This window comes from Variovorax sp. KBW07 (assembly GCF_003852515.1).
Taxonomy (GTDB): domain Bacteria; phylum Pseudomonadota; class Gammaproteobacteria; order Burkholderiales; family Burkholderiaceae_C; genus Variovorax.
Map to the genome: position 1 here is coordinate 483 of NZ_QAJK01000043.1, position 51,118 is coordinate 51,600.

A 51,118-nucleotide genomic window follows, 5' to 3' on the forward strand; every position below is an offset into this window, starting at 1 on the left:
ACGAAGGCCAGCAGCTTGAAGCGGCTCACGTCGTAGCCCAGCGACAGCGCGCGCGGCTCGTTTTCCTTGATGCCCTTCAGCACCTGGCCGAACGGCGAGTGGATGGTTCGCACGATCAGCAGGAAGGCCGCCACGACCACGGCCAGCGCCACGTAGTACATCGACAGGTCGTTCGACAGGTCGACGACGCCGAAGAGCTTGCCGCGCGGCACGCCCTGCAGGCCGTCTTCGCCGCCGGTGAACTTGGCCTGCAGCGCGACGAAGAACATCATCTGCGCAAGCGCCAGCGTGATCATCGCGAAGTAGATGCCCTGGCGGCGAATGGCCAGGATGCCGAACAACCAGCCGAGCAAGGCGCCAGTGAGCGTGCCCGCAATCAGGCCCAGTTCGGGCGTGAGGCCCCAGACCTTCATGGCATGCCCGGCCACGTAGGCCGAGCCACCCAGGAAGGCCGCGTGGCCGAACGACAGCAGGCCCGTGAAGCCCAGCAGCAGGTTGAAGGCCGCGGCGAACAGTGCGAAGCACATGAGCTTCATCACGAACACCGGGTAGGCGCCGAAGAACGGCGCCGCGAGCAGTGCGACCAGCAGCAAGACGTAGACGACGGTGGAGATTTTTTTCATGTTCATGCGGCTCGCCTTATTTCTCTTTGCCGAACAGGCCGGCGGGGCGAATCAGCAGCACGATGACCATGATCACGAACACGACCGTAGACGATGCCTCGGGATAGAAAACCTTGGTGAGCCCCTCGATCACGCCGAGGCCCAGGCCGGTGAGGATGGCGCCCATGATGGAACCCATGCCGCCGATCACGACCACCGCGAACACCACGATGATGAGGTTCTGCCCCATCAGCGGCGAGACCTGCATCACCGGCGCGGCCAGCACGCCGGCAAAGGCCGCGAGGGCGCAGCCGAAGGCGTAGGTCAGCGTGATCATCAGCGGCACGTTGACGCCGAAGGCCTCCACCAGCCGCGGGTTCTCGGTGCCGGCGCGCAGGTAGGCGCCCAGCCGGGTCTTCTCGATCACGTACCAGGTGGCGAAGCAGATCACCAGCGACGCGACGACCACCCAGGCCCGGTAGTTGGGCAGCACCATGAAGCCGAGGTCGGTGGCGCTCGACAGCGCCTCGGGCGCGTCGTAGGGCAGGCCCGACACGCCGTAGACCGAGCGGAACACGCCTTCGATCAGCAGCGTGAGCCCAAGCGTGAGCAGCAGGCCGTACAGGTGGTCGAGCTTGTAGATCCAGCGCAGCAGCAAGCGTTCGATGACCACGCCGAAAAGGCCGATCACGATGGGCGCCGCGATGAGCATCACCCAGTAGTTGATGCCGAAATACTCCATCGCCATCCAGGTCAGGACGGCACCCAGCATGAACAGCGCGCCATGCGCGAAGTTGATGACGTTGAGCAGGCCGAAGATCACCGCGAGCCCGAGGCTCAGAATGGCGTAGAACGAGCCGTTGACCAGCCCCAGGAGGAGCTGGCTCAACAGGCCGGGTAGGGAAATATTCATAAGCGTTTCAACGAACCCGGGCGCCGCACGGACGCCCGCGGGATGTCACTTCCACAGAGCGCACTTGCTCTCGGCCTTGGTCGTGAAGACGTCTTCACCCTTGAGCTTCTGGACCACCTTGTAGTAGTCCCACGGCTGCTTGGACTCGGCCGGCGACTTGACCTGCATGAGGTACATGTCGTGCACGAAGCGGCCGTCGGCGCGCACGGTGCCCTTGGCGTAGAAGTCGTCGATGGGCGTCTTCTTGATGGTCTCCATGACCTTGTCGGCATCGACCGTCTTGGCGGCCTGCACGGCCTTCAGGTAGGTCATGGTGGCCGAGTAGTCGGCCGCCTGGATGTCGGTGGGCATGCGCTTGGTCTTCTCGAAGAAGCGCTTGCCGAAGGCGCGTGTCTTGTCGTCCAGGTTCCAGTCCCAGCTGGTGGTGAGCAGCAGGCCTTCGGTGTTCTTCAGGCCCAGGCTGTGCACGTCGGTCACGAACACCAGCAGGCCGACCATCTTCATCGACTTGGTAATGCCGAATTCCTTGGCCGACTTGATGGCGTTCTGCGTGTCGCCGCCCGCATTGGCGAGCGCCAGCACCTGGGCCTTGGAGTTCTGCGCCTGCAGCAGGAAGGACGAGAAGTCGGAGGTGTTCAGCGGATGCTTCACGCCACCCAGCACGGTGCCGCCCTTTTCCTTCACCACGCGGGTGGCGTCGGCTTCGAGCGCCTGGCCGAAGGCGTAGTCGGCCGTCAGGAAATACCAGCTCTTGTCGCCACGCGCGATCACCGCGCTGCCGGTGCCCTTGGCCAGCGCCACGGTGTCGTAGGCGTAGTGCACGGTGTAGGGCGAGCACTGCTCGTTGGTGAGCGCCGAGCTGCCGGCGCCGTTCACGATGAAGACGCGCTTTTTCTCTTGCGCCACCTTGGCCATGGCCAACCCGGTGCTGGAGGTGGTGCCGCCGAACAGCATGGTCAGCCCCTGCGTGTCGATCCACTCGCGCGCCTTGGAGGCGGCAATGTCGGCCTTGTTCTGGTGGTCGGCCTGCAGCAGCTCGATGGGCATGCCGTTGACCTTGCCGCCGAAGTCGTCGATGGCCATCTGGATGGCGATCGCACCGTTCTTGCCCTCCACGTCCGCGTAGAGGCTCGACATGTCGGTGATGAAACCGATCTTGACCTTGTCCTGGGCCTGCGCGGCGCCGGCGGCCACGAAGCAGGTAGCGGCGATGCAGGCGGAAGCAATGAGCGTGCGTTTCATGGGATGGTTCTCTCGGTTGGCTTCGATGGAAGGGTCTGCGGCGGCAGCGTCAGGTGCGGGTTACTTCCACGCGGCGCACTTGGTCTCGGCCTTCGTGGTGAAGACCTGTTCGCCCGGCAGCGTCTTGAGCACCTTCAGGTAGTCCCAGGGCTTCTTGGACTCGGCGGGCGACTTCACCTCGACCAGGTACATGTCGTGGATGAAGCTGCCGTCGGCGCGGATCTGGCCCTTGCCGTAGAAGTCGTCGATCTTCATGCTCTTGAGCTGCGCCATCACCTTGTCGGAGTCGGTGGTCTTGGCGGCGGCCACGGCCTTCAGGTAGGTGGAGGTGGCCGAGTAGTCGGCGGCCTGCACGTCGGTGGGCATGCGCTTGGTCTTCTCGAAGAAGCGGTTGGCGAACTTGCGCGACTCGTCGTTCAGGTCCCAGTACCAGCTGGTGGTATGCAGCAGGCCTTCGGTGTTCTTCAGGCCCAGGCTGTGGATGTCGCTCAGGAAGACCAGCAGGCCGGCGGTCTTCATGGTCTTGTTGATGCCGAATTCCTTCGACGCCTTGATGGCGTTGATTGTGTCGCCGCCCGCATTGGCCAGGCCGAGGATCTGTGCCTTGGAGTTCTGCGCCTGCAGCAGGAACGACGAGAAGTCCGATGCGTTGAGCGGATGGCGCACGGCGCCCACAACAGTGCCGCCCTTCTCCTTCACGACCTTGGTGGTGTCGGCTTCGAGCGCATGGCCGAAGGCGTAGTCGGCCGTCAGGAAGAACCAGCTCTTGCCGCCGCGGTCTACAACCGCCGCGCCGGTGCCCTTGGCCAGCGCCACGGTGTCGTAGGCGTAGTGCACGGTGTAGGGCGAGCACTGCTCGTTGGTGAGCACCGAGCTGCCGGCGCCGTTGTTGAAGTACACGCGCTTCTTTTCTTCGGCCACCTTGGCGGTGGCCAGCGCCACGCCCGAGTTGGTGCCACCGAAGACCATCGTCACGCCGGCGGTGTCGATCCACTCGCGGGCCTTCGATGCCGCGATGTCGGCCTTGTTCTGGTGGTCCGCGACCAGCAGCTCGATGGGCTGGCCCAGCACCTTGCCACCGAAATCGTCGATGGCCATCTGGATGGCGGTGGCACCGCCCTTGCCTTCGAGGTCGGCGTACAGGCTGGACAGGTCGGTGACGAAACCGATCTTCACTTTTTCCTGTGCCTGCGCTGCGCCCGCGCCCAGCGCGAGGATGCCGATGGCGGTGGCGATGAGGCCGAGTTTCTTGTTCATGCGGTTGTCTCCTGAAGGAATCTTTGTGGGATGGAGGAAGGTGTCTTGTGGACTTGACGGTTACTGGGTACTGGGTATCGGGTATCAGACGCCGAGCAGCTCGGTCAGCACCGGCATCTTGGCTTCGAGCTCGGCCGCGCCGAATTTCTCGACGATGCGGCCGTGCTCCATGACGTAGAAGCGGTCGGCCAGAGGTGCCGCGAAACGGAAGTTCTGCTCCACCATGACGATGGTGTAGCCCTTGGCGCGCAGCATGGTGATCATGCGGGCCAGCGCCTGCACGATGACGGGGGCCAGGCCCTCGGAAATTTCATCGAGCAGCAGCAGCTTGGCGCCGGTGCGCAGGATGCGCGCCACGGCCAGCATCTGCTGCTCGCCGCCCGACAGGCGCGTGCCCTGGCTGTGGCGGCGCTCGGCCAGGTTGGGGAACATGGTGTAGATCTCTTCGACCGACATGCCCTGCCCCGCACCCTTCAGCTCGGGTGGCAGCATCAGGTTTTCTTCGCACGAGAGGCTGGCGAAGATGCCGCGCTCTTCGGGGCAATAGCCGATGCCCAGGTGCGCGATGCGGTGCGTCGGCATGCCGATGGTCTCTTTGCCATTGACCTCGATGCTGCCCTTGCGCGCGCCGGTCAGGCCCATGATGGCGCGCAGCGTGGTGGTGCGGCCCGCGCCGTTGCGGCCCAGCAGCGTGACGACTTCGCCCGGCTGCACGACCATGTCGACGCCGTGCAGCACGTGCGATTCGCCGTACCAGGCTTGCAGGCCCTTGATTTGCAGTGCGGCGGTCATGTCAGTGGGCCCCTTGGAGTTGGCCGTCGGTGGTGCCCATGTAGGCTTCCATCACCTGCGGGTTCTTCGAGACTTCGGCGTAGGGGCCTTCGGCCAGCACGGCGCCTCGCTGCAGCACGGTGATGGTGTCGGCAATGGTCGAGACCACGCTCATGTTGTGCTCGACCATCAGGATGGTGCGCCCGGCCGACACGCGCTTGATGAGCTCGGCCACGCGGTGCACGTCTTCGTGGCCCATGCCCTGCGTGGGCTCGTCGAGCAGCATCAGCTCGGGCTCCATGGCCAGCGTGGTGGCAATTTCGAGAGCGCGCTTGCGGCCGTAGGGCAGGTTCACGGTCTGCTCGTCGGCCAGGTCTTCCAGGCCCACTTCGGCCAGCAGTTCGCGCGCACGCGCATCGAGCGGCTTGAGCGACTTCTCGCTCTTCCAGAAATGGTACGAAGTGCCGAGCTTGCGTTGCAGCCCCAGCCGCACGTTCTCCAGCAAGGTGAGGTGCGGAAACACGGCCGATATCTGGAACGAGCGGATGATGCCGCGCCGTGCAATCTGCGCCGGCCGCTCACCCGTGATGTCCTGCCCGTTGAACAGGATCGTGCCGGTGGTCGGCTCGAGGAACTTGGTGAGCAGGTTGAAGCAGGTCGTCTTGCCGGCGCCGTTGGGACCGATGAGCGCGTGGATCGACCCGCGCACCACCGACAGGTTGACCTTGCTGACCGCGGTGAACCCTTTGAATTCCTTGGTGAGCTGGCGTGTTTCCAGAATGACGTCGCTCATCTCGCGAGGTCGCCGGAGTGCGGAAAAAGAAAGTCGGTCATGCGGTCCATCTCATTGCGCCACCATCGAGCGCGGACCGATTGTTCGTGCGTGCCCTGCGCTTGCATACTGGGGCAAATGCCTATGCTGCAGTGCAACCTGCGCACCTTTGAGAAGTTATGCGCTATCACTAATTGTCGTCGCGATGACAATAACGCCTCCGCGCTCCCAACCCTCCATGCATTCCATGCCCGTAACGATCCGCGATGTGGCCGAGGCGGCCGGTGTGTCGATCAGCACCGTATCGCGAGCCCTGAAGAACCAGCGCGGCCTGTCGGACGACACCCGCCGCATGATCCGCAAGGTCGCTAGCAACATCGGCTACAACGCCGGGCGCCTGCGCAGCGCCAAGGCCAGGCGGCTGGTTTTCATGGTGCACCGCCAGCACAGCCACTTTGCGGTCAACCCCTTCTTCTCGGACGTGCTGCACGGGGTGGAAGAAGCCTGCCGCGAGGCCGGCATCGTGCCCACGCTGCTCACCTGCGGCCCGACCGACCCGATCCGCGAACAGCTGCGGCTGCACGAGCCCGACATGATCCTTGCGGCCGGCTTCTTCGAAACCGAAGTGCTCGACCTGGTGGCCGGGCTCGACCTGCCCTTCGCGCTGATCGATTTCTCGCTGCGCGACATGCTCGCCGTGAACCCCGACAACACGGCTGGCGGCTACCTGGCCACCCGCCATCTGCTGGACATCGGGCGCCGGCGCATCGCCTACATCGCGGGCTCGCTGGCCCATGTGAGCATCCTGGAGCGCGCCCAGGGCTACCGCCGGGCGTTGTTCGAGGCCGGCATCCTGGCCGACCCCGAACTGGAAGTGGTCGCACCGCTGGGGCAGCCGCACGACCGCGGCGCATCCGTCGCAATGCAGCATCTGCTGCGGCTTCGCAAGCCGCCGGACGCCGTGTTCGCATGCAACGACATGGCCGCGCTCTCGGCGCTCGACACCTGCCTGGCGGCCGGCCTGCGCGTACCGCAGGACATTGCGATCGTCGGCTTCGACGACATCCAGACCGCTGCCTCGGCCAAGCCCCCGCTCACCACGGTGCGCGTGGACCGCCAGGCGCTGGGCCGCATGGGCGTGGAGCTGACCATGCAGGGCGCCTCGCTGCCGCGCCTGAACACTTTGCCGGTCGAACTGATCGTGCGGCAGAGCACGGTGGGCTGACGCCCCTTTTCTCTCACTGTTTTTCTTCCGGCAAGGCGGCCTTTGTTGCGCTGCCAACGCTGTGTTTCGTCCGGGAAAGCACACGACGGAAGGGCACCAAGCCCTGCCTAAACTGCCGCGCACCCTGCAACCGGAGAAACACATGAAAAAGAGCATCGTCGCCATTTCCATCGGCCTTGTCGCCAGCGCCGCCCTAGCCCAGCAGCAAGCCGTGGAGGTGCTGCACTGGTGGACCTCGGGCAGCGAGGCCGGCGCGCTCAACGTGCTCAAGTCCAACCTCGAGAAGCAGGGCGTGAAGTGGAACGACATGCCAGTGGCCGGCGGCGGCGGAGAGGCCGCAATGACGGCGTTGCGCGCCCGCGTGACCTCGGGCAACCCGCCCACCGCTTCGCAGATGCTGGGCTTCGACATCCTCGACTGGGGCAAGCAGGGCGTGGTGGCCGACCTCAACGCACTCGCGCAGAAGGACGGCTGGGACAAGGTGGTGCCGCCCGCGCTGCAGAAGTTCTCGAAGTACAACGGCAAGTGGATTGCCGCACCGGTCAACGTGCACTCGACCAACTGGGTCTGGGCCAACCAGGCCGTGTTGGCCAAGGCCGGCGTGACGGCCGAACCGAAGAACTGGGACGAGTTCATCGCCGCCGCCGAGAAGGTGCAGAAGGCCGGCTTCATCGCCCTCGCCCACGGCGGTCAGCCCTGGCAGGACGCCACGCTGTTCGACAGCGTGGCCATGTCCACGGGCGGCGTCGACTACTACCGCAAGGCCTTCATCGACCTCGACACCAAGACCCTCAATTCGCCCACCACCGAGAAGGTGTTCCAGCGCATGGCGCAACTGCGCAAGCTGGTCGACAAGGATTTTTCGGGACGCGACTGGAACGTGGCCTCGGGCATGGTCATCGGCGGCAAGGCAGGCTTTCAGATCATGGGCGACTGGGCCAAGGGTGAGTTCGTCAATGCCAAGCAAGTGCCCGGCAAGGACTTCGCCTGCTTCCGCTTTCCTGGCACGCAAGGCACCGTGACCTTCAACGCCGACCAGTTCGTGATGTTCACGCTCAAGGACGCCGGCAAGACCGCCGCACAGCAAAAGCTGGCCGCCGCGATCATGGACCCGGGCTTCCAGTCGGCCTTCAACGTGGCCAAGGGCTCGGCCCCGGCGCGCACCGACGTGCCCGACACCGCCTTCGACGCCTGCGGCAAGAAGGCCATCAAGGACCTGGCCGAGGCCAGCAAGGCCAACACGCTGGTGGGTTCGCTCGGGCACGGCCATGCGGAGCCGGCCTCGATCAAGAACGCCTTCTACGACGTGATCACGCGCCACTTCAACGGCCAACTCGACGACAAGAAGGCGGTGGCGGCCATGGTGTCTGCGGCGAAGAACTGATGCGCTGCTGTTTCGGAGTGCCCGTCCGCTCATGAAAGCCGGACTGCTGCCCAAGCTGCTGCTGAGCCCGAGCGCACTGCTCGTGCTGGTGTGCGTATACGGCTACATCATGTTCACGGTGTACCTGTCGTTCACCACCTCGACCATGCTGCCCTCCGCCGAGTGGGCCGGCACGGCCAACTACGAACGGCTGCTGGGGCTGGAGAACTGGGCGGTGTCGCTGCGCAACCTCGCGATCTTCGCGAGCCTCTACATCGTGGTGGCAATGGCGCTGGGCCTCGTGCTCGCGATCCTCATCGACCAGAAGGTGCGTGCCGAGGGCGTGCTGCGCTCGATCTACCTGTACCCGATGGCGCTCTCGCTGATCGTCACGGGCACGGCCTGGAAGTGGTTGCTCGACCCGGGCGTGGGCATCGAGCACACGTTGCGCAGCCTGGGCTGGACCGCCTTCTCGTTCGACTGGATCAAGGACGGCGAGATGGCGATCTACTGCGTGGTCATCGCCGCCGTGTGGCAGACCACGGGCTTCGTGATGGCGATGTTTCTCGCGGGGCTGCGCGGCGTCGACAGCGAGCAGATCAGCGCGGCGCGGGTCGACGGCGCACGCCCGTGGCAGATCTACACACGCATCGTGATTCCGCAGCTCGGGCCGGTGTTCGTCTCGGCCTTCGTGATCCTGGCGCACATGGCGATCAAGTCGTACGACCTGGTGATCGCGCTGACCAACGGCGGGCCGGGTCGCTCGACCTGGCTGCCGTCGGTCTTCATGTACCAGTACACCTTCACGCGCAACGAGATGGCGGTGGGCGCGGCCAGCTCGGTGCTCATGCTAGTGGCCATCGGGATCGTGGTGGTGCCGTACCTGCTGCGCGAGATGCGGGGAGCAAAAAATGGCTGAACGCTCCAAACACGCCTGGGGCGCCCACGCGGTGCGAGTCATCCTGTATGCCGCGCTGCTTGTGCTGGCCTTCGTGTTCCTGATGCCCGTCTACGTGATGGTCATCAATTCGCTGAAGCCGCTGGAAGAAATTCGCAGCGGCAACCTGCTGACGCTGCCCATCGCCTGGACCCTGGAGCCCTGGCGCGCGGCATGGAGCACGGCACAGATCGGCGTGCAGCCCACGGGGCTCAAGCCCTACTTCATCAACTCGTTCCTGCTGGTGGTGCCGGCGGTGGCAATCTCCACGCTGATCGGCGCACTGAACGGCTACATCCTCACGCAGTTCCGCATTCGCGGCGCGCACCTGCTGTTCGCGGCCATGCTGTTCTCGGTGTTCATTCCGTTCCAGATCGTGCTGATCCCCATGGCAAAGACGCTGGGTTTCCTCGGCATCGCGGGCACGGTGACGGGGCTGATCTTCGTGAACGTGGTGTACGGCATCGGCTTCACCACCCTGTTCTTTCGCAACTACTACGCGGCGTTTCCGCAAGAGCTGGTGCGTTCGGCGCGGATGGACGGCGCGGGCTTCTTCGGGGTGCTGCTGCGCATCCTGCTGCCCAACAGCACGCCGATCATCGTGGTGACGGTGATCTGGCAGTTCACCAACATCTGGAACGAATTCCTGTTCGGCGCCTCGTTCAGCGACTACAGCTCGTTCCCGATCACGGTGGCGCTCAACAACCTGGTGAACAGCTCCACCGGGGTCAAGGAATACAACGTGCATTTCGCGGGGGCGTTCATTGCGGCGCTGCCGACGCTGGTCGTGTATCTCATCTCCGGAAAATACTTCGTGCGCGGCCTGATGGCCGGCTCGGTCAAAGGCTGAACCTTCCCCATGGCATCCCTGGATCTGATTGGTATTCGCAAGAGCTTCGGCCCTGTCCAGATACTGCACGACATCTCCATCAACCTGGTCGACGGCGAGTTCCTCGTGCTGGTCGGGCCCTCGGGCTGCGGCAAGAGCACGCTGATGAACATCATCGCCGGGCTGGAGGAGCCCACCGAAGGCGAGCTTCGCCTGAACGGCGCGGACATCACGAAGGTGGCGCCCGCGGAGCGGAACATCTCGATGGTGTTCCAGTCGTACGCGCTCTACCCCAACATGACGGTGGCCAAGAACATCGAGTTTCCGCTGGAGATGCGCAAGGTCGACAAGGCCACGCGCGCCGAACGCGTGAAGAAGGTGGGCGAGCTGCTGCAGATCGGCCACCTCATGGACCGCAAGCCACGCCAGCTCTCGGGCGGCCAGCGGCAGCGCGTGGCCATCGGCCGTGCGCTGGCGCGCGAGCCGCAGCTCTACCTGTTCGACGAACCGCTCTCCAACCTGGACGCGCAGTTGCGCCTGGACATGCGCACCGAGATCAAGAAGCTGCACCAGCGGCTCAAGGCCACCATCGTCTACGTCACGCACGACCAGATCGAGGCGATGACCCTGGCCACGCGCATCGCCGTGATGAAGGGCGGTGTATTGCAGCAGCTGGGCACGCCGCACGAGGTCTACAACCGGCCCGCGAACACTTTCGTGGCGAGCTTCATGGGCTCGCCGCGCATGAACCTGCTGCGCATGCGGGTGACGATGTCGCCTTCCGGCGGGTTGCAGTTGCTGACCGCGGGCGGCGACGATGCGGTGAGCATCGACCTGCCGCTGTCGCTGACGCCCGCGCAATTGCATGCGCATGCGGGCCGGGAAGTGATCGTCGGGCTGCGCGCCGAAGCCGTCGACCTGGCGACGGTCGACACCGCGGCACACGGGTCGCAAAGCCTGGTGACCGCACGCGTGCAGGTGATCGAGCCTACCGGCGCGGACACGCTGGTGGTGCTCGAATTCGGCGGACATGATTTCACGGCGCGCCTGCCGCCCGACGTCACGCTCCAGCCCGGGACCACCGCGCGCTTCGCCATCGACCTGTCGAAGATCGTTTTCTTCGACACCGAGGCAGAGACGCTGATCGCCTGACCAGGCACCCAAGCAGACACCCAAGAGAAAGCCTGCCATGACCGACTGGATGAACGACATTCCCGGCGCCGTGTTGCGAGCCCAGCGCGCACTGCGCGCCAGCGTGCCCGACCTCGCACGGCGCTTTGCGCTCGAAACCGAGTTCATCGAAGACGAGGTGGCCATGGTGCGTGCCGAACAGGCCAGCGGCGGCGTGGTGCCGGAGCTGGCCTATGCCGACATTGCGCACGGGCGCGTGTCGCCCGAGCAAATTGCGCGCATCCACCGGCGCGGCTGCGTGGTGGTGCGCGGCGTGTTCGATCCGGTGCAGGTGCAGGCGTGGAACGAAGAAATCCACAGCTACATCGACGGCAACAACTACCTTGAGCACGCGCGCGCCAAGGCCGGGCTCGACAAGTATTTCAGCGCACTGGCCTCGGGCCGGCCGCAGATTTTCGGCCTCTACTGGTCGCGCCCGCAGATGCAGGCACGGCAAGACGAGCGCATGAACACCACGCGCACCTTTCTCAACCGCCTCTGGACCTTCGAGAAGAACGGCACCCGCTTCTTCGACCCCGACCGCCAGGCCAACTACGCCGACCGCATCCGCCGGCGCGAGCCCGGCGATTCGACGTTGGGCCTGTCGCCGCACTCCGACGGCGGCTCGGTCGAGCGCTGGTGCGAGCCGACCTTTCGCCACGTCTACCGCGAAGTGTTCGAAGGCGATCTCGCGCGCTTCGACCCCTTCGATGCCGAAGGCCGCATCGACACGCGGGAGATCCCCTCTCCCGCCGTCTGCTCGGCCTTTCGCACCTTCCAGGGCTGGACCGCGCTGTCGCGCCAGGGTCCGGGCGACGGCACGCTGCGGCTGGTGCCGATCTCGCGCACCGCACCCTGGATGCTGTTGCGCGCGCTGCAGCCCGACGTGCCCGAGGGCGACCTCTGCGGTGCAAAGCCGGGCCGCGCGCTCGGCGCCACGGCCGAATGGCATGGCGCGCTGCGCGAAGGGCTGGTCCCGATCCCCCTGGTCGAGCCCGGCGACACCGTGTGGTGGCACTCCGACGTGATCCACGCCGTCGAGGACGAGCACCGTGGCAGCCAGCACAGCAGCGTGATATACATCTCCGCGGCGCCCTGGTGCGAGAAAAACCGCGCTTTCATGGCGCGGCAGGCGCCGGCCTTCCTGGCCGGACGCAGCAGCCCCGATTTCGCACCCGAAGACTACGAAGTCGATTTCAAAGGCCGTGCCACGCCTGACGACCTGACACCCCTCGGGATGCGTCAGATGGGCTTGCACTCCTGGGATTGACGAACCCTGCTTTTTTATGCCCGACTTCCGTTCACCCGATTTCCTGATCGACCACATCCGGCACACGCTGGCCTTCTACGAGCCGCGCGACACCGATGCTTCGGGCGGCTTCTTTCATTTCTTCAAGGACGACGGCACCGTCTACGACAGCCGCACGCGCCACCTGGTGAGCAGTACGCGCTTCGTGTTCAACCACGCGAACGCATACCGCCGATTCGGGCATGCGGCAGACCTCGATGCGGTGCGGCATGGCCTGGCTTTCCTGCAGGGCGCGCATGCGCAGCCGGGGGGCGGCTACGCATGGCAGATCGACTGGCACGCGGGCCACGCCACGGTGCAGGACGGCACCCAGCACTGCTATGGCCTGGCCTTTGTGCTGTTGGCGCACGCGCATGCGCTGATGGCCGGCGTGGGCGACGCACGCGAAGGGCTGGAGCACGCCTGGGGCCTGATGGAGCAGCACTTCTGGGAGCCGCGCCACCAGCTCTATGCCGATGAAGCCACGGCCGATTGGCGCGTATCGCCCTATCGCGGCCAGAACGCCAACATGCATGCCTGCGAGGCGATGATGGCGGCCTTCGAGGCAACGCGCCAGACACGCTACCTCGACCGCGCGCTCGCCCTTGCGCAGGCCGTCACGGGCCGGCAGGCCGCACTGGCCGACGGGCTGGTGTGGGAGCACTACCGCGCGGACTGGTCGGTCGACTGGGACTTCAACCGCGGCGACCGCAGCGACATCTTCAAGCCCTGGGGTTTCCAGACCGGGCACCTGACCGAATGGGCCAAGCTGCTGCTGCAGCTGGAGCGCCATCTGGTGGCCGAGGGCCGCGAGTCGAGCTGGATCTTGCCGCGTGCCAAACACTTCTTCGACACCGCGATGTTCCGCGGCTGGGACGCCGACAACGGCGGGCTGGTCTACGGCTTCGCGCCCGATGGCTCGGTGTACGACGGCGACAAGTATTTCTGGGTGCAGGCCGAAAGCTTCGCCGCTGCCGCGCTGCTCGCCGTGCGCACCGGCGATGCGAGCTACTGGGACTGGTACGACAGCATCTGGGCCTATTCGTGGGCGCACTTCATCGACCACAAGCACGGCGCGTGGTATCGCATCCTGACGCCGCAGAACCAGAAGATCAGCGACGAGAAGAGCCCGGCCGGCAAGACGGACTATCACACGATGGGGGCGTGCTACGACGTGTTGAAGGCGCTCGAAAGCGCTTGAAAGCCCTTGAAAGCCCCATGAAATAACCGTCGTCGGTCGACACGATTCGCACAAGTCTTGTGCGGCTGCGCACCTACACGAAGGCAACGCCGCTTCGTACGCTTCGGTCTTCTTTTCAACCAGAGAGACCGCATGAAGCACCCCAGCATCCGTACCCTCACCGGCGCGCAGCCAACGACCCGCCTCGACCCTGCCACCACGGCACTCATCGCGATCGATTTCCAGAACGAGTATTTCAACGGGCGCATGCCCATTCCCGATGGCCTGGCCGCACTGCGCCAGACGCGACGGCTGATCGACTGGGCGGACCGGCATGCAATGCCGGTGTTTCACGCCCAGCACCTGGCACCGGCCGACAGCCCGATCTTTGCGGAGGGCAGCGAGGCTTTCTGCATCCACGCCGAGCTGCGCCCGGCCCCTCACCATGTCGTACTGACGAAGGCGACGCCGAGCGCTTTCGCGGGCACCGCGCTGGAAGCCGAGTTGCATGCACGCGGCATCCGCACGCTGGTGCTGACCGGCCTCATGACGCACATGTGCGTGTCGGCCACCGCCTTCGACGCCGCACCGCGCGGCTACCAGAGCCTCATCGTGAGCGATGCCTGCGCGACGCGCGACCTGGACCTGGAAGACGGCGGCGTGCTCGGCCACCGGGAACTGCATCGCGCGGCACTGCGTGGCGTGTCGGACGTGGTGGCCGAAGTGCGCACCACCGCCGATGTGCTGCGGTTGCTGAACACCGGCATCGCCGCGCCGACGCCAGCGCCGTAACGGACGTCAGCCCTTGCCGCCACTGCCCTGACCTGCGGGTGGCAGGTAGCGCGCGGCCGCGAAATCGACGAACGCGCGCACCTTGGGCGACAGGTGCCTGTTCTGCGGATAGAGCGCATACAGGTTCAACCGCTGCTGGCTGAAACCCGGCAGCACGCGCACCAGTTCGCCGCGCGCCACGTGGTCGCGCACCAGGAACTCCGGCGATGCCGCCAGCCCCGTGCCCGCGAGCGCGGCTGCGCGCAGCACGATGCCGCTGTTGGCCTGCAGCCGTCCGCCCACGTCGACCGTGTGAACACTGCCGTCTTCGGCCGTGAAGCTCGGCTGCCCGGCCTTCACCGCCAGTGAATAGTTGAGGCAGTCGTGCGTGCGCAGCTCGGCGGGAACCTCGGGCGTTCCGTGCTTCTTCAAGTAGGCGGGCGCCGCCACCCACCACTCTTCGAAGCTCGCCAGGCGCTTGACGATCAGCGTCGAATCCGACAGCGAATAGGACAGGCGCAGGCCCACGTCGAAGCCCTCTTCGATCAGGTCGACGAAGCGGTCGTTGCACACCAGGTCGACCTTGACCTGGGTGTGCGCATCGAGAAAAGCGGGCAGCCATTGCGCCAGTTCCTCGAGCCCGAAAGACATCGGCGCGTTGATGCGCAGCAGGCCCGCGGGCTCGACCTGGTGCTGCGCGACGATCAGCGCGGCCGCCTCGACCTGGTCCAGGATCTGCCGGCTGTGCTCGTAGTAGGTCTGCCCGGCCTGCGTGAGCGCAAAGCGCCGCGTCGTGCGGTTGAGCAATTGCACGCCGAGCGCGGCTTCCAGTTGCTTGACGTGGCGCGACACGACGGTGTGCGAAACGTCCATCGTCTCGGCCGCGGCCGTGAAGCCACCGGCCTCGACGACCGCGCGAAACGCCTTCATGGCGGTGAATTGATCCATGTGCGGGGCTGGGGTCCGGAATTGAAAATGCCCCCGGGGCTTCGTGATGAAGCCCTGGGGGCAACGATGAAGTGCGTTGTCAACGTGCCATCAGTGCGCCGTCAATGCCCCGTTAATGCGCGCCGGCCGCGGCGTCTCCACCCGCACCGCCCTTTTGCGGCCGTGCCAGCCACACCAGCGGAATCAGCAGCAGGAACAAGATGGCCGACGCATAGAAGATGTCGTTGGTGGCCAGCATGAAGGCCTGCTGGTCGACGATGCGGTTCAGCTGGCCCAGCACCTGCTCGGTACTGAACCCGTTGCTGGCAAGGCCGGCCATGGCGCTGGTCGCCGCGTTGTTGCCCTGGTTCACCGTTTCGGCCAGCTGCGAGTGGTGCAGCGCCGCGCGGTTCTCCCACAGCGTGGTGGTGATCGATGTGCCCATGGCGCCCGCGGTAATGCGCAGGAAGTTCGACAACCCCGACGCCGCCGGAATGCGGTCGGGCGTGAGGCCCGACAGCGTGATGGTCACCAGCGGAATGAAGAAGAACGCCATCGCGATGCCCTGGATGATCGTCGGGATGATGATCGTCACGAAGTCGGCCTGCGTGTTGAAGTTCGACCGCATCCACAACACCAGCGCGAACACCAGGAACGAGAACGTCGCATAGCGGCGCGGATCGATCTTGGCCACCGTGAGCCCGACCACCGGCGAGAAGAAGATGGCCAGCATGCCCACCGGCGCCATGATCATCCCCGCCTGCGTGGCGGTGTAGCCCATCCACTGCTGCAGCCACAGCGGCAGCAGCACCACGTTGCCGAAGAACAGGCCGTACGCAACGGCGGTTGCCACGGCACCCGACCAGAAGTTGCGGCGCTTGAACAGCGACAGGTCGACCACCGGGTGCTTGTCGGTCAGCTCCCAGATCAGGAAGAACGCGAAGCCGACCACGGCGATCACGGCCATCGTGATGATCTGCGGCGAATGGAACCAGTCGAGCTCCTTGCCCTTGTCGAGCATCAGCTGCATGGAGCCGACCCACAGCACCAGCAGCGCCAGTCCGATGGCGTCGATGGGCACCTTGTGCGTGGTGCTTTCGCGCTTGCGATACAGCGCCCACGTGATGGCGGCCGCGACGATGCCCACGGGGATGTTGATGTAGAAGATCCACGGCCACGAGATGTTGTCGGTGATCCAGCCGCCGAGCAGCGGCCCCATCACCGGCGCGACCAGCGTGGTCATGGACCACATGGCCATCGCAAGGCCGGCCTTGGCCTTCGGATAGCTGGACAGCAGCAGCGTCTGCGACAGCGGAATCATCGGGCCCGCGACGAAGCCCTGCAACGCGCGGAACAGGATCAGCGTGGTCATGTTCGGCGCCAGGCCGCACAGCAGCGAGGCCACCATGAACAGGATCACGCTGGCCATGAACAGGCGCACCTGTCCGAAGCGCTGCGTCATGAAACCGGTGAGCGGCACCGCGATGGCGTTGGCCACCGCGAAGCTTGTAATGACCCAGGTGCCTTGCGTGGTGCTCACGCCCAGGTCGCCCGAGATGGCGGGCAACGACACGTTCGCGATCGACGAGTCGAGCACGTTCATGAAGGTTGCCGCGGAAAGCGCGATCGTGCCCCAGACGCGGGCAGAGCCCTCGAGTGGCGCGTGCGCTATGTAGGCTGGAGCAGCAGTGGCCATTGCGCGGGCTGTCGTGGAGTTGACAAGCGCGGGCGATCAGCCCGGCTGGCCCTGCACTGCCACGGCAGCGGCCGGCGCGGGTGTGGCACCCGAATGGCCCGCCGGCGCGGCGGCTGCCGTGGCCGGTGCCGCGCCGCGGCCGAGGTTTGCCGCCACGATGCGGTCGACTTCGGCATCGGCGCCGCGGTCGAGCTGGCTGTACACCGCCGTCTGCGTGAGCGCGGTGGCGCGCGGCGCGTCGGCCAGCATCTTGCCGCTCTTGGACGAGATGTCGATCTCGGCGTCCATCGACAGGCCGATGCGCAGCGGGTTGGCCTTGAGCTGCTCGGGGTCGAGCGCGATGCGAACGGGCACGCGCTGCACCACCTTGATCCAGTTGCCGGTGGCGTTCTGCGCGGGCAGCAACGCAAACGCGCTGCCGGTGCCCACGCCCAGGCCCGCGACACGGCCGGTGTATTCGACCTTCTTGCCGTACACGTCGGCCGTGAGCTTCACGGGCTGGTCGATGCGGATGTTGCGCAGTTGCACTTCCTTGAAGTTGGCGTCGACCCACAGCTGGTTGAGCGGCACGATCGACATCATCGGCGTGCCGGCCGAGACGCGCTGGCCGAGCTGCACGGTGCGCTTGGCAACGTACCCGTCGACGGGCGCGGGCATGGCCACGCGCTGCGTGGCCAGGTAGGCCTCGCGCACCTTGGAGGCGGCGGCCAGCACGCTCGGGTGCTGGGCCACGCTGGTGCCTTCGGTCAGCGACTGGTTGCTGACCAGCGCTTCCTTCGCGGCGACCACGCCGGCCTGCGCAGCAGCGAGTGCGCTCTTGGCGGTGTCGAGCTGCGTTTCGGCGTGGTTGAGTTCTTCCTTCGACACGGCGCCGTTGCCCGACAGCGCACGGCGGCGCTGCAGGTCGTCCTGCGCCTTGGCGATGTCGCTCTTTGCCTTGACGATGTCGGACTGGCGCAGCGTGACCTGCGCGGCCAGCGAGCCGTTGTTGGCGTACAGCGTGCGCACCTGGCGCACGGCCTGCGCGAGCGCGGCCTCGGCCTGCTCGAGCGCCACCTTGGCGTCGGCCGGGTCGAGCTGCACCAGCGGCTGGCCGGCCTTCACGAAGTCGGTGTCGTCGGCGCTGATGGCCATGACGGTGCCGCCGATCTGCGGCGTGATCTGGATGACGTTGCCCTGCACGTAGGCGTTGTCGGTGTCCTCGTAGTGGCTGGCGACCAGCCATTCGTAGAGACCCCAACCGCCGCCGGCGACGATCACCACGGCTGCCAGCGCGGTGAGTGCGCGGCGGCGCTTGCCGTTGCCGGCAGGTGCTTCGGGTGCAAGGGAGGCTGCGGGGGCAGCGGGCGTCGGAGTGTTGTTATCGCTCATGGTGAAGTTCTTTCCGAAGACGAGGAAGTCGAGTCAGTTCTGTTCAGTGTTCAGTTCACCGCGGCCGCGGGCGCCGAAGCGGTGGCCGTGGCCGGGGGTTGCCAGCCGCCGCCCAGCGCGCGCGCCAGGCCGACCTGCGTGTCGAGCGCGCGCGCGGCGAGGTCGACCGCCAGGCGGCGCTGTGCGAGCACGGCGGTTTCGGCCGTCAGCACGTTGAGGTAGTTGCCCAGGCCCGCGCAGTAGCGCTGCACGGCAATGTCGTAGGCGCCTTCGGCCGCCGTTTGCGCCGCGCGCTGTTCGGCCTGCTGGCGTGTGATCGACTGGGCGCTGGTGGCCTGGTCGGCGGCATCGCGCACGGCGTCGAGCACGGTGGCGTTGTAGCTTTCGATGGCCACGTCGAGGTCGGCCGACTTGCCGCGCAGGTTGGCGCGCAGCTTGCCGCCCTCGAAGATCGGCAGGCTGATGGCCGGGCCCACGCCCCACTGCTCGCTGCCCGACTTGAGCAGCTTGCCGAAGCCCAGGCTCTGGAAGCCGACGAAAGCCGTGAGGTTGACGTTCGGATAGAACTGGGTCTTGGCATTGGCGACGTCGCTGGTGGCAGCCTCGACGCGCCAGCGCGCGGCGGCGATGTCGGCGCGGCGGCCCAGCAGGTCGGCCGGAATGTTCGCCTGCAGCGCCATCGGCCTGACGCCGGCCAGCACCGGCGGCTTGAGCGACGCGGACACGTTGGGCTGGCCCACGAGCGCGTCGAGCGCGTGCTGCTGCAGCGCGATCTGTTCATTGAGCGCTTCGATCTGCTGGCGCGCTTCGGGCAGGCCGCCTTCGCTCTGGCGCAGTTCGAGGCGGGTGTCGAGGCCGGCGGACACGCGGTCGCGCACCAGCTTGAGGGTTTCGTCGCGCTGGGCCAGCGTGCGCTTGGCCACGGTGAGCTGGTCGTTCAGGCGGGCCCACTGGAAGTAGCTGCGCGCCACGTTGCTGGCAAGCAGCACGCGCGCGGCATCGGCATCGGCCGCGGTGGCGTTGGCCACGCCGATGGCGGTGTCGAGTGCGCTGCGGTTCTTGCCGAAGAAGTCGAGCTCCCAGCTTGCGCCCAGTTGCAGCAGGCCGATGTTCTGGATCGAGCCGCCGAGCGGCTCGGGGTAGATGTAGTTGCTGTTGAACTTCTGGCGCGTCAGGTCGAAGTCGCCCTTGACCTGCGGCTTGAGCGCGGCACCGGCGATGTCGGCCGAGGCCTGGGCGCGCACCAGGCGGGCACGCGCGACCTGCAGGTTCGGATTGCCGGCAACGGCCTGGTCGATCAGCGTGTTGAGCTGCGTGTCGCCGAAGGCCAGCCACCATTGGCTGTCGAGGCTGGACACGGGCGCTGCGGCCGGGTCGGCGGCCAGGCCGAGCGACGACGCATCGCGCATTTTTGCCTGCGAGCCGATGCCGGCCATGTCGGCACAACCGGCCAGTGCGACCACCAGCAGCGCGGCGGCAACGACGGGAGTGCGACGCAGCGCGCGCACGGCGAGGGAATCAGTCATTTTTATCTCCACGGGCCGCGAGGGCCTGGGCGTTGTCGAGGATGCGGCGCAAGTAGCCCTTGAGCTGCTCCCATTCCTCGGTGGTGAAACCTGCAAGGTGTTCGTTCTGTACGCGGCTGAGCACGTACGGCACGTCTTTGGCGGCGGCGCGGCCTTCGTCGGTGAGTTCGATGTTGACCACGCGGCGGTCTTCGAGCGAACGCACGCGGCGGCACAGGCCCTTGGCTTCCAGGCGGTCGAGCAGGCGCGTCATGGCGCCGGTGTCGAGTTCGCAGGCACGGGCCAGCTCGGCCACGGTGGTGGCGGCGCCGGTATGCAATTTATAGAGCGGCACCCACTGCGGATAGGTCGGGCTGCCGGGCTCGCACATGCGCGTTTCCACGGACTGGCCGACCGCGGTGACGATGCGGCGCATCAGGTAGCCGATGCTCTCTTCGGCCCGGTAGGTTTCTGCCCGGTAGAAAGACGCAGCAGGCACGCGACGCTCTGCGTCGGCGGAGGCCGGCGGGGCTTGGGGGGAACTTGCATCGCTCATGGCCGAAATATTAGCTGCCATGGCAGTTATTGTCAAGGCTGCCTTTGTGGAGGCAAGGGATCTTAGAATCGGCGCATGGCTTCTATCCCACCGTCTTCCATGGCCAAGGGCTCGCCCCGGTCGCTGTCGGGCTTGAGCCCTTTTCTTCGGCCCTACCGCGTGCAGATCGTGCTGGCGGCCCTCTTTCTGGTGATGGCGGCGGTTACCACGCTGGCTTTTCCTATCGCCTTGCGCAGCCTGATTGACGGCGGCTTGGTCAACCCCGACAAGGGCGCCCAGACGATGGCGCTGCGCGAGCACTTCGGCGCCCTCTTCGGCGTGGCCGTGGCGCTGGGCCTGTTCTCGGCCGCGCGCTTCTATACGGTGAGCTGGCTGGGCGAGCGCGTGACCGCCGACATCCGCAATGCGGTCTACGGCCACGTGCTGAAGCAGAGCCCGGCGTTCTTCGAGACGACACAGACCGGCGAGGTGCTGTCGCGCCTTACGGCCGACACGACGCTGGTGCAGACGGTCGTCGGCTCGTCGCTGAGCATGGGCCTGCGCAACACCGTGATGGGCATCGGCGCGCTGGGCGTGCTGGTGTGGACCAACCCTTATGTGATGGTGCAGGTGCTGGGCATCCTGGTGCTGGTGGTGCTGCCGAGCATGTGGTTCGGGCGCCGCGTGCGCAAGCTGTCGCGCGCCAGCCAGGACCGCGTGGCCGATTCGAGCGCCATCGCGGCAGAGGTGCTGAACGCGATTCCCGTGGTGCAGAGCTACACGGCCGAAGGCCGCGAGGCGGCGCGCTTCGACGCATCGACCGAGAACGCCTTTCGCACCGCCGTGCGCCGCACGCGCGCGCGCTCGGTGCTGGTGGCCTTCATCATCATCGCGACCTCGGCTGCGCTGCTGTGGGGCCTGTACCAGGGCACGCAGGCCGTGCTGCGCGGCGACATCACGGCCGGCCACCTGGGCCAGACCGTGGTCTACGTCGCGATCCTGGCCAGCGCGACCGCCGTGCTCGGCGAGGTGTACGGCGACCTGCTGCGCGCCGCCGGCGCGACCGAGCGCCTGATGGAACTGCTGCACGCGCCCGCCGCCATCGTTTCACCGGCCAGGCCGGCTGTCACGCCCGTCCCCGCGGCGGGAAGCGCCATCCGGTTCGACGCGGTGACCTTCCACTATCCGTCGCGGCCGGGAACGCCCGCCCTGCGCGACTTCAGCCTCGACGTGGCGCCGGGCGAAACGGTGGCGCTGGTCGGATCGAGCGGCGCGGGCAAGAGCACCGTGTTCCAGTTGCTGCTGCGTTACTACGATCCGCAATCGGGCCGCCTGCTGCTCGATGGCACGCCACTCGCCTCGCTGGCCCTGGGCGACCTGCGCACGCGCATCGGCCTGGTGCCTCAAGACGCAGTGATCTTCTCGACCAGCGCCTTCGAGAACATCCGCTATGGCCGCCCCGAAGCAACGTCCGACGAAGTGCATGCGGCGGCCCGCGCGGCCTTTGCCCACGACTTCCTGCAGGCCCTGCCCGAGGGCTACGACACCTTCCTGGGCGAGCGCGGCGTGCGCCTCTCGGGCGGACAGCGCCAGCGCATCGCGATTGCGCGCGCCATCCTGAAGAACCCGCCGCTGCTGCTGCTGGACGAAGCCACCAGCGCACTCGACGCGGAAAGCGAACGCATGGTGCAGGCCGCGCTGGAATCGGCGATGGAAGGCCGCACCACGGTCGTGATTGCGCACCGGCTGGCCACGGTGCAGAAGGCCGACCGCATCATCGTGCTGGACCATGGCGGCATCGTCGAACAGGGAACGCATGCGACGCTGGTCGCGCAGGGCGGCGTGTACGCGCGCCTAGCGGCGCTTCAGTTCACGGCCTGAGCGCCCTTCTCGGCTGGCCTGGCCTTGGCTGGGGGCCGGCCGGGTCGCCTGCTACTGCAGGGTTTCCTTCAGCGCCGCCGGAATGGGCAGCGGCATCACCGCGATGCCTTCGTCGAGCAGCGCTTCGGTCTGCTCGGGCGTTGCCTGGCCGCGGATGCCGCGCTCCTGGGTTTCGCCGTAGTGCATCTTGCGCGCCTCGTCGGCAAAGCGGTCGCCGACGTCCTCGGTCTTGGCCAGCACCTCGCGCACGGCGCGCATCCAGCGGGCCTCGGGCGACATCGGTGCCGCGGGAACGTTGGATGATGATGATGAAGAAGATGCAGCAGCGGGCGCCGAAGCGGTTTCCTGCTGCGGTGCCTTTGCATTGCCAAGGTTCAGTCGCGGCGCGCTCAGCAGCTTGACGATGGCGGTGTCGCCGCAGACCGGGCATTCGACCAGCCCGCTGGCAAGTTGCGTCTCGAAGGCTTCGTTGGACGCAAACCAGCCCTCGAAGCCGTGGCCATGCGTGCAGCGTAGATCGAGAACCTTCATGCGCGGATTATCCCGCGCCGCCTTGCGAAGGCGCAGCCTGCCAGTCCAGAGCCCATGCGCCCGACAGAACGTTCTGCAGCCAGAGCGTGCAGGTGAGCGTCTTGGCGTCGGTCACGGTGCCGTCGCGGCACCAGCCGGACAGCGCGTCGGGCGTGGCCGTGAACACGTCGAGAAACTCGCCGTGGTCGAGCTTGCGCTCGCCCAGCGTGAGCCCGCGGGCAAAGTAGATGTGGATGATTTCGGTGGAGTACGCCACCGCCAGGTGCATGGCGCCGGCATGGGCCCACTCGCGCGCGGTGTAGCCGGTTTCTTCGAGCAGCTCGCGCTGGCCGCAGACGAAAGGGTCTTCGCCCGCATCGAGCTTGCCGGCCGGAAACTCGACCATGACATGGCCGACCGGGTAGCGGAACTGGCGCTCCAGCACCACGCGGCCGTCGTCCAGCATGGGGATCACCACCACTGCGCCGGGGTGCACCACGTACTCGCGCGTGGCGCTGTGGCCGTCGGGCAGGCGGATGGTGTCGCGCCGGGCCTCGAGAAACTTGCCCTTGAACAGCTCCTCGCGGCTCGTGAGCTGTTCCTTCAGGTGCGAATCGGTGGTGTCGTCGATGGGCGTGGTGGTCATGTCGGTCGTGGTGCTCGCGTCAGTGCCTGTGCTTCATCAGGTAGCGCCAGGTAAATCCGGGAAAGGCCAGCACGATGAACAGCGAGGCGGTCACCGCGTAGAACTCCCAGCCCTGCGACGCAATCTGCCCTGCCCTGCGTTCGAACAGCAGGCCGATGCCGCCGGCCAGGAAGTACAAGACCACCAGCTCGGCCAGCCGCACCGCGAGCGACTTGGGTCGGCTCGGCAGCGGCACGGCTCCGAACAGGCGGTCGTTGAAGAAAGGCAGGTTGGCGGCCACCAGGGCCACCAGCAGCACCACCCAGACCGACGCGGTTTGCGACACCGGGCGGGCCGCGTCAGTGGGCCAGCGTGGCCACGATCGCGTCGTAGCAGAGCGTCATCAGGCCGCCGGGCACGATGCCCAGGATCAGGATGAGCGCGCCGTTGATGGTGAGCACCGTGCGCACGTCGCGCGGGGCCGACACGGTGGTGGCCGTGACGGGTGCATCGAAGTACATGACCTTGACCACGCGCAGGTAGTAGAAGGCGCCGATCAGCGACATCATCACCGCGAACACCGCCAGGCCGATGTAGATGGCCTGGCCCGAGGCGATGAGCGCCTGCAGCACGGCCAGCTTGGCGTAGAAGCCCACCAGCGGCGGCAGGCCGGCCAGCGAGAACATCGCGATGGCCATCACGCCGGCGTACAGCGGGCTGCGCTGGTTCAGGCCGGCCAGGTCGGTGATCTCTTCGCTTTCGAAGCCTTCGCGTGCCAGCAGCAGGATGATGCCGAAGCTTGCCAGCGTGGTCAGCACGTAGGTCACGACGTAGAACATCGAGGCGCTGTACGCGAACTGCGCGTTGTAGGTGCCCTGGTGGTCCGAGCCGGCGACCATGCCCAGCAGCATGAAGCCCATCTGCGAGATGGTCGAGTAGGCCAGCATGCGCTTCAGGTTGCTCTGCGCAATGGCGGCCAGGTTACCGACCAGCAGCGAGGCAATGGCGAGCACGGCCAGCATCTGCTGCCAGTCGATGGCCAGCGGCTGCAGGCCGTCGACCAGCAGGCGGATGATGATCGCGAAGGCAGCCAGTTCAGGCGCCGCGCCGATCAGCAGCGTGACCGCCGTCGGCGCGCCCTGGTAGACGTCGGGCACCCACATGTGGAAAGGCGCCGCCCCCACCTTGAATGCCAGGCCGGCCACGATGAACACCAGGCCGAACACCAGCACCTGGTGGTTCACCTTGCCGCTGGCGATGGTCTTGAAGACTTCGTTGACGTCGAGCGAGCCGGTGGCGCCGTACATCATCGACAGGCCGTACAGCAGGAAGCCGCTGGCCATGGCGCCGAGCACGAAGTACTTCATGGCGGCTTCGCTGGCCACCGCGTTGTCGCGGCGCAGCGCCACCAGCGCGTAGCTGGACAGCGTGAGCAGTTCGAGGCCCAGGTAGATCAGCAGGAAGTTGCTGCCCGAGATCATCACGAACATGCCCAGCAGCGCGAACATGCTCACGGTGAACATTTCGCCGCCGCGCAGCATGTCGCGGTCCGCCGCGTAGGGACGGCCGTAGACCAGCGTGACCATCAGGGCCACGGTGGCGAAGCACTTGAGCCAGTTGCCCATCGGGTCGCTGACGACCATGCCGCCGAAGCCATAGATGGTCTTGGCGTCCAGGGCCTGCAGGCCCGACAGCACGGCGACCACGGCCAGCGTGAGCAATGTCAGCACATAGGTGCGGGTGCGGCGCGGGCTCGTGTCCGACAGGTCGACCAGCGCAATGATGCAGGCCATGACCAGCAACACGATTTCGGGGTAGATCGTGACCCAGCTGAGTTTGTCAATCATCTCGTTCTCTTCTTCAGCGTGGCATCAAGGCAGCTTCGAAATCGCCGTGTGGCGAAGGAGCTCGACTACCGAGGCGTCCATCGCGTCGGTAAAAGGCTTCGGATACAGGCCCATCCACAGCACGGCAATGGCCAGCAGCGAGAGCATCAGGAATTCGCGGGCATTGATGTCCTTGAGTTCCTTGACGTGGTCGTTGCCGACCGGGCCGAGGTACACGCGCTTGTACATCCACAGGGTGTAGGCCGCGCCGAAGATCAGTGCGGTGGCAGCGCCCAGGCCGACCCAGAAGTTGGCCTTGACCGCCCCCAGGATGACCATCCATTCGCCCACGAAACCGGCGGTGCCCGGCAGGCCGCAATTGGCCATGGCGAACAGCAGCGCGAACGCGGCAAACTTGGGCATGGTGTTGACCACGCCGCCGTAATCGGCAATCTGGCGCGAGTGCACGCGGTCGTACAGCACGCCGATGCCCAGGAACATGGCGCCCGACACGAAGCCGTGGGCAATCATCTGCACGATGCCGCCGGACACGCCGAGCTCGTTGAAGATGAAGAAGCCGAGCGTCACGAAGCCCATGTGGGCCACCGACGAGTAAGCCACCAGCTTCTTCATGTCCTGCTGCACCAGCGCCACCAAGCCCACGTAGATCACGGCGATGAGCGACAGCGCGATCATGAGCCAGGCCCATTCGTGCGATGCGTCGGGTGCGATGGGCATCGAGAAGCGCAGGAAGCCGTAGGCGCCCAGCTTCAGCATGATCGCGGCCAGCACTGCGGAGCCGCCGGTGGGCGCCTCGACGTGCACGTCGGGTAGCCAGGTGTGGACCGGCCACATCGGCACCTTGACGGCGAAAGCCGCGAAGAAGGCGAAGAACAGGAAGGTCTGCGCGGTCGCACCCAGCGGCAGCTTGTGCCAGCTCAGGATGTCGAAGCTGCCGCCCGACTTGTTGTACAGGAAGATCAGCGCCACCAGCATCAGCAGCGAGCCGAGCAAGGTGTACAGGAAGAACTTGAACGCAGCGTAGATCTTGTTCGGGCCGCCCCAGATGCCGATGATCAGGTACATCGGGATCAGCGTGGCTTCGAAGAACACGTAGAACAGCACGCCGTCGAGTGCCGAGAACACGCCGATCATGAAACCCGACAGGATCAGGAACGCGCCCATGTACTGGTTCACGCGCTCGGTGATCACTTCCCAGGCGGAAATGACGACGATGACCGTGATGAACGACGTCAGCAGCACCAACCAGAGCGACAAGCCGTCGACCCCGAGGTGGTAGTTGACGTTGAAGCGCGAGATCCAGCTCGTCTTTTCGACGAACTGCATGGCGGCGGTACCGTTCTGGAAGCGCGTGAACAGCGGCACCGTGACCAGGAAGCTCACGATGGCACCGACGAGCGCGACCCAGCGGACGCCCCTGGCGTGCTCGTCACGGCCAAACGCCAGCAGCACGGCGCCGAATGCGATCGGCACCCAGATGGCAAGGCTCAACAAACCCATTTTTCTTTTTCTCCAGCGTTCAGGCTCAGCGTTTGAACCAGACGAAGTACGTCATCAGGATGAAGATGCCGAGCAGCATCGCGAAGGCGTAGTGATAGATGTAGCCCGACTGCATCCAGCGCACCACGCCGGCAATCCGGCCAATCACTTTCCACGAACCGTTGACGACGGCGCCGTCGATCAGCGCCTGGTCGCCGCCCTTCCACAGACCGGTACCGAGTGCACGCGTGCCACGGGCAATGACGTTCTCGTTGAACCAGTCCATGTAGTACTTGTTCTCGAGCAGGCGGTAGATCGGGCCACAGGCACGCTTGATCGCGGCCGGCAGTGCCGGGTTGATCATGTACATGTACCAGGACAAGACCACGCCAGCCAGTGCGAGCCAGAACGGCGCGGCTTGCAGGCCGTGGATGGCCATGGCCACCGGGCCGTGGAAGGCTTCTTCGAGTTCCTTCATGGCGTGGTGCTTGGCACCGTCCACGAAGATCGCGTTCTTGAAGAACTCGCCGAACAGCATCGGCTCGATCGTCATGAAGCCGATCACCACCGAGGGGATGGCCAGCAGCACCAGCGGCAGCCAGACCACCATGGGCGATTCGTGCGGCTTGTGGTCGTGATGGCCATGGCCGTGATCGTCGGCGTGACCATGGTCGTCATGGTGCGCATCGGGGTTCTGGTCGTAGCGTTCCTTGCCGTGGAAGACCAGGAAGTACATGCGGAACGAATAGAACGCCGTGATGAACACGCCGGCCAGCACCGCGTAGTACGCGAAGTTCGCGCCCCACAGATGGCTTTCGTGCACCGCCTCGATGATGCTGTCCTTCGAGTAGAAGCCGGCGAAGAACGGCGTGCCGATCAGCGCGAGCGAACCCAGCAGCGACGTGATCCAGGTGATGGGCATGTACTTGCGCACGCCGCCCATCCAGCGGATGTCCTGGTTGTGGTGCATGCCGATGATGACCGAGCCGGCACCGAGGAACAGCAGCGCCTTGAAGAACGCGTGCGTCATCAGGTGGAACACCGCGACCGAGTAGGCCGAGGCACCGAGCGCCACCGTCATGTACCCCAGCTGCGAGAGCGTCGAGTACGCGACCACGCGCTTGATGTCGTTCTGGATGATGCCCAGGAAGCCCATGAACAACGCGGTGATGGCGCCGATCACGAGGATGAAGCTCAGTGCCGTATCGCTCAGCTCGAACAGCGGCGACATGCGCGCCACCATGAAGATGCCGGCCGTCACCATGGTCGCCGCGTGGATCAGCGCCGAGATGGGGGTCGGGCCTTCCATCGAGTCGGGCAGCCACACGTGCAGCGGGAACTGCGCGCTCTTGCCCATCGCGCCGATGAACAGGCAGATGCAGATCACCGTGATGAGCATCCACTCGGTGCCCGGGAAGGTGATGCCGGCCAGCGTGCCCGCCTTGGCGAAGGCTTCGGTGTAGTTCAGCGTGCCGGCGTAGGCGGCAATGAGGCCGATGCCCAGGATGAAGCCGAAGTCGCCCACGCGGTTGACCAGGAAGGCCTTCATGTTCGCGAAGATCGCGGTCGGCTTGTTGAACCAGAAACCGATCAGCAGGTATGACACCAGGCCCACCGCTTCCCAGCCGAAGAACAGCTGGAGCATGTTGTTGCTCATGACGAGCATCAGCATCGAGAAGGTGAACAGCGAGATGTACGCGAAGAAACGGTTGTAGCCGTCGTCTTCTTCCATGTAGCCGATGGTGTAGATGTGGACCATCAGCGACACGAAGGTCACGACGCACATCATCATGGCGGTGAGGCCGTCGACCATGAAGCCGACTTCCATCTTCAGGCCGCCCACGACCATCCACTCGTACAGGGTGGCGTTGAAGCGGGCACCGTCGACCACCACGCTCTTGAGCGTCATGGCCGAGATGATGAAGGCGACCAGCACGCCCAGGATGGTCAGCGAATGCGTGACCTTGCGGCCGATGTGATTGCCACCGAACTTGGTGCCGAACAAGCCTGCGACGGCTGCGCCGACCAGGGGTGCCAGCGGCACGGCCAGCAAGGTGGATGCGGAAAGGGTTGCGCTCATGTTGCTGTCAACCCTTGAGCGAGTTGAGTTCGTCGACGTTGATGTTCGACTTGTTGCGGAACAGCAGGACCAGCAGCGCCAGCCCGATGGCCGACTCGGCCGCGGCCACCGTCAGGATGAAGAACACGAAGATCTGTCCGTGCATGTCGCCCAGGAAGTGCGAGAAGGCCACGAAGTTCATGTTGACCGCCAGCAGCATCAGCTCGATGGCCATCAGCAGAACGATGAGGTTCTTTCGATTCAGGAAGATGCCGATCACAGACAGCGCGAAGAGCATCGCGCCGAGCGAAAGAAAGTGTCCGAGCGTGAGCGTCATGCCTTGTTTTCCTTTGCCGCGTCAGCCGCTGGTGCAGCTTCGACCACCGGTTCGGCCGCACGCGTCACCGGCATCTGCACGATACGCACGCGGTCGCGCGCCTTCACGCGCACCTGGTCGGACGGATTGACGTACTTGCTGTCCTTGCGGGTGCGCAGCGTCAGCGCGATGGCGGCGATGATGGCCACGAGCAGGATGACCGCGGCAATTTCCAGCGGATACAGATACTGCGAATAAAGCAGCTTGCCGAGTTCGAGCGTGTTCGAGCTGTCGGCGGCCATTGCGCCGCTCGTGGGGCGTGCTTCGCCGAGGCGGAAACCGCCCATCAGCACGGCAGCCATTTCGAGCGCGATGAGCGCGCCGACACCGGCGGCCAGCGGGAAGTGCTTCCAGAAGCCCTCTCGCAAACCGTCGACGTTGATGTCCAGCATCATCACGACGAACAAAAACAGCACCATCACGGCGCCTACATACACAAGCACCAGCGAGATCGCGAGGAACTCGGCGCGCAGCAGCAGCCAGATGGCCGATGCCTGGAAGAAAGCCAGCACCAGATACAGCGCGGCGTACACGGGGTTGCGTGCGGTGATGACGCGGAAGGCTGCAAACAGCAGCACCACGGCAAACAGATAGAACAGACCGGTCTTGACGTCCATGGAATTCGAATGGGTTCGGGCTGGTCGGATCAGCGGTACTTGGCGTCGGCCGCCTTGTTCGCTGCAATTTCTTTTTCGTAACGGTCGCCCACGGCCAGCAGCATGTCCTTGGTGAAGTACAGGTCGCCCCGCTTTTCGCCGTGGTATTCGAAGATGTGGGTTTCGACGATCGAGTCGACCGGGCAGCTTTCTTCGCAGAAGCCGCAGAAGATGCACTTGGTCAGGTCGATGTCGTAGCGCGTGGTGCGGCGCGAGCCGTCGTCGCGCACATCGGATTCGATGGTGATGGCCAGCGCCGGGCAAACGGCTTCGCAGAGCTTGCAGGCAATGCAGCGCTCTTCGCCGTTTTCATAGCGGCGCAGCGCGTGCAGGCCACGGAAACGCGGCGACAGCGGCGTTTTTTCTTCGGGAAACTGCACCGTGATCTTGCGGGCGAAGGCGTACTTGCCCGTGATCGCCAGGCCCTTGAACAGCTCGAACAGCATGAAGCTGCTCAGGAAGTCCTTGAGCGAAAAAGGTGCGGACGCGAGTTTGGAAGGGCGCGCGAGCGCGCTGGCGGTGTGCGCAGCAGTCATGATATTGGCGCTTCCTGTTATTTCCAGATGTTGAACGGTGTCTGCATCCAGCCACCGACCACGACCAGCCACACGAGGGTGACGGGAATGAAGATCTTCCAGCCCAGACGCATGATCTGGTCATAACGGAACCGCGGGAACGTCGAGCGGACCCACAGGAACATGGTGACCACGCAGAAGGTCTTGGCACCCAGCCAGATCCAGCCCGGAATGAAGCTCAGGAACTCGAACGGCGGCAGCCATCCGCCGAGGAACAGCACGACGGTCAGGATCGAGACGAGCCACATGTTGGCGTACTCGGCCAGGAAGAACATCGCGAAGCTCATGCCCGAGTACTCGATCATGTGGCCGGCAACGATTTCGGACTCGCCTTCCACCACGTCGAACGGGTGGCGGTTGGTTTCGGCCAAGCCCGAGATGAAGTAGACGACGAAGATCGGCAGCAGCGGCAGCCAGTTCCACGACAGGAAGCCCAGCCCCAAGTCATGGAACATGCCCTTGCCCTGCACATTGACGATCTCGCTCATGTTCAGGCTGCCCGTGACCATCAGCACCACGACGAAGCAGAAGCCCATCGCGATTTCGTAGCTCACCATCTGTGCCGAGGCGCGCAGCGCGCCCAGGAAGGCGTACTTCGAGTTCGAGGCCCAGCCGGCGATGATCACGCCGTACACCTCGAGCGAGGTGATGGCCATCACGAACAGCAGGCCGGCGTTGATGTTGGCCAACGCCACGTCGGGGCCGAAGGGAATCACGGCCCATGCGGCCAGCGCCGGCATGATGGTCATGACCGGGCCGAGCAGGAACAGGCCCTTGTTGGCGACCGTCGGAAGAATGATTTCCTTGGTCATCAGCTTGAGCGCGTCGGCGATCGGCTGCAGCAGGCCCAGCGGGCCGATGCGGTTGGGGCCGATGCGGATCTGCGTGAAGCCGATGGCCTTGCGTTCCCACAGCGTGAGGTAGGCCACGGCCAGCATCAGCGGGATCACGACCACGATGATCTTGATCAGCGTCCAGATCACGGGCCACGCCACGGCCGTCCACCAGCCTGCGGCAACCAGCCCCTGGCCGAAGCCATGAATGGTGTCGACGATCATGCCAGTGCCTCCTCGGCACGAGCCGGTGCGGTCGATGCGGCGTTGCGCGCATCGGCGGTCAGTTGCAGCGACGGCGCGCGGCGAACGATGGAGTCGAGCTGGTAGATGCTCGCGACCACCGGTGCCGGTGCGGCACCGCTGGAAGCGACCGCGCTGGCGGCCGTCGCATTGTTCAGGGCGCTGGCCGGAACGGCACCGCCCTCCTCCAGCGCCTGAACCGTCTTGAGCACTTCAGCGGTCGACTCGAATGCGAAGCCGGGCAGGCCCAGCAGGTTGGCCAGCACGCGCAGCACCTTCCACGCCGGACGCGTTTCGCCTTGCGGCTTCACGACGGCATGGAAACCTTGCAGGCGGCCTTCGGCATTGACGAAGGTACCCGGGGTTTCGGTGAATGGCGCGATGGGCAGCAGCACGTCGCTGAATGCGAGGTTGGCCTTGAAGGGGCTGAGCGTGACAACCATCTGTGCATTGCCGATGACGTCGGACGCGGCATCGCCGGCGGCCGAGTCGAACACCGGCTCGGTGTTCAGCAGCAGCACGGCCTTCAGGCCGGAGCCGGCGGCGAGCATGCGACCGGCATCGAGGCCGCCGTTCTTCGGGAAGGCGCCGACGAGCTGTGCGCCGACGGTGTTGGCGGCTTCGGTCAGGTAGCCGACGGTGGCGCCGGTCTGTGCGCCGATCCAGTTCGCCAGGGCCAGCAGGCTGCTGGCTTGGGCGTGGTGGGCGGCGGCATTGCCGAGCAGGATGGCCTTGCGCTCGCCGTTTAGCAGCGAGGCTGCGATGGCTTGCGCGGCGGCATCGGGTGCGTTCTTCGGTGCCAACGGCGCGGCTGCACCGTTCGTCTGGCCAATGGTGGCCGCAACGGCAGCCAGCGCTTCGACCCATTGGTCGGCTTCGACGATGGCCGATTGCGCCACGGTAATGGCCCAGGCGTCACGGTCGGCCATCAGGCTGGCGGAGGTAATGACCGACAGCGCGGCGCCCTTGCGCACGGCCTGGCGGATGCGCTGTGCGAACAGCGGATGTTCCTTGCGCAGGTTCGAGCCGACGACCAGCGCGCTCTGCACTTGCGCGAGCGAAGCGATGGAGGTACCGAGCCAGCGCACGCCTTCGAAGGCCGTGAATTCGGCGTTGCGCAGGCGGTAGTCGATGTTGTCGCTGCCGAGTTCACGCGTGAGCATGGCGGCGAGTTGCAGCTCTTCGAGCGTGCTGTGCGGGCTGACCAGCGTGCCGATGCTCTTGGCACCGTGGTCGGTCTTGATCTGCTTGAGGCCGTTGGCGACGTACTCGAGCGCCGTCTGCCAGTCGACCTGCTGCCATTGGCCGCCCTGCTTGAGCATGGGCTGCGTCAGGCGTTCCGGGCCGTTGAGCGCTTCGTACGAGAAGCGGTCGCGGTCGGCAATCCAGCATTCGTTGACGTCTTCGTTCTCGAGCGGCACCACGCGCATCACGCGATTGTTCTTGACCTGGACGATCAGGTTGGCGCCGGTGGAATCGTGCGGGCTCACCGACTTGCGGCGCGACAGTTCCCAGGTGCGGGCGCTGTAGCGGAACGGCTTGCTCGTGAGCGCGCCGACCGGGCAGATGTCGATCATGTTGCCCGACAGCTCGGAATCGACCGAGTCACCGACGAAGGTTTCGATTTCGGAGTGCTCGCCGCGGTGCGACATGCCGAGCTCCATCACGCCGGCCACTTCCTGCCCAAAGCGGACGCAGCGCGTGCAATGGATGCAGCGGCTCATTTCTTCCATGCTGATCAGCGGGCCGACGTCCTTGTGGAACACGACGCGCTTTTCTTCTTCGTAGCGCGAAGAAGAACCGCCATAGCCCACGGCCAGGTCTTGCAGCTGGCATTCGCCGCCCTGGTCGCAGATCGGGCAATCGAGCGGGTGGTTGATCAGGAGGAACTCCATGACCGACTGCTGCGCCTTGATGGCCTTCTCGCTCTTGGTGCGAACGATCATGCCCTGCGTGACGGGCGTGGCGCAGGCCGGCATGGGCTTGGGCGCCTTTTCCACGTCGACCAGGCACATGCGGCAGTTGGCCGCGATGCTGAGTTTCTTGTGATAGCAGAAGTGCGGGATGTACGTGCCCGCCTTGTCGGCCGCATGCATCACCATGCTGCCTTCGGTCACTTCGACCTTCTTGCCGTCGAGTTCGATTTCGATCATGAGTATGTTTCTTCTCGCGCTCAGGCCTGGACGGGCGCCTTCGGGACGTAGCCCGGAATCAGGGCTTCGAACTCGTGGCGGAAGTGCTTGATCATGGCGCGCACCGGCATCGCGGCGGCATCGCCGAGCGCACAGATGGTGCGGCCCATGATGTCTCCGGCCACGGAGTCCAGCAGTTGCAGGTCGCTGGGCTTGCCCTGACCGTTGTGGATGCGGTCCACCACGCGGTAGAGCCAGCCTGTGCCTTCGCGGCAAGGCGTGCACTGGCCACAGGACTCGTGCATGTAGAAGTACGAGAGGCGCTTGAGCGACTCGACCATCGAGCGGCTGTCGTCCATCACGATCACCGCGCCCGAGCCCAGCATGGAGCCGGCCTTGGCGATGGAGTCGTAGTCCATGGTGCAGGCCATCATGATGTCGGCCGGCAGCACCGGCGACGACGATCCACCGGGGATCACGGCCTTCAGCGTACGGCCCTTGCGCACGCCACCGGCCAGCTCGAGCAGCTTGGAGAACGGCGTGCCCATGGGCACTTCGTAGTTGCCGGGCAACTCGACGTCACCGCTCACCGAGTAGATCTTGGTGCCGCCGTTGTTCGGCTTGCCGCACTCGAGGTAGGCCGGACCGCCGTTGTTGATGATCCAGGGCACCGCCGCGAAGGTCTCGGTGTTGTTGATGGTGGTCGGCTTGCCGTACAGGCCGAAGCTGGCCGGGAACGGCGGCTTGAAGCGCGGCTGGCCCTTCTTGCCTTCGAGCGATTCGAGCAGCGCGGTTTCTTCACCGCAGATGTAGGCACCGAAACCGTGGGCGGCGTGCAACTGGAAGTTGTACGTGCTGCCCATGATCTTGTCGCCGAGATAGCCGGCGGCGCGTGCTTCTTCCAGGGCTTCCTCGAAGCGGTCGTAGCTCTGGAAGATCTCGCCGTGGATGTAGTTGTAGCCGACGCTGATGCCCATTGCATACGCGGCGATGGCCATGCCTTCGATCACGATGTGCGGGTTGAACTGCAAGATGTCGCGGTCTTTGCACGTGCCGGGCTCGCCTTCGTCCGAATTGCAGACGAGGTACTTCTGGCCCGGGAACTGGCGGGGCATGAAGCTCCACTTCAGGCCGGTCGGGAAACCCGCGCCGCCACGGCCGCGCAGGCCCGAAGCCTTGACTTCGGCAATCACCTGGTCGGGCGTGAGGCCCTCGGTGAGGATCTTGCGCAGTGCCTTGTAGCCGCCACGCGCTTCGTAGTCGGCCAGGCGCCAGTTGGTGCCGTTCAGGCCCGCATAGATCTGCGGCTCGATGTGGCGGTCATGGAAACAGGTCTGGACGCCCGTTGCCTGGAACTGCTGGAGCACTTGTTCGGGCGACATCACGAAGCCTCCCCTTTGGTGGCCGGCGCGGCATTGCGCAGGCCGTCGATCAGCTGGTCGAGCTTTTCGTTGCTCATGAAGCTGCACATGGTGCGGTCGTTGACCAGCATCACAGGCGAATCGGCGCAGGCGCCCAGGCACTCGCTCTGCTGCAGCGTGAACAGGCCATCGGCCGTGGTCTCGCCCATCTTGATGCCGAGCCGTTTTTCGAGGTGCACAAGGGCGGTGACGCCATCGCGCAGCTGGCACGGCAGGTTGGTGCACACGTTGAGCTTGAACTTGCCCACCGGGTGCTGGTTGTACATGTTGTAGAAGGTCGTGACTTCATGCACGGCGATGGGCGCCATGCCGAGGTACTCGGCAATCTCGCGCTCGCGCTGCAGGCTCACGAAACCTTCGTCCTGCTGGACGATGGCCAGGCAGGCCATCACGGCGGACTGCTTGCCAGCTTCGGGGTACTTGGCCACTTCGCGCGCGAAACGCTCGAGCGTCGCAGGCTGCAAAGGGGAAGAAGGCGCCGAAGGCGCCGTGTGGTGGGTCGAGGAAGTCGTCATTCGCTCTTTCTCACCTGTCGATCTCGCCGAACACGATGTCCATCGTGCCGATCACCGCGACAGCGTCGGCGATCATGTGACCGCGCGACATTTCGTCGAGGGCGGCGAGGTGCGGGAAGCCAGGGGCGCGGATCTTCAGGCGGTACGGCTTGTTGGCGCCGTCGCTCACGAGATAGATGCCGAACTCGCCCTTCGGATGCTCGACGGCGGCATACGCTTCGCCTTCGGGCACATGGAAGCCTTCGGTGAAGAGCTTGAAATGGTGGATCAGCTCCTCCATGTTCGCCTTCATCGATTCGCGCGCGGGCGCGGCGACCTTGTGGTTGTCGGTGATGACCGGGCCGGGGTTGGCGCGCAGCCATGCCGAGCACTGCTGGATGATCCGGTTGGCCTGGCGCATCTCTTCGACACGGACCAGGTAGCGGTCGTAGCAGTCGCCGGTCTTGCCGACGGGCACGTCGAACTGCATCTGGTCGTAGACGTCGTAGGGCTGCTTCTTGCGCAGGTCCCACTCGATGCCCGAGCCACGCAGCATGGGGCCGGTGAAACCGAGGTTCAGCGCGCGCTCCGGCGTGACCACGCCGATGCCCACGGTGCGCTGCTTCCAGATGCGGTTGTCGGTGAGCAGCGTCTCGTACTCGTCGACCATCTTCGGGAAGCGCTTGCAGAAGTCGTCGATGAAGTCGAGCAGCGAACCCTGGCGGTTTTCGTTGAGACGCTCGATGGCCTTCGCGTTCTTGATCTTGCTGACCTTGTACTGCGGCATCGCGTCCGGCAGGTCGCGATAGACGCCGCCCGGACGGAAGTACGCCGCATGCATGCGCGCGCCGGACACGGCCTCGTACATGTCGAACAGGTCTTCACGCTCGCGGAAGCAGTAGATGAGCATGTTCATCGCACCGCAATCGAGACCGTGCGCGCCGAGCCACAGCAGGTGGTTCAGCAGGCGGGTGATCTCGGCGAACATCACGCGGATGTACTGTGCGCGAACCGGCACGTCGAGGCCCATCATCTTCTCGATGGCCAGGCAGTAGGCGTGCTCGTTGGACATCATCGACACGTAGTCGAGGCGGTCCATGTAGGGCAGCGACTGGATGAAGGTGCGCGATTCGGCGAGCTTCTCGGTGGCGCGGTGCAGCAGGCCGATGTGCGGGTCGGCGCGCTGGATCACTTCGCCGTCGAGCTCGAGCACCAGGCGCAGCACGCCGTGCGCTGCCGGATGCTGGGGACCGAAGTTGAGTGTGTAGTTCTTGATTTCGGCCATATCAGTGCAAACCGCCGCCGTAGTTGTCTTCGCGGATCACGCGGGGCGTGATTTCTCGCGGCTCGATCGATACCGGCTGGTATACGACGCGCTTCTGTTCCTCGTCGTAGCGCATTTCGACGTGACCCGACACCGGGAAGTCCTTGCGGAACGGGTGGCCGATGAAGCCGTAGTCGGTCAGGATGCGGCGCAGGTCGTCGTGGCCATCGAACACGATGCCGTAGAGGTCGAAGGCTTCGCGTTCGAACCAGGTCGCAGCGCTCCAGACGGGCTGCAGCGAGTCGACCACGGGCAGGTCTTCGTTGGGCGCGAACACCTTCAGGCGCACGCGCTGGTTGAGGCTCACGGAAAGCAGGTGCGAGACGACGCAGTAGCGGTCGCCCTGCCACTCGCCTTCGCGGTAGTCGGAATAGTCCATGCCGCAGAGGTCGATCAGCTGCTCGAAACGGCAGCCGGGCGCATCGCGCAGGATGGTCGCGGCGTCGATGTAGTCGGTCGAGCCGACCACCACGGTCACCTCGCCCAGCGCGAGCGTCACGCTCTTGGCCTTGGCGCCGAGCGTCTCGGCGATGGTGGCGCGCAGCACCTCCGGCGAAATTGCAAAGTCAGTCATCGTCGGCAATCTCTCAGGCGCGGGCAATGGTGTTGGTACGGCGAATTTTTTGCTGCAGCTGGATCACGCCATAGAGCAGCGCCTCGGCCGTGGGCGGGCAGCCCGGCACATAGACGTCGACCGGCACGATGCGGTCGCAGCCACGCACCACCGAATAGCTGTAGTGGTAGTAGCCACCGCCATTCGCGCACGAGCCCATCGACAGCACCCAGCGCGGCTCGGGCATCTGGTCATAGACCTTGCGCAGAGCCGGCGCCATCTTGTTGCACAGCGTGCCAGCCACGATCATCAGATCCGACTGACGCGGGCTGGGACGGAACAGCATGCCGAAACGATCGATGTCGTAGCGGGCAGCGCCCGCGTGCATCATTTCCACCGCACAGCATGCGAGGCCGAAAGTCATCGGCCAGAGAGATCCGGTCTTCGCCCAATTCACCACCGAGTCGTAGGTCGTGGTGACGAAGCCTTCTTTGAGAACGCCTTCAATGGCCATTTTGTAGCTTCCTTGTCATTCCCAGTCGAGCGCGCCTTTTTTCCACTCGTAGACGAAGCCCACGACGAGGATGGCGAGAAAGATCATCATGGCCCAGAAGCCGACAGCCCCGATTTCCTTGAGCGCAATGGCCCACGGAAAGAGAAAGGCAATTTCGAGATCGAACAGGATGAAGAGAATCGCGACGAGGTAATAGCGCACATCGAACTTCATGCGCGCATCCTCGAAGGCTTCGAAGCCACACTCGTAGGGAGCGTTCTTCGCGGCGTCGGGCCGATTGGGCCCCAGGATGTATCCGATGACTTGGGGGGCGACGCCTACGCCGACCCCGACCAAAATGAACAAAAGGACGGGAAGGTAGGAATCGAGGTTCATCGAGAAGTTTTCACCGCTTGCCACCGGCAAGAAGAACCTCTGGATGAGGTTTTCTGCCGATGAGATTTGGTGCGGTCGGCGAGACTCGAACTCGCACAGCTTTCGCCACTACCCCCTCAAGATAGCGTGTCTACCAATTTCACCACGACCGCGGTTTTTGCTGTTCAGATGGCATGAGGTACCTGCTAAGGCATTTGGCTTTCTGAACAGCTTTAGAGTTTACCCTGAAATGAAGCCGTTTCTCGCTGGCGGCTGCATGAAAACTCTTTGATTATTTGCTCGGGATCTGGCCCGCACCCGAAACTGGGGCTGCAGGAGCCGAAGCAGGGGCACCAGGAGCCGCAGCAGCAGGAATTTCACCAGCCGCGCCAGGGGCAGGCGTTGCAGGCGCAGCGGGTGCCGCAGGGGCTCCTACAGCGGCACGCTCCAGGAGGCTGCCGCCGCCCGCGGGGCGTGCGTGGCTGAAGTAAGCCAGCAGCAGCGTCGACGCAAAGAACACGGCAGCAAGCACGGCCGTGGTGCGCGAAAGGAAGTTCGCGCTGCCACTGGCGCCGAACAGGCTGCCGGCACTGCCGCTGCCGAAGGCGGCGCCCATGTCGGCGCCCTTGCCGTGCTGGATCAGGATCAGGCCGATCATCGCCAGGGCCGTCAGCATTTGCACGCCGACCAGAAGGTTGAGGACCACGTTCATTCGTTCTTACTCCTAATTGATAGCAGCCGTTGCGCGTTCAGCACGCAGCGGCGGAAATGATCTGCAGAAAGTCAGGCGCCTTGAGCGACGCGCCACCGATGAGGCCACCGTCGATGTCGGCCTGTGCCAGCAGTTCCGCGGCATTGGCCGCGTTCATGCTGCCGCCGTAAAGAATGCTGATGCCCGCCGCATGCTCGCTTGCCGCATGGTGCAGCTGGGCACGCAGCACGGCATGCACCGCTTGCGCCTCCTCCGGCGAAGCCGTCTTGCCCGTGCCAATGGCCCAGACCGGCTCGTAGGCCACGACGATTTCGCTGATGCAGTGGCCATTCACATGGATCACCGCGGCCAGCTGGCGCTTGACGACTTCTTCGGTCTGCTCTGCTTCGCGCTGCGCCAGCGTCTCGCCGACACAGACGATCGGCGTGATGCCATTCGCCAGCGCGGCAGCCGCCTTCGCCGCCACCACCTCGTCGGTTTCACCGTGGTATTGCCGACGCTCGGAGTGACCGACGATGGCATAGCGCACGCCAAAATCCTTCAGCATCGCCGCCGACTGCTCGCCGGTGAATGCGCCTTGCGGATGTGCCGAAACGTCTTGCGCACCGAGCGCGAGCGCCGGCGACCCCGCCAGCAGCGACTGCAGCTGGGCAAAGTACGGCGCAGGCGCACACAGCGCGACATTGCATGCCGCCGGGCTTGCCGCCAAGCCTTGCTGCAAAGCCTTCACCAGCGCCTCGTTGGCGGCCAGGCCGCCATTCATCTTCCAGTTGCCGGCGATCAGTTTCTTCTTGGTTGTCATCGCGTTGCTCTCGTCACCATGTCAGCACGATCTTGCCGATGTGCTGGTTCGATTCCATCAGCGTGTGAGCCTGGGCCGCGCCACTCGGTTCACCCGCCGCCGCAAAAGTGCTGTGAATCACGGGCTTGATGGCGCCGCTTTCGAGCAGCGGCCACACCTTTTCGCGCAAGGCCTTGGCAATGGCGCCCTTGAACGCCACCGGCCGCGGCCGCAGCGTGGAGCCAGTGATGGTGAGACGCCTGCGCAGCACGAGGCCCGCATTGATCTGCGCCTTCACGCCGCCCTGCACCGCAATGATCACCAGCCGGCCGTCTTCGGCCAGGCATTCGATCTCGCGCGCCACGTACTCGCCGGCCACCATGTCGAGGATCACGTCCACGCCCTTGCCACCGGTGAGCTTCTTCGCCTCTTCGACGAAGTCGCTCGTGCGGTAGTTGATGGCGTGGTCGGCACCCAGCTTCTTGCAGGCTTCGCACTTGTCGTCGCTGCCGGCCGTGACGATCACGGTCGCACCCAACGCCTTGGCGATCTGGATCGCCGTGACGCCGATGCCGCTCGAGCCGCCCTGGATCAGGAACGTCTCGCCTTTTTGCAGGCGGCCGCGCTCGAACACATTGCTCCAGACGGTGAAGAAGGTCTCGGGCAGCGAGGCGGCCTCGGTGTCGCTCCAGCCCTTGGGCACCGGCAGGCATTGCGCCACGGGTGCCACGCACAGCTGTGCATAGCCGCCACCGGCAATCAGCGCGCAGACGCGGTCGCCGACCTTGAAACCCGCCTCGGCCAACGCCGCGGCGTCGCCCGACACGATCTCGCCGGCCACTTCGAGGCCCGGCAGATCGGATGCACCCGGCGGCACCGGATAGTTGCCCATCCGCTGCAGCACGTCGGGACGATTGACGCCACTCGCCGCAACGCGGATCAGCAGTTCGCCCGCACCCGCTACCGGGTCGGGACGATCGGCCACGCGCAGCACCTCAGGGGCGCCGAACGAAGTGATTTCAATGGCTTTCATGGTCTTTCGGCCTCCAACGCCCGCATGTGGGGCGAAGCTAGCTGTTCAAAAGATAGCAACGACAGGGAAACCCTGCCGCTGCGCCCTTCTTACTCCTGAGGCTCGCGCGGTGCTTGCGCTTGCTGCTCGCCGGCCGGAGCCTGCGATTGCTGGTCGTTGCGCGGCTGTTGCTGCTGGTCGTTGAAGCGCGGTGCGCGCTCGCCACGATCACCACCACGGTCGCCGCCGCGATCGCCACGGTCCGAACGCTCACGGCGCTCGCCACCACGGTCGCCGCGATCACCACCGCGGTCTTCACGCGGCGGGCGCTCGCTGTATTCCATGCCGGCCGGACGCTCGGTCAGGGCCTTCATGGACAGCTTGACGCGACCCTTTTCGTCCGTCTCCAGAACCTTGACCTTCACGATCTGGCCTTCGCTCAGATAGTCGGTCACCTTCTCGACGCGTTCGTGCGCGATCTGGCTGATGTGCAGCAGGCCATCCTTGCCGGGCAGCAGGTTGATGAGCGCGCCAAAGTCCAGGATCTTCGTGACCGGGCCTTCGTAGACCTTGCCGATTTCGACTTCGGCCGTGATCTGCTCGATGCGCTTCTTGGCCAATTCGGCCTTTTCCGGATCGGTCGAGGCGATGGTGATGGTGCCGTCTTCGTCGATGTTGATCGTCGTGCCGGTTTCTTCCTGCAGGCCACGGATGACCGAGCCGCCCTTGCCGATCACGTCGCGGATCTTCTCGGGGTTGATCTTCAGCGTGGTCAGGCGCGGTGCGAAGCTGGAGACTTCGGCCTTGGCCTCGCCCATGGCTTCCTGCATCTTGCCCAGGATGTGCATGCGCGCTTCCTTGGCCTGCGCCAGTGCGACCTGCATGATTTCCTTGGTGATGCCCTGGATCTTGATGTCCATCTGCAGCGCGGTAATGCCGTTGGTGGTGCCGGCAACCTTGAAGTCCATGTCGCCCAGGTGATCTTCATCACCCAGGATGTCGGTCAGCACCGCGAAGCGGTTGTCTTCCTTGATCAGGCCCATGGCGATACCCGCCACGTGCGCCTTCATGGGCACGCCGGCATCCATCATCGAGAGGCAGCCGCCGCAGACCGAAGCCATCGACGAGGAGCCGTTCGACTCGGTGATTTCCGACACCACGCGAACCGTGTACGGGAATTCTTCCTTGGTCGGCAGCACCGCGACGAGCGCGCGCTTGGCCAGGCGGCCGTGGCCGATTTCGCGGCGCTTGGTCGAGCCCATGCGGCCCACTTCGCCGGTGGCAAAGGGAGGCATGTTGTAGTGGAACAGGAAGCGGTCTTCGTACTCGCCGGCCAGCGCGTCGATGCGCTGTGCGTCGCGCTCGGTGCCCAGCGTGGTGATGACCAGTGCTTGCGTTTCGCCGCGCGTGAACAGGGCCGAGCCGTGGGTACGGGGCAGCACCGAATTGCGGATCTCGATGGGGCGCACGGTGCGCGTGTCGCGGCCGTCGATGCGGGGCTCGCCCGACAGGATCTGGCTGCGCACGATCTTCGATTCGATGGCGAACAGCAGGTCGTTGACCTTGCCGGCGTCGAAGGGCTCGCCGCTTTCCTTCAGCGTGCTCATGACGCTGGCATTGGCTTCGCGCAGGGCTTGCGTGCGGGCTTGCTTGCTGCGGATCTGGTACACGGCGCGCAGCTTTTCTTCGGCCAGGCCCTTGACCTTGGCAACGAAGGCTTCGTCTTCGGCGGGCGCCTGCCAGTCCCACACCGGCTTGCCGGCGTCGCGCACGAGGTCATGGATCGCGTTGATGGCGATGTTGGCTTGCTCGTGGCCGAACACCACGCCGCCGAGCATGATTTCTTCGCTCAGCTGCTGGGCTTCGGACTCGACCATCAGCACGGCGGCTTGCGTGCCGGCGACGACGAGGTCCATCTGCGAATCCTTGCGGGCGGTCTGACCCGGATTCAGCACGTACTGGCCATTGATGTAGCCCACGCGAGCAGCACCGATGGGGCCGCTGAACGGAATGCCCGAGATGGCCAGCGCGGCGCTCACGCCGATCATGGCGGCGATGTCGGCATCGACTTCAGGGTTGAGCGACACGGTGTGGATGACCACGTGCACTTCGTTCAGGAAGCCTTCGGGGAACAGCGGGCGGATCGGACGGTCGATCAGGCGGCTGGTCAGCGTTTCGTGCTCGCTGGGCTTGGCTTCGCGCTTGAAGAAGCTGCCGGGGATCTTGCCGGCGGCGTAGGTCTTCTCGATGTAGTCGACGGTCAGCGGGAAGAAGTCCTGGCCCGGCTTGGCCGACTTGGAGGCGACCACGGTCGCCAGGATCACGGTGCCGTCGATGTCGACCAGCACGGCGCCATTGGCCTGACGGGCGACTTCACCCGTTTCCATGACGACAGTCTTGTCACCCCATTGGAAGGACTTGGTGACTTTGTTGAAGAGGCTCATGTTTTGCTCCTGTTTTAATAGCAAACCACACAGGGCTTGCAAGGGGCGGAGGCTGTCTCAGAACACGATGCCATTCCAGCGAAGCTCGGGAAGAACTTCATTGGAATGACACAGCTTCGCTCTGTTTTGGCACTCCGAAAGTGGATCGCGAAGTAAAAAACGCCTGAGCTAGCGGACTAACCCAGGCGTTTTTTCATGCGATTCGGTTTACTTGCGCAGACCCAGCTTGGCGATCAGCGCGGTGTAACGTTCAGCGTCCTTGGACTTCAGGTAGTCGAGGAGCTTGCGGCGGCGGCTCACCATGCGCAGCAGGCCGCGACGACCGTGGTGGTCCTTGGCGTGCGTCTTGAAGTGGGGGGTGAGCTCGTTGATGCGGGCGGTCAGCAGTGCGACTTGCACTTCTGGGCTACCGGTGTCGTTGGCGGCGCGGGCGTTGTCTTTGACGACTTCGGCCTTGATGGAGGCTGCGATCATTTGAATTTCCTTGTTCCGGGATGTTTGACTTGCGGTGAGCACTGGAACTGCCCTCACCGTGCGCCTTGCGGCATGCAAAGCCTCGGGATTATAGCTCGGCGGCCCGCAGGGGGCTTTCAGGACGTTTCGCACCCCGTCCATCAAGCGAAGCCAGCCCCACGGCGCCCAGCACGCAGGCGGCTCCGCCGATCTGCGCCAAGGTGATACTTTCGCCCAGCCAGACAGCCGCGAGTACCAGCGCGGAAACCGGCAGAAGCGCTGTGAAAAGCGCGGCCTCCGCCCCTTTGAGCCTGGCCGATCCGGCAAACCAGAGGACAAAACCCAGCACCGTCGGCACCAGCGCGTAGTAGGCGACGCCGGCCAGGGACGCGGCGGGCAGCGGTTGCTCCCACGCCCGCTCGAACAACGCCGGCACCGCCGAAAGCAACAGCCCGAACGCCGCCATCAGCGTCGACAGCGCCAGCGGACGCACCGGCACCCGCAGGCGCTTGTTGAGCAGGATGAACATCGCCTCGCAGACGACCGCCCCCAGCACCAGCAGGTTGCCGACCATTGCCGCAGGGGATTTTGAGTCCCCCGCGGCGCCCTCCCCCGGCCAACTGATCGCCAGCACACCCGCCGTCGCCAGCACGATGCTGCCCACCAGATAGCGCCCGGGCCGCTCGCGCAAGGCCAGCACCGCCACCAGCGCGGCGACGGCCGGCAGCGTTCCGGCCACAACACCCGCGCTGGCAGCCGGCGCCCAGCGCACGCCCAGGATCAACAGCACCGTGTAGCCGACACTGCCCAGCCCGGCCTGGCAGAGCAACAGCACCAGGTCGCGCCGGTCAGGACGAGGCCACGGCGTGCGCGCCACCCGCAGCAGCAGAAGAAACACCGGCAGCGCCATCGCGAATCGCAGCGCCGTCGCGGTGAAAGGCGGCAAGCCGCCCGCAATCACCTTGCTGGCGACGACGGTGCTGCCGACCGTGACCATCGCCAGGGCGCACAGCACCATTCCCTTGAGTCGTTCCGACATGCATGACCTTTCGCTTTCGATGAAAGGTCGAGCTTCGCGGGCCGGGCGCGCCGCGTATTGAACGAAATTGCAGCCGGCCGGATCAGGCCTTGGGCCGGGGCTGTTCGGCCAGCCAGTTGCGCAGGCGCTCCACGCCCTTCACCAGCCGTTGCGGGTCTTTCGACGCAAAGCACCAGCGCAGCCATCCTTGCGCCTCGGGTGCGAAGGCATTGCCCGGCGCAAGCCCCAGGCCGGCTTCGACCACCAGGCGCTTGGCCACTTCGAGAGAATCGCCGAAACCATCGAGCCTGAAGAAGGCATACATGCCGCCCTTGGCCGATGCCACCTGCACGCCCGGCACGGCGGCCAGCAGCGGCACCAGCGTGTCGCGGCACAGCTTCAGGTGCGCCACCACGCGCGGCGTGATCTCGGCCGTGTGCTCGATGGCCGCAATGGCGGCGCGCTGCGTGAACACACTGGCGCACGAAGTGTTGAACTCGATCAGCTTGCCGATGCCCTCCACCATCGCCGGCGGCAGCACCAGCCAGCCCAGGCGCCAACCCGTCATGAGGAAGCTCTTCGAAAAGCTGTGCGTCACCACGAGCCGGTCGTCGGGTTTGGAAATGTCGAGAAAGCTCGGCGCGCAGCCGTTCGGCGTCGGCTCGAAATACAGCCGCTCGTACACCTCGTCGGCAAGGATCCAGGTGCCGGTCTGGCGGCAGTGGTCGAGCACCGCCTGCTGCTCGTCGCGCGTCATGGTCCAGCCCGTGGGATTGTTGGGCGCATTGACGATCAAAAGCCTGGTCTTCGGCGTGACCGCGGCGCGCAGCGCGGGCAGGTCGAGCGTCCACTGCCCCGCCACCGGCACCAGCGGCACCGTGCGCACCTGCGCACCCATGATCGCGGGCTGCGCCGTGAGGTTGGGCCACACCGGCGTGACCGCCACCACGTCGTCGCCGGCTTCGACCAGTGCCTGCACCGCCAGCATCAGCGCGCTCACGCCGCCCGAGGTGACGGCGATGCGCGAGGCATCGACGGCCGGGTGCAGCGAGCTGGTGTAGCGCGCAATCGCCTCGCGCAATTCGGGCAGGCCAAGGTTGTGCGCGTAGAAGGTTTCGCCGCGCTGCAGCGACTCGATGGCCGCCTGGCGAATCACCTCGGGCGTGACCTCGTCGCTTTCGCCGAACCAGAAGGCCAGCACGTCGTCGCGGCCCATGCCGGCATTGGCGACTTCGCGGATCTTCGACGCTTCGAGGTTGTGAATGGCTTCACGCATGAGCTGTTGTCCTGTTCTTCAAATCAAGGTCTCTTCATCTTGCACGAGGTCGGCAACTCGGCGCGTTCGGGGGCGATGGTCTTGACCACGCGGAAGCCGTAGCCGGAGCCCTCGACATCGAACTGCACGCCGGGCTTGCCCTGCCTGTCCATCACGCCGACCACCAGTTGCTGCTGGAACTGATGGTCCGTCGCGCGCATGCGGCCACGCTGGCCGTACAGGCTCACGTCGGCCTGCTCCAGCGCACGCGCCAGAGCCACGGCATCGACACCGCCCGCGCGCTCGGCGGCCTGCACCAGCGACTCGATCATCAATTGCAGGCGCATGTGCACGTAGTCGTCGGCCGGCTTCGGAAAACGCGTGCGGAAGGCCCGGTAGAAGGCTTCGGATTGAGACGTCTGCACATTCGGCAGCCAGTCTGCCACCGCCACCACGCGGCCGATGCCGGCATCGCCGATGGCAGTCGGCGCGCCGAGCGCATTGCCGTAAAACGTATAGAAACTGCCGTTGAAACCGGCTTCGCGCGCGGCCTTCACGAGCAACGTGAGGTCGTTGCCCCAGTTGCCGGTCACCACGGCCTGCGCGCCGCTTGCGATGATCTTCGTGGCATAGGGCGCGAAGTCTTTCACCTTGCCCATCGGATGCAGTTCGTCGCCGACGATCTCCACGTCGGGCCGCTGCACGCCAAGCTGCCGGCGCGATTCGCGCAGCACCGCCTGGCCGAAGCTGTAGTCCTGCCCGATCAGGTAGACGCGCTTGAGCGCGGCGTCGTCCTTCACCACGTCCATCAGCGCAGCCACGCGCATGTCGGCATGCGCATCGAAGCGAAAGTGCCAGAAGCTGCAGCGCTCGTTGGTCAGCACCGGATCGACCGCCGCGTAGTTCAGGAAGATCACGCGCCGCGAGGGGTCGCGCTCGTTGTTCTTGTCGATGGCATCGACCAACGCCGACGCCGTGGCCGACGAGTTGCCCTGCAGCACGATGCGCGCGCCGTCGTCCATGGCCGCGCGCAACGCCGAAAGGGCTTCCTCGTTCTGTCCCTTGCTGTCGTAGCGGTCGAGCTGCAGCGGCCTTGCGCCACCCGGCAGCTTCACGCCGCCACGCGCATTGACCCGCTCCACGGCCCACAGCAGGTTGCGAAACACCGCCTCGCCCGTGTTGGCAAACGGGCCGCTCATGCTTTCGATCAGCGCGAGGCGGATGGGCGCGGGTTGCGGCGCCTGCGCAAGCGCCGCGAAGGGGCTCGCGCATAGCGCCAGCGCCGCGAATTTCAAGGCCTTTCGGCGCCAAATAAAGGGGGGATTCATCGTCTTGAAACGCGTGCGGCTGCGCCTAGATGAGGTGTCAAGCGGCACTCAGGATTGAATGGCCGCGCAGTGTAAGGGACACACATTCCTTGTCCCCATTGTGTTCATTCAGGAGCTTTGCATCATGTTTTTCGCACCCACGATCCGCACCACCCGTTTCGTTCCCCGCTCGCACGACCGCGCCTTCGAACGCTTCGTGAACGATGCCTTTGCAGGCAGCCGCCGCTCGCCGCTCGTCGAGCAGGACGACACCAGCTGGACCCTCTCGCTCGACGTGCCGGGCCTCTCGCGTGAAGACCTGTCGATCAGCATCGAAGGTGCGGTGGTCCGCATCGACAGCAAGGCCGAAGCCAAGCGCCAGTTCAAGGCCGCCTACGAGCTGCCGCAAGACATCGACGTGGCCACCAGCAGCGCCAAGCTCGAGAACGGCGTGCTCACGCTGAAGCTCGGAAAACTCGTTCAGGCAAGCCAGGCGTCGCAGTTGCAAATCGACTAGTTTTGCCTATGCCCACAAGAGGAAAATGTTAGTAGCGGCTTGTTTTTGACTTTAAACAAGCACCCTATTCACAATAGCGCTGAATAACGTCACATGATGTGACGTTTTCTTAGTACTTTCTTCTTCGTGGGCGTCTCGCAAACGCATCGAGTTCCCGACGGTGCGGATCGGGTGCCCCCAAAAGGCACCATGAAAACGCACTTTCAGCCCGCCAACGACACCCATCGTTCCGACACGCTCCTGATCTTTCTTCCGGGCGCGTACCTCAAGCCTGAAGATTTCGAGCGCGAAGGCTTCATCAGCGCCGTCCGCGAGCGCCACTTGGCCGCCGACTCGCTGCTGGTGGACGCCGACGTTTCCTACTACTACGACCAGACGCTCAGCGATCGCCTGCATGCGGACGTCATCGAGCCGCAGCGCGCCAAGGGCTACACCTCGATCTGGCTGGTGGGCATTTCCATCGGCGGCTTCGGCGCGCTGATCCATGAACTGGCGCGGCCGGGCGCGGTGGACGGCATCGTGGCACTGGCCCCGTACCTGGGTCGCCGGGTGCTCGGCGCGGAGATCAAGAAGGCCGGCGGCCTGCGCACCTGGCAGGCGCCCACCGGACCGCAGCCCGACGAGGAACCCGACCGCAAGCTCTGGCCCTTCTTCCAGCAATACCTGGCGCCGAAGCCCGCAAAGAACCTGCCACAGCTCTACCTGGGTTTCGGCCTGGCCGACCGCTTTGCCAGCAACCACAAGCTGCTGGCGGACGCCCTGCCCCCGGGCCGCGTGTTCACCACCGAAGGCGGCCACGACTGGCCCGAGTGGCGCCAGCTCTGGCGCAATGTGCTCGACGTGCTGCCGCTGCCCTCGATGGGCCGCGCGCGGCAACAGCCGGTTACGCGGTTTCCGGTAGCGACGTCGCGCTCGTCATCAGCGATGCCATCGGCCATCGCGGCTTGACGTCGAAGGCGTAGCGCTCACTGGCCTGCGACAGGCCCGACTGCAGGCGCATGGCGGCGGCCATGGCGATCATGGCGCCGTTGTCGGTGCACAGGTGCAGCTCGGGGTAGTGCACGCGCACGCCGCGCTTCGCACAGGCGGCATTCAGTTGCTCGCGCAGGTTCCTGTTGGCCCCCACGCCGCCGGCCACCACCAGCCGCTTCAGCCCGGTCTGGTCGAGCGCGGCAAGCGATTTTTTCAGCAGCACCTCGACGATGGCCGCCTGCGTCGATGCCGCCAGGTCGGCCTTGCTGGCTTCGAGCTGGTCGCCGAGCTTCTTGGCCTGCGTGAGCACCGCCGTCTTCAGCCCGGCAAATGAAAAGTCGAGATCGCCGCTGTGCAGCAATGGCCGCGGCAGCTTGAATGCCGTGGCGCTCCCGCCCTCGGCCAGCTTGGCGAGCCAGGGGCCGCCGGGATACGGCAGGCCCATGAGCTTGGCGCTTTTGTCGAAAGCCTCGCCGGCTGCGTCGTCGATGGTTTCGCCGAGCAGTTCGTAGCGCCCCACGCCATCGACCCGCATCAATTGCGTGTGGCCGCCCGAGACCAGCAGCGCGACAAATGGAAACTCCGGTGGATCGGCGCTCAGGAACGGCGACAGCAGGTGCCCTTCGAGGTGATGCACGCCCAGCACCGGCTTGCCCAGCGCCACGCCCAGCGCGCAGGCCACGCCCGCGCCCACGAGCAGCGCGCCCGCCAGCCCCGGCCCACGGGTGTAGGCCACCACGTCGATCTCGCCCAATGAGCGCCCGGCCTCGGCCATGACGGCTTCGGTCAGCGGCAGCACGCGGCGGATGTGGTCGCGGCTGGCCAGTTCGGGCACCACGCCGCCGTAGGCCTGGTGCATGGCGATCTGGCTGTGCAGCGCGTGCGAAAGCAGCACCGGCAGCGCGTCGCCGTGCGACTCGACCAGCGCCACGCCGGTTTCATCGCAGGATGATTCGATTCCCAACAAGAGCATGCCGCGAGTGTAGGTGGCGCCTGCCGGGGGTGCCCGCGAAGGGGCAAGCGCGGGCCAAGGCACGGATGTTGCAGCGGCGGTGTGGCGCCCTCTTTGATCTCTCTCCTTGCCACCCACCATGAAATCCGGCCTGCATTTCCTCATCGCCGCCCGCCAGTGCGAAATCGACGAGCTGGACCAGCTCGCCCGCACCAGCGAACTGGTCGGCGTGATCGGCCGGATGGTGCATGCGCTGCAGCGCGAACGCGGCATGTCCAACATGTTCCTCGCCTCGCGCGGCAGCCGCTTTGCCGAGCAGCGCGATCCGCAGATCGCCGAGTGCCTGGCGCTCGAGCAGGAGGTGCGCAACGGTTTCGACCAACTGGAGACCGAAGCCCGCCAGCGCGCCAGTGCCGGCAACAGCGCCCGCCTGTTCAGCCGCATCGCCTGGGTGCTGCCCGGCCTGGACGCCCTGCCCGCGCTGCGCCGCCGCGTGGCCGCGCTCGAGCTCGATCCGGCGCAATCGACCGCGGCTTTCGCCAAGCTCGTCGCCGGCCTGCTGGCCGTGGTGTTCGAGGCGGCCGATGGCGCCACCGACCCCGAGATCTCGCGCCTGCTGGTCGCGATGTTCAACTTCATGCAGGGCAAGGAGTTCGCGGGCCAGGAGCGGGCCTTCGGCGCCGCCACGCTGGCGCTGGGCCACGGCAGCGAGGCGCAGCGCGTGCAGTGGCTGCACCTGATCGAATCGCAGGAGCGCTGCTTCCAGGTGTTCACCGATTTCTCCAGCGAAGACGTGCTGGCGCTCTGGCGCAAGAGCGAGTCGAGCGCCACCACGGCCGAGCTGGAGCGCCTGCGCCGCGTAGGCACGACGTCGGCCGCCACGCCCGAAGCGCCCTACAGCCAGCTGAGCCAGAACTGGTTCGACTGTTGCACCCGCCGCATAGACGGCATGCGAACGGTCGAAGACCGCCTCGCAGCCGACCTGCGCGCCCTGTGCGACCGCAAGACGATGCAGGCGCGCACCGACCTGGAGGCGTACCGGCAACTGCTGGGCACGCTGGCGCCGCAGTCCGACGGCGCGCTGTTCTTCGACGACGCAGGCACGGAAGCGCTGGCTCCAACGCCGTACGGACGCGGGCTGGAGCGCTCGGTGCTGGACATGGTGCGGGAGCAATCGCAGCGTCTGCAGGCGATGAGCGACGAACTGGAGACGGTTCGCGCGTCGCTGAACGAACGCAAGGTGGTGGAGCGTGCCAAGGGCCTGCTGATGGCGCACCGTCGCCTGAGCGAGGACGAGGCTCACAAGATGCTGCGGCAGACGGCCATGAACCAGAAGCGCAGGCTGGTCGATGTCGCCGAGTCGATGCTGGCGATGGCGGATTACCTGCCGTTGCCGGATGCTCGTTCGCCGCGCTGATCGGCCTTGTTTGGTGTCTGAGGGCTTGCAGTTCAGGGCGACGCTCAC

General features: G+C 65.4%; 49 protein-coding genes and 1 tRNA gene. 12 read left to right on the top strand and 38 right to left on the bottom strand.

The genetic code is table 11. The features are described 5' to 3' along the window. The 6 genes from DBV14_RS33830 to DBV14_RS09030 form a co-directional block, all read right to left on the bottom strand. The coding region (locus DBV14_RS33830) for a branched-chain amino acid ABC transporter permease (protein ID WP_260396884.1) at positions 1–629 on the bottom strand (629 nt) is incomplete at its 3' end. A gap of 10 nt (positions 630–639) precedes the next feature. Beyond that, a complete protein-coding gene (locus DBV14_RS09010; protein WP_124458847.1) occupies positions 640–1,515 on the bottom strand; it encodes a branched-chain amino acid ABC transporter permease in 876 nt (291 codons plus the stop codon). A 45-nt stretch (positions 1,516–1,560) separates the two neighbouring features. Beyond that, positions 1,561–2,757 (bottom strand): ABC transporter substrate-binding protein, encoded by a 1,197-nt coding sequence (locus tag DBV14_RS09015; protein WP_124458848.1) that lies wholly within the window; start codon positions 2,755–2,757, stop codon positions 1,561–1,563. Between the two features lie 60 nt (positions 2,758–2,817). Then, positions 2,818–4,014 carry an ABC transporter substrate-binding protein gene (locus tag DBV14_RS09020; protein ID WP_124458849.1) on the bottom strand — a complete coding sequence of 399 codons (1,197 nt, stop codon included), beginning with the start codon at positions 4,012–4,014 and terminating at the stop codon, positions 2,818–2,820. An 84-nt stretch (positions 4,015–4,098) separates the two neighbouring features. Then, complete coding sequence (locus DBV14_RS09025; RefSeq protein WP_124458850.1) at positions 4,099–4,806, bottom strand: ABC transporter ATP-binding protein; 708 nt, start codon at positions 4,804–4,806, stop codon at positions 4,099–4,101. 1 nt (position 4,807) lies between these two features. Continuing rightward, the gene (locus DBV14_RS09030; RefSeq protein WP_124458851.1) at positions 4,808–5,578 is read right to left on the bottom strand and encodes an ABC transporter ATP-binding protein; all 771 of its coding nucleotides are present in this window, start codon (positions 5,576–5,578) and stop codon (positions 4,808–4,810) included. 226 nt (positions 5,579–5,804) lie between these two features. Between DBV14_RS09030 and DBV14_RS09035 the strand changes: the two genes are divergently transcribed. From DBV14_RS09035 to DBV14_RS09070, 8 genes are all read left to right on the top strand, one after another. After that, positions 5,805–6,782, top strand: coding sequence for a LacI family DNA-binding transcriptional regulator (locus DBV14_RS09035; RefSeq protein ID WP_124458852.1), 978 nt, complete (start codon positions 5,805–5,807; stop codon positions 6,780–6,782). Between the two features lie 142 nt (positions 6,783–6,924). Continuing rightward, positions 6,925–8,166, top strand: a complete 1,242-nt coding sequence (locus DBV14_RS09040; RefSeq protein WP_124458853.1) for an ABC transporter substrate-binding protein — start codon at positions 6,925–6,927, stop codon at positions 8,164–8,166. 31 nt (positions 8,167–8,197) lie between these two features. Next, positions 8,198–9,064 (top strand): carbohydrate ABC transporter permease, encoded by an 867-nt coding sequence (locus tag DBV14_RS09045; RefSeq protein ID WP_124458854.1) that lies wholly within the window; start codon positions 8,198–8,200, stop codon positions 9,062–9,064. Next, positions 9,057–9,932, top strand: a complete 876-nt coding sequence (locus tag DBV14_RS09050) for a carbohydrate ABC transporter permease (protein WP_124458855.1) — start codon at positions 9,057–9,059, stop codon at positions 9,930–9,932. The genes DBV14_RS09045 and DBV14_RS09050 overlap by 8 nt, the downstream gene beginning before the upstream one ends. 9 nt (positions 9,933–9,941) lie before the next feature. Beyond that, entirely contained in the window at positions 9,942–11,063 is a 1,122-nt protein-coding gene (locus tag DBV14_RS09055) for an ABC transporter ATP-binding protein (RefSeq protein WP_124458856.1), read from the top strand. Positions 11,064–11,100: 37 nt separating this feature from the next. Then, positions 11,101–12,351, top strand: coding sequence for a YbiU family protein (locus tag DBV14_RS09060; RefSeq protein WP_124458857.1), 1,251 nt, complete (start codon positions 11,101–11,103; stop codon positions 12,349–12,351). A gap of 16 nt (positions 12,352–12,367) precedes the next feature. Beyond that, positions 12,368–13,570 (top strand): AGE family epimerase/isomerase, encoded by a 1,203-nt coding sequence (locus tag DBV14_RS09065; RefSeq protein ID WP_124458858.1) that lies wholly within the window; start codon positions 12,368–12,370, stop codon positions 13,568–13,570. Positions 13,571–13,702: 132 nt separating this feature from the next. Next, a complete protein-coding gene (locus DBV14_RS09070; RefSeq protein ID WP_124458859.1) occupies positions 13,703–14,341 on the top strand; it encodes a cysteine hydrolase family protein in 639 nt (212 codons plus the stop codon). Between the two features lie 6 nt (positions 14,342–14,347). On the opposite strand, the gene DBV14_RS09075 is transcribed toward DBV14_RS09070, so the two are convergent. The 5 genes from DBV14_RS09075 to DBV14_RS09095 form a co-directional block, all read right to left on the bottom strand. Further along, on the bottom strand, positions 14,348–15,268 hold the full coding sequence (locus DBV14_RS09075) for a LysR family transcriptional regulator (protein ID WP_124458860.1): 921 nt from the start codon (positions 15,266–15,268) through the stop codon (positions 14,348–14,350). Positions 15,269–15,380: 112 nt separating this feature from the next. Next, on the bottom strand, positions 15,381–16,943 hold the full coding sequence (locus DBV14_RS09080; protein WP_124458861.1) for a DHA2 family efflux MFS transporter permease subunit: 1,563 nt from the start codon (positions 16,941–16,943) through the stop codon (positions 15,381–15,383). Positions 16,944–16,979: 36 nt separating this feature from the next. Continuing rightward, positions 16,980–18,314 carry an efflux RND transporter periplasmic adaptor subunit gene (locus DBV14_RS09085; RefSeq protein ID WP_124458862.1) on the bottom strand — a complete coding sequence of 445 codons (1,335 nt, stop codon included), beginning with the start codon at positions 18,312–18,314 and terminating at the stop codon, positions 16,980–16,982. Between the two features lie 50 nt (positions 18,315–18,364). After that, positions 18,365–19,840: an efflux transporter outer membrane subunit gene (locus DBV14_RS09090; RefSeq protein ID WP_124458863.1), complete on the bottom strand. Its 1,476-nt coding sequence runs from the start codon at positions 19,838–19,840 to the stop codon at positions 18,365–18,367. After that, positions 19,833–20,375 carry a MarR family winged helix-turn-helix transcriptional regulator gene (locus DBV14_RS09095; protein WP_124458864.1) on the bottom strand — a complete coding sequence of 181 codons (543 nt, stop codon included), beginning with the start codon at positions 20,373–20,375 and terminating at the stop codon, positions 19,833–19,835. The genes DBV14_RS09090 and DBV14_RS09095 overlap by 8 nt, the downstream gene beginning before the upstream one ends. Before the next feature lie 75 nt (positions 20,376–20,450). Here DBV14_RS09095 and DBV14_RS09100 point away from each other — a divergent pair, with 75 nt between their 5' ends. Next, on the top strand, positions 20,451–22,235 hold the full coding sequence (locus DBV14_RS09100; RefSeq protein WP_124458865.1) for an ABC transporter transmembrane domain-containing protein: 1,785 nt from the start codon (positions 20,451–20,453) through the stop codon (positions 22,233–22,235). Between the two features lie 51 nt (positions 22,236–22,286). Here DBV14_RS09100 and DBV14_RS09105 read toward each other — a convergent pair whose 3' ends face one another. The 26 genes from DBV14_RS09105 to DBV14_RS09230 form a co-directional block, all read right to left on the bottom strand. Continuing rightward, entirely contained in the window at positions 22,287–22,766 is a 480-nt protein-coding gene (locus DBV14_RS09105) for a DUF1178 family protein (protein ID WP_124458866.1), read from the bottom strand. Between the two features lie 7 nt (positions 22,767–22,773). Beyond that, the gene (locus DBV14_RS09110; RefSeq protein ID WP_124458867.1) at positions 22,774–23,391 is read right to left on the bottom strand and encodes an NUDIX domain-containing protein; all 618 of its coding nucleotides are present in this window, start codon (positions 23,389–23,391) and stop codon (positions 22,774–22,776) included. A 19-nt stretch (positions 23,392–23,410) separates the two neighbouring features. After that, positions 23,411–23,716, bottom strand: a complete 306-nt coding sequence (locus DBV14_RS09115; RefSeq protein ID WP_124458868.1) for a DUF2818 family protein — start codon at positions 23,714–23,716, stop codon at positions 23,411–23,413. 13 nt (positions 23,717–23,729) lie between these two features. After that, the gene (gene nuoN / locus DBV14_RS09120; protein ID WP_124458869.1) at positions 23,730–25,217 is read right to left on the bottom strand and encodes an NADH-quinone oxidoreductase subunit NuoN; all 1,488 of its coding nucleotides are present in this window, start codon (positions 25,215–25,217) and stop codon (positions 23,730–23,732) included. A 24-nt stretch (positions 25,218–25,241) separates the two neighbouring features. Further along, complete coding sequence (locus DBV14_RS09125) at positions 25,242–26,717, bottom strand: NADH-quinone oxidoreductase subunit M (protein WP_124458870.1); 1,476 nt, start codon at positions 26,715–26,717, stop codon at positions 25,242–25,244. Between the two features lie 25 nt (positions 26,718–26,742). Continuing rightward, on the bottom strand, positions 26,743–28,776 hold the full coding sequence (nuoL, locus tag DBV14_RS09130) for an NADH-quinone oxidoreductase subunit L (protein ID WP_124458871.1): 2,034 nt from the start codon (positions 28,774–28,776) through the stop codon (positions 26,743–26,745). Between the two features lie 7 nt (positions 28,777–28,783). Continuing rightward, on the bottom strand, positions 28,784–29,092 hold the full coding sequence (gene nuoK, locus DBV14_RS09135; protein WP_019653383.1) for an NADH-quinone oxidoreductase subunit NuoK: 309 nt from the start codon (positions 29,090–29,092) through the stop codon (positions 28,784–28,786). Next, positions 29,089–29,748, bottom strand: a complete 660-nt coding sequence (locus DBV14_RS09140; RefSeq protein WP_124458872.1) for an NADH-quinone oxidoreductase subunit J — start codon at positions 29,746–29,748, stop codon at positions 29,089–29,091. Before DBV14_RS09140 ends, nuoK begins: the two co-directional genes overlap by 4 nt. 29 nt (positions 29,749–29,777) lie before the next feature. Then, on the bottom strand, positions 29,778–30,323 hold the full coding sequence (gene nuoI / locus DBV14_RS09145; protein WP_124458873.1) for an NADH-quinone oxidoreductase subunit NuoI: 546 nt from the start codon (positions 30,321–30,323) through the stop codon (positions 29,778–29,780). Positions 30,324–30,340: 17 nt separating this feature from the next. After that, positions 30,341–31,417 carry an NADH-quinone oxidoreductase subunit NuoH gene (gene nuoH, locus DBV14_RS09150; protein WP_124458890.1) on the bottom strand — a complete coding sequence of 359 codons (1,077 nt, stop codon included), beginning with the start codon at positions 31,415–31,417 and terminating at the stop codon, positions 30,341–30,343. Next, a complete protein-coding gene (nuoG, locus tag DBV14_RS09155; protein WP_124458874.1) occupies positions 31,417–33,591 on the bottom strand; it encodes an NADH-quinone oxidoreductase subunit NuoG in 2,175 nt (724 codons plus the stop codon). The genes nuoH and nuoG overlap by 1 nt, the downstream gene beginning before the upstream one ends. A 20-nt stretch (positions 33,592–33,611) precedes the next feature. After that, positions 33,612–34,952 (bottom strand): NADH-quinone oxidoreductase subunit NuoF, encoded by a 1,341-nt coding sequence (gene nuoF, locus DBV14_RS09160; protein WP_124458875.1) that lies wholly within the window; start codon positions 34,950–34,952, stop codon positions 33,612–33,614. After that, positions 34,952–35,506, bottom strand: coding sequence for an NAD(P)H-dependent oxidoreductase subunit E (gene nuoE / locus DBV14_RS09165; protein ID WP_124458876.1), 555 nt, complete (start codon positions 35,504–35,506; stop codon positions 34,952–34,954). Before nuoE ends, nuoF begins: the two co-directional genes overlap by 1 nt. A 10-nt stretch (positions 35,507–35,516) precedes the next feature. Beyond that, positions 35,517–36,770 (bottom strand): NADH-quinone oxidoreductase subunit D, encoded by a 1,254-nt coding sequence (locus DBV14_RS09170; protein WP_124458877.1) that lies wholly within the window; start codon positions 36,768–36,770, stop codon positions 35,517–35,519. A gap of 1 nt (position 36,771) precedes the next feature. Beyond that, positions 36,772–37,383, bottom strand: a complete 612-nt coding sequence (locus tag DBV14_RS09175; RefSeq protein WP_124458878.1) for an NADH-quinone oxidoreductase subunit C — start codon at positions 37,381–37,383, stop codon at positions 36,772–36,774. A gap of 13 nt (positions 37,384–37,396) precedes the next feature. Then, positions 37,397–37,876, bottom strand: coding sequence for an NADH-quinone oxidoreductase subunit B family protein (locus tag DBV14_RS09180; RefSeq protein ID WP_007837763.1), 480 nt, complete (start codon positions 37,874–37,876; stop codon positions 37,397–37,399). A 15-nt stretch (positions 37,877–37,891) separates the two neighbouring features. Beyond that, on the bottom strand, positions 37,892–38,251 hold the full coding sequence (locus tag DBV14_RS09185) for an NADH-quinone oxidoreductase subunit A (protein WP_055805154.1): 360 nt from the start codon (positions 38,249–38,251) through the stop codon (positions 37,892–37,894). 67 nt (positions 38,252–38,318) lie between these two features. Next, positions 38,319–38,403: transfer RNA gene (locus DBV14_RS09190), tRNA-Leu, on the bottom strand. Positions 38,404–38,522: 119 nt separating this feature from the next. Further along, positions 38,523–38,942: a preprotein translocase subunit SecG gene (secG, locus tag DBV14_RS09195; protein WP_124458879.1), complete on the bottom strand. Its 420-nt coding sequence runs from the start codon at positions 38,940–38,942 to the stop codon at positions 38,523–38,525. Between the two features lie 37 nt (positions 38,943–38,979). Next, positions 38,980–39,744 carry a triose-phosphate isomerase gene (tpiA, locus tag DBV14_RS09200; protein WP_124458880.1) on the bottom strand — a complete coding sequence of 255 codons (765 nt, stop codon included), beginning with the start codon at positions 39,742–39,744 and terminating at the stop codon, positions 38,980–38,982. Positions 39,745–39,757: 13 nt separating this feature from the next. Continuing rightward, a complete protein-coding gene (locus DBV14_RS09205; protein ID WP_124458881.1) occupies positions 39,758–40,756 on the bottom strand; it encodes an NAD(P)H-quinone oxidoreductase in 999 nt (332 codons plus the stop codon). 89 nt (positions 40,757–40,845) lie between these two features. Further along, positions 40,846–43,179: a polyribonucleotide nucleotidyltransferase gene (gene pnp, locus DBV14_RS09210; RefSeq protein ID WP_124458882.1), complete on the bottom strand. Its 2,334-nt coding sequence runs from the start codon at positions 43,177–43,179 to the stop codon at positions 40,846–40,848. A gap of 207 nt (positions 43,180–43,386) precedes the next feature. Further along, entirely contained in the window at positions 43,387–43,653 is a 267-nt protein-coding gene (gene rpsO, locus DBV14_RS09215) for a 30S ribosomal protein S15 (protein ID WP_056579564.1), read from the bottom strand. A gap of 88 nt (positions 43,654–43,741) precedes the next feature. Beyond that, positions 43,742–44,671 (bottom strand): DMT family transporter, encoded by a 930-nt coding sequence (locus DBV14_RS09220; RefSeq protein WP_124458883.1) that lies wholly within the window; start codon positions 44,669–44,671, stop codon positions 43,742–43,744. An 82-nt stretch (positions 44,672–44,753) separates the two neighbouring features. Beyond that, positions 44,754–45,926 carry a pyridoxal phosphate-dependent aminotransferase gene (locus DBV14_RS09225; RefSeq protein WP_124458884.1) on the bottom strand — a complete coding sequence of 391 codons (1,173 nt, stop codon included), beginning with the start codon at positions 45,924–45,926 and terminating at the stop codon, positions 44,754–44,756. 23 nt (positions 45,927–45,949) lie between these two features. Beyond that, positions 45,950–47,233 carry a branched-chain amino acid ABC transporter substrate-binding protein gene (locus DBV14_RS09230; protein WP_124458885.1) on the bottom strand — a complete coding sequence of 428 codons (1,284 nt, stop codon included), beginning with the start codon at positions 47,231–47,233 and terminating at the stop codon, positions 45,950–45,952. Between the two features lie 124 nt (positions 47,234–47,357). On the opposite strand from DBV14_RS09230, the gene DBV14_RS09235 reads away from it, so the two are divergent. Both DBV14_RS09235 and DBV14_RS09240 read left to right on the top strand, forming a co-directional pair. Continuing rightward, the gene (locus DBV14_RS09235; protein ID WP_124458886.1) at positions 47,358–47,729 is read left to right on the top strand and encodes an Hsp20/alpha crystallin family protein; all 372 of its coding nucleotides are present in this window, start codon (positions 47,358–47,360) and stop codon (positions 47,727–47,729) included. A 189-nt stretch (positions 47,730–47,918) separates the two neighbouring features. Further along, on the top strand, positions 47,919–48,677 hold the full coding sequence (locus tag DBV14_RS09240; protein WP_124458887.1) for an alpha/beta hydrolase: 759 nt from the start codon (positions 47,919–47,921) through the stop codon (positions 48,675–48,677). Here the strand turns inward: DBV14_RS09240 and tsaD are convergent. Continuing rightward, on the bottom strand, positions 48,613–49,674 hold the full coding sequence (tsaD, locus tag DBV14_RS09245; RefSeq protein ID WP_124458888.1) for a tRNA (adenosine(37)-N6)-threonylcarbamoyltransferase complex transferase subunit TsaD: 1,062 nt from the start codon (positions 49,672–49,674) through the stop codon (positions 48,613–48,615). The genes DBV14_RS09240 and tsaD overlap by 65 nt on opposite strands. Positions 49,675–49,792: 118 nt before the next feature. Between tsaD and DBV14_RS09250 the strand changes: the two genes are divergently transcribed. Continuing rightward, on the top strand, positions 49,793–51,070 hold the full coding sequence (locus DBV14_RS09250) for a nitrate regulatory protein (protein ID WP_124458889.1): 1,278 nt from the start codon (positions 49,793–49,795) through the stop codon (positions 51,068–51,070). Positions 51,071–51,118: the final 48 nt, after the last annotated feature.

Coding starts and splice junctions, on each gene's coding strand:
- nuoE (WP_124458876.1), bottom strand. CDS start 35,506: ATGACGACTTCCTCGACCCACCACACGGCGCCTTCGGCGCCTTCTTCC.
- DBV14_RS09010 (WP_124458847.1), bottom strand. CDS start 1,515: ATGAATATTTCCCTACCCGGCCTGTTGAGCCAGCTCCTCCTGGGGCTG.
- DBV14_RS09080 (WP_124458861.1), bottom strand. CDS start 16,943: ATGGCCACTGCTGCTCCAGCCTACATAGCGCACGCGCCACTCGAGGGC.
- DBV14_RS09070 (WP_124458859.1), top strand. CDS start 13,703: ATGAAGCACCCCAGCATCCGTACCCTCACCGGCGCGCAGCCAACGACC.
- DBV14_RS09105 (WP_124458866.1), bottom strand. CDS start 22,766: ATGAAGGTTCTCGATCTACGCTGCACGCATGGCCACGGCTTCGAGGGC.
- secG (WP_124458879.1), bottom strand. CDS start 38,942: ATGAACGTGGTCCTCAACCTTCTGGTCGGCGTGCAAATGCTGACGGCC.
- DBV14_RS09100 (WP_124458865.1), top strand. CDS start 20,451: ATGGCTTCTATCCCACCGTCTTCCATGGCCAAGGGCTCGCCCCGGTCG.
- pnp (WP_124458882.1), bottom strand. CDS start 43,179: ATGAGCCTCTTCAACAAAGTCACCAAGTCCTTCCAATGGGGTGACAAG.
- DBV14_RS09025 (WP_124458850.1), bottom strand. CDS start 4,806: ATGACCGCCGCACTGCAAATCAAGGGCCTGCAAGCCTGGTACGGCGAA.
- DBV14_RS09085 (WP_124458862.1), bottom strand. CDS start 18,314: ATGAGCGATAACAACACTCCGACGCCCGCTGCCCCCGCAGCCTCCCTT.
- DBV14_RS09125 (WP_124458870.1), bottom strand. CDS start 26,717: ATGGGTTTGTTGAGCCTTGCCATCTGGGTGCCGATCGCATTCGGCGCC.
- DBV14_RS09060 (WP_124458857.1), top strand. CDS start 11,101: ATGACCGACTGGATGAACGACATTCCCGGCGCCGTGTTGCGAGCCCAG.
- tpiA (WP_124458880.1), bottom strand. CDS start 39,744: ATGACAACCAAGAAGAAACTGATCGCCGGCAACTGGAAGATGAATGGC.
- nuoN (WP_124458869.1), bottom strand. CDS start 25,217: ATGATTGACAAACTCAGCTGGGTCACGATCTACCCCGAAATCGTGTTG.
- DBV14_RS09040 (WP_124458853.1), top strand. CDS start 6,925: ATGAAAAAGAGCATCGTCGCCATTTCCATCGGCCTTGTCGCCAGCGCC.
- DBV14_RS09110 (WP_124458867.1), bottom strand. CDS start 23,391: ATGACCACCACGCCCATCGACGACACCACCGATTCGCACCTGAAGGAA.
- DBV14_RS09065 (WP_124458858.1), top strand. CDS start 12,368: ATGCCCGACTTCCGTTCACCCGATTTCCTGATCGACCACATCCGGCAC.
- nuoL (WP_124458871.1), bottom strand. CDS start 28,776: ATGAGCGCAACCCTTTCCGCATCCACCTTGCTGGCCGTGCCGCTGGCA.
- DBV14_RS09055 (WP_124458856.1), top strand. CDS start 9,942: ATGGCATCCCTGGATCTGATTGGTATTCGCAAGAGCTTCGGCCCTGTC.
- DBV14_RS09225 (WP_124458884.1), bottom strand. CDS start 45,926: ATGCGTGAAGCCATTCACAACCTCGAAGCGTCGAAGATCCGCGAAGTC.
- nuoI (WP_124458873.1), bottom strand. CDS start 30,323: ATGACTGCTGCGCACACCGCCAGCGCGCTCGCGCGCCCTTCCAAACTC.
- DBV14_RS09240 (WP_124458887.1), top strand. CDS start 47,919: ATGAAAACGCACTTTCAGCCCGCCAACGACACCCATCGTTCCGACACG.
- tsaD (WP_124458888.1), bottom strand. CDS start 49,674: ATGCTCTTGTTGGGAATCGAATCATCCTGCGATGAAACCGGCGTGGCG.
- DBV14_RS09030 (WP_124458851.1), bottom strand. CDS start 5,578: ATGAGCGACGTCATTCTGGAAACACGCCAGCTCACCAAGGAATTCAAA.
- DBV14_RS09170 (WP_124458877.1), bottom strand. CDS start 36,770: ATGGCCGAAATCAAGAACTACACACTCAACTTCGGTCCCCAGCATCCG.
- DBV14_RS09220 (WP_124458883.1), bottom strand. CDS start 44,671: ATGTCGGAACGACTCAAGGGAATGGTGCTGTGCGCCCTGGCGATGGTC.
- DBV14_RS09020 (WP_124458849.1), bottom strand. CDS start 4,014: ATGAACAAGAAACTCGGCCTCATCGCCACCGCCATCGGCATCCTCGCG.
- nuoF (WP_124458875.1), bottom strand. CDS start 34,952: ATGTCGCCCGAACAAGTGCTCCAGCAGTTCCAGGCAACGGGCGTCCAG.
- nuoG (WP_124458874.1), bottom strand. CDS start 33,591: ATGATCGAAATCGAACTCGACGGCAAGAAGGTCGAAGTGACCGAAGGC.
- DBV14_RS09250 (WP_124458889.1), top strand. CDS start 49,793: ATGAAATCCGGCCTGCATTTCCTCATCGCCGCCCGCCAGTGCGAAATC.
- rpsO (WP_056579564.1), bottom strand. CDS start 43,653: ATGATCGCAGCCTCCATCAAGGCCGAAGTCGTCAAAGACAACGCCCGC.
- DBV14_RS09205 (WP_124458881.1), bottom strand. CDS start 40,756: ATGAAAGCCATTGAAATCACTTCGTTCGGCGCCCCTGAGGTGCTGCGC.
- DBV14_RS09045 (WP_124458854.1), top strand. CDS start 8,198: ATGAAAGCCGGACTGCTGCCCAAGCTGCTGCTGAGCCCGAGCGCACTG.
- DBV14_RS09095 (WP_124458864.1), bottom strand. CDS start 20,375: ATGAGCGATGCAAGTTCCCCCCAAGCCCCGCCGGCCTCCGCCGACGCA.
- DBV14_RS09230 (WP_124458885.1), bottom strand. CDS start 47,233: ATGAATCCCCCCTTTATTTGGCGCCGAAAGGCCTTGAAATTCGCGGCG.
- nuoK (WP_019653383.1), bottom strand. CDS start 29,092: ATGACGCTCACGCTCGGACACTTTCTTTCGCTCGGCGCGATGCTCTTC.
- DBV14_RS09035 (WP_124458852.1), top strand. CDS start 5,805: ATGCCCGTAACGATCCGCGATGTGGCCGAGGCGGCCGGTGTGTCGATC.
- DBV14_RS09180 (WP_007837763.1), bottom strand. CDS start 37,876: ATGGCCATTGAAGGCGTTCTCAAAGAAGGCTTCGTCACCACGACCTAC.
- DBV14_RS09175 (WP_124458878.1), bottom strand. CDS start 37,383: ATGACTGACTTTGCAATTTCGCCGGAGGTGCTGCGCGCCACCATCGCC.
- DBV14_RS09185 (WP_055805154.1), bottom strand. CDS start 38,251: ATGAACCTCGATTCCTACCTTCCCGTCCTTTTGTTCATTTTGGTCGGG.
- DBV14_RS09235 (WP_124458886.1), top strand. CDS start 47,358: ATGTTTTTCGCACCCACGATCCGCACCACCCGTTTCGTTCCCCGCTCG.
- DBV14_RS09140 (WP_124458872.1), bottom strand. CDS start 29,748: ATGGACGTCAAGACCGGTCTGTTCTATCTGTTTGCCGTGGTGCTGCTG.
- DBV14_RS09050 (WP_124458855.1), top strand. CDS start 9,057: ATGGCTGAACGCTCCAAACACGCCTGGGGCGCCCACGCGGTGCGAGTC.
- DBV14_RS09090 (WP_124458863.1), bottom strand. CDS start 19,840: ATGACTGATTCCCTCGCCGTGCGCGCGCTGCGTCGCACTCCCGTCGTT.
- DBV14_RS09015 (WP_124458848.1), bottom strand. CDS start 2,757: ATGAAACGCACGCTCATTGCTTCCGCCTGCATCGCCGCTACCTGCTTC.
- DBV14_RS09075 (WP_124458860.1), bottom strand. CDS start 15,268: ATGGATCAATTCACCGCCATGAAGGCGTTTCGCGCGGTCGTCGAGGCC.